Below are 55,377 nucleotides of genomic sequence, written 5' to 3'. Positions count from 1 at the left end.
TTCATCGCGTCATGGAGCAATGCGCCCATGATCGCCGGATGGCCAAGGTCACCTTGAGGATCACCAGCGGCAGCATTGCCGCGGCCGCCAATATGTTCTCGTCGGCGCCGACGCCCAATCTGATCATACTCGAAACCGATTGCGAGCCATCAAGCCTGCTACAGGAATTGGCACCACTCGCAGAGGTCTGCGATCCCACCACCCGCGTCATCGTGCTCGGTCGCTACAACGACATTCCGCTCTACCGGGACCTGATCCGCAGCGGCATTTCCGAATATATGGTCGCACCGGTGTCCATGGCGGATATCATGGCGGCGATTTCGACCATCTTCGTCGATCCGGAATCCGAGCCTCTGGGCCGCAGCATCGCCTTCATCGGCGCCAAGGGCGGTGTCGGCTCGTCCACCATCGCCCACAACTGCGCCTTCGGCATATCGAGCCTGTTTGCCTCCGAAACCATCCTCGCCGATCTCGACCTGCCCTATGGCACGGCCAACATCGATTTCGACCAGGATCCCGCCACCGGCATCGCCGAGGCGGTTTTTGCGCCGGAACGTCTGGACGAGGTCTTTCTGGATCGCCTGCTGACGACCTGCTCCCAGCACCTGTCGCTCCTGGCGGCGCCGTCCCTGCTCGACCGCGCCTACGATTTCGATCGCGGTGCCTTCCAGCCGGTTCTCGAGGTGCTGCAGCGCAGTGCGCCGGTCACGGTGCTCGACGTGCCGCATCTCTGGTCGGACTGGACCAGAATGGTGCTGTCGGATGCCGACGAAGTGGTGATCACCTGTGTCCCCGATCTGGCCAATCTGCGCAATGCCAAGAACCTGGTGGATGCGCTGAAGAAGCTCAGGCCGAACGATAAGCCCCCGCATTTCATCCTCAATCAGGTCGGGATGCCCAAGCGTCCGGAAATCGCCCCGGCTGATTTCTTCGAGCCGTTGGAAATCGAGCCGATCGCCATAATACCCTTTGATACCCAACTCTTCGGCAACGCGGCCAATAGCGGCCGCATGATCTCCGAAATCGACGCAAAGTCTCCGACCGCCGAAACCTTTGCCCAGATCGCACATATCGTGACGGGCCGGGCAGCGGCCAAGAAGGCCAAGAAAAGCGGACTTGGAAAAATGCTCGGGCTTCTGAGCAAGAAATAGACCCTGGGGTCTTACGACAAAGTGGATTGTCCTTATGTTCGGTAAACGTGGAAGTGATGGTTTCGGCAAAGCGGGTGGTGGGGCAACGGTCCCGCCGACCCTGTCGGCGCCGGTTGCTCCCGCTCCTCAAAGAACGGAAAGCGTCTCCGAGATCGTTCGCGAGGAGGGTGCGGCGCGCCAGCAGGTGCAGCCGCCACCGATGCAGACGCCGGCCCGCAAGCGTCAGGCCCGCACCCAGGACTATTACGACACCAAGAGCCAGGTCTTCTCGGCACTGATCGACACGATCGATCTGTCACAGTTGGCCAAGCTCGACGGTGAAAGCGCCCGCGAAGAAATCCGTGATATCGTCAACGACATCATCACGATCAAGAATTTCGCCATGTCGATTTCCGAGCAGGAAGAACTGCTCGAAGACATCTGCAACGACGTTTTGGGCTACGGACCGCTGGAGCCGCTTCTGGCCCGCGACGACATTTCCGATATCATGGTCAACGGGTCCGGACAGACCTTCATCGAAGTCGCCGGCAAGACCATCGAATCCGACATCCGCTTCCGCGACAATAGCCAGCTTTTGTCCATCTGCCAGCGCATCGTCAGCCAGGTCGGCCGTCGAGTCGACGAATCGAGCCCGATCTGCGACGCGCGTCTGCCGGACGGCTCGCGCGTCAACGTCATCGCACCACCGCTCGCCATCGACGGTCCGGCGCTGACGATTCGTAAGTTCAAGAAGGACAAGCTCAATCTCGACCAGCTGGTGAAGTTTGGGGCGATCACGCCGGAAGGCGCCGATGTCCTGCAGATCATCGGGCGTGTCCGCTGCAACGTGGTCATTTCCGGCGGCACCGGCTCGGGCAAGACCACGCTGCTCAACTGCCTGACCCGCTATATCGATGCCGACGAGCGCATCATCACCTGCGAAGACACCGCCGAACTGCAACTGCAACAGCCCCATGTGGTGCGGCTCGAAACCCGTCCGCCGAATATCGAAGGCGAAGGCGAGATCACCATGCGCGATCTCGTCAAGAACTGCCTGCGTATGCGCCCCGAACGCATCATCGTCGGCGAAGTGCGCGGACCGGAAGTCTTCGACCTGCTGCAGGCGATGAACACCGGCCACGATGGCTCGATGGGTACGATCCATGCCAATACGCCGCGCGAATGCCTGAGCCGCATGGAATCGATGATCGCCATGGGCGGTTTTACCCTGCCGGCCAAGACGGTGCGCGAGATCATTGCCGGTTCCGTCGATGTCATTATCCAGGCGGCCCGCCTGCGCGACGGTTCCCGCCGTATAACGCACATTACCGAAGTCATCGGCATGGAGGGCGACGTGATCGTCACCCAGGATCTGATGCGCTACGAAATGGACGGCGAGGATATGAACGGCAAGATCATCGGCCACCATATGTCGACGGGCATCGGCAAGCCGAATTTCTGGGATCGCGCCCGCTATTACAACGAAGAGCGGCGGCTGGCGGCGGCGCTTGATGCCATGGAACTGAAATCCAGCGGAGTATGACGGCGATGTTCGGAGTGGACCCGATTGTCTTGGCCATCGTCGCCCTTGTCGCGATCGCAGCGGGTGCCGTTGCTTATGGTTTCCTGTTTTCCAGCATCGAGGCCGACAAGAAGACGTCGAGTCGCCTGAACCGGGTCAAATCCGCCGAGACCGACCTCAACAAGGTCAAGGCGGCACGCGATAGGGTCCAGGAACTGTCCAAGCGCCGCAAGTCGGTGCAGGACACGTTGAAGGACATGGAGCGCAAGCAAGCCGAAAAGACCAAGAAGGCGGCTAAACTCAACTTGAAGTCGCGCCTGGTACAGGCCGGCCTGTCCATCTCGACGGTAAAGTTCTACGTGTTCAGCGTCATCTTCGGCCTTATTGTTCTCGTCGGATCGTTCATCGGAGGATTGCCGCTTCTCGTCACCTTCGGCGTCGCCTTCGTGGCCGGTGCCGGACTGCCACGCTGGCTGGTCGGTTTTCTCATCAAGCGGCGCCAGAACAAATTCCTGTCGGAATTTCCCAATTCCCTTGATGTGATGGTGCGGTCGATCAAGTCGGGCCTGCCGCTGAACGATGCGTTGCGCCTGATCGCGGCCGAAGGCCAGGAGCCGGTCAGAGGCGAGTTTCGCCGCGTGGTGGAATCCCAGCAGGTGGGCCTGAGCGTTCCCGAGGCCTGCACGCGCATGATGAACACCATGCCGCTGCAGGAGGTTAATTTCTTCGCGATCGTCATTGCCATCCAGTCCCAGGCCGGCGGCAACCTGTCCGAGGCGCTGTCCAACCTGTCCCGTGTCCTGCGCGACCGCAAGAAGATGAAGGCCAAGGTCAGCGCACTTTCGATGGAAGCCAAGGCTTCGGCCGCCATTATCGGCTCCTTGCCTTTCGTGGTGACGCTGCTCGTCTACCTGACATCGCCCGGCTACATCATGATCCTGTTTACCGATCCGCGCGGCCACATGATCCTCGGCGTGTCGCTGGTTTGGATGAGCATCGGCATTCTGGTGATGCGCAACATGATCAACTTCGACATCTGAGGAAGCGACAGAGCCATGTCCCAGGAACTTGCATCCCGGCTGACCGATCCAGGCATGATCCTGGCCGTTCTTGTGGCCATCGCCGTATTTGCGACGCTCTACACCTTCGCGATCCCCTATTTCGAACGGGGCGATCTCGACAAGCGCATGAGGGCCGTTTCGACCGAGCGCGAACAGATCCGCGCCCGCGAGAGGGCCCGTATGAATGCCGAAAGCTCCCATGGCAAGGCGTCGCTGAGGGCTAACAACAACCAGTCGGTCCGCCAGATCGTCGAGCGTTTCAACCTGCGCAAGGCGCTGGTGGATGACGGCACGATGGACAAGCTGCGCGCTGCCGGCTTTCGCACGCAGAACGCCCTCAACATCTTCCTGGTAGCGCGCTTTCTCCTGCCCTTCCTGTTTCTGGCCGGAGCCGTGGTCTGGATCTTCGTACTGGGCAATCTTGCCGAAAGGCCGTTTGGCATTCGCATTCTGGCAGCCGTCGTCGCGGCCTATATCGGCTTCTATCTGCCGAATATCTACATTTCGAACCGCATGGCCAAGCGTCAGCTGTCGATCAAGCGGGCTTGGCCCGACGCGCTCGACCTGATGCTGATCTGCGTCGAATCCGGCATTTCCATCGAGGCGGCCATGCGCCGCGTGGCCGAGGAAATTGCCAGCCAATCGGCGGAACTGGCCGAGGAAATGGTGCTGACGACCGCCGAACTCTCTTTCCTGCAGGACCGCCGCACGGCGCTCGAAAACCTCGGCACCCGTACCCAGCTCGACGGGGTGAAGAGCGTCACGCAGGCGCTCATTCAGGCCGAGCGCTACGGCACGCCGATCGCCCAGGCGCTACGCGTCCTGGCCCAGGAAGGCCGTGACGAACGCATGAACGAGGCCGAGAAAAAAGCGGCTGCCCTGCCGCCGAAGCTGACCGTGCCGATGATCCTGTTCTTCCTGCCCGTCCTGGTTGCCGTCATCCTCGGTCCGGCCGGCATCCAGGTCTCCGATCGCTTCTAACCGCTGCGGTCTTGCCAAGGTGGGCGGCCAACCGTAAACTTGCCTCCCGCGTGACTGGCGAATGAGATGGACGACCATCGGGAAGCGCGGGCAAGCAGAATGCCGCTCGCCTGGGCTGTGAACGCCAAACCCGAACGGAGGGCTGCATGTCTTCGTCGATTGTCATCCTGGGAATTCTGACTGCCATACTGATCGGGGCGATGAGCCCCGGCCCCAGCTTCGTGCTCGTCTCCCACACCGCCATCAGGCAGTCGCGCGCCGCAGGCCTTGCCACAGCGCTCGGCATGGGGGCCGGCGGTGCCATCTTTGCAGCTCTTGCCCTGGCGGGCCTCAGCGCGCTGCTGGTTCGGGTCGAATGGCTTCATCTTGCGTTGAAGGTGCTTGGTGGCCTTTATCTGCTCTATCTTGCCAGCCGATTGTGGCGCGGCGCGGCCGAACCGCTGGCGATGGACATGCCCGAGCAGGGCAGGGGCCGGTCCCCGTTGCGCAGCTTCCTGCTCGGCTTGACGACGCAGCTCAGCAATCCGAAGACGGCCGTGATATATGCCAGCATCTTCGTGGCCTTCCTTCCCGCCGATCCGGACATGTCGCTGCTGGTGACCCTGCCGCCGGCCGTGTTCGTCGTGGAGGCGGGATGGTATGCGCTGGTCGCGCTGGTGTTTTCGGCGACGGTGGCCCGTATCGCCTATGGCAAGGCGAAAGCCTGGATCGATCGCACGGCAGCTCTTGTCATGGCAGGGCTTGGTGCCCGGCTGATCTTTGAAAGTGTGCGTACGCGGCTGGCCTGACGGATCGTGCCGGGCGCCTTTCTCGTGGAGCGCCGGCCCTTGGCCGATCAGTTGGTGTTCTTGGTATCCGTGTCCTTGGCCGCGAGCTGCTTCCAGGAGTTTTGTTGGGCCAGCATGGAGCGCAGGTAGGCCACATTGGCGTCTGCCTGCTGCGGCGACAGCTCCCGGCGGGCGATCTGCTCAGCCTCCGGGAAGCGTCCTTGGAGCCCGACCACCAGCGCCAGGTTCTGACGCACCCGGCTGTCGGCTGTCGGCTGTTCGGAGGCCGAGCGCAGGTAGGTTTCGGCGGTCCTGAGGTCGCCGGAAAGCACGTAGGACATGCCGAGATTGGACAGCACCGTCGGGTCGTTCGGCTGGATGTCGAGCGCCATGCGGTAGCGGCCTCTGGCTTCGGCGGAGCGGCCAAGCTGGTCAAGCACAGCCCCTTCTGCGGAGTAGAGCCTCCAGTCCGGCCGGTCGGGCGTCTGGGCACGGCCGATCGTGCCGAGCGCCTGTTCCAGCTGGCCTGCCGCGGCCTGCGCCTTGCCGTAGGCGGCCAGAACCTCGCGGTCGGACGGATGGGCGATCGCCACCTGCTGCATAACGGCAAGCGCCTGGCTCTGGCGACCGGTCATCTGCAGGATATTGGCATAGGAAAGGCCGGTGTTGCGGTCCTTCGGATTGGCCTCATAGGCCTTGCCGATGCTGGCCGAAGCGCTGGCGAGCTGGGTCGCATTCATCTGGTCATAGGCTCTGGTCGTCTTCGGAACCGAACCGGTCTTGATGTTGTCGTGATTGCGGGTCGACGAACAGCTGGCAAGGGACAGGGCGACAAGTGCCGTGCAGGCGCAGGCAAGCATTTTGCGTCTGTAGCGAGGTGAGGTTTCCCGAGCGGCCATGCAAGTCAATCCTGGTTCCGGTTCATGGGCCGCGGAAAATTCGGTGACGAAGGAAGCGGCGCAATCTCCACTCAAGCAATAATCTGTTAACCCTAACGGAGTGTTAATGCAGGCGTTCGCAGCGCATTTCCGGGAAGGCAGGACATGGTCCCCTATCATTACATTGAAAGACAGTCTCCGTTCACCAGCAAAGGCGGAACGACCCTTCCGATCTTTGCGGTCACGCCGGCCCATGTCGAGACAGGCACGATCGACCCCATCGCCCTTGATTGGGCCAGGAAGGCCGGCTTTCGCGCTGAAGCCGGCACGGTTCTGCTGATCCCGACGGAGGACGGCCACCTCGGCGGCGCCTTGTTCGGGCTCGGCGCCAATCCGTCCGAAAGTCCGTTTCTCACCGGTAAACTGGCCCGGTCGCTGCCGGCCGGCGACTGGCACATCGAGACCGCCCCCCTGACCGCCAATCGCTTGCTTCTGGGTTACGGCCTCGGCAGCTACAGTTTCGATCGCTATCGGTCGGAAAGGCCCGCCGCGCCGAAGCTGATGATCCCACAGGATGCCGATGCTGCCGATATCAAGCGCCAGCTTGCCGGCGTTTTCCTGGCGCGTGACCTGATCAACACGCCGACCAACGACATGGGGCCTGCCGAACTTGAAGGCGCATTCCGCGCGCTGGCTGCCCATTACAAGGCGGAGGTCTCGGTCATCACCGGCGATGAGTTGCTGGCGCAGAATTTTCCGCTCGTCCACACCGTCGGCCGCGCCAGCGCCCAGGCGCCCCGCCTGCTCGACATGCGTTGGGGCAAGAAGGGCCACAAGAAGATCACGTTGGTCGGCAAGGGCGTATGCTTCGACACCGGCGGTCTCGATATCAAGCCCAGTTCGGGCATGTTGCTGATGAAGAAGGACATGGGGGGTGCTGCCAACGTGCTCGGACTGGCCCTGATGATCATGGACGCCAAGCTCAAGGTGGACCTGCGGGTCATCGTCCCGGCGGTCGAGAATTCCATCTCCGGCAACGCGTTCCGCCCCGGCGACATCTATCGCAGCCGCAAGGGCCTGACCGTGCAGATCGACAATACCGATGCCGAAGGCCGCCTGATCCTGGCCGATGCGCTGAGCTACGCCGATGAGGATGAGCCGGACCTGTTGATCGACATGGCGACGTTGACCGGCGCTGCCCGCGTCGCGCTGGGACCCGATCTGCCGCCCTTCTTCACCAATGACGACCATTTTGCCCTCGATCTGGCCGAGGCGAGCCTGGAGACGGACGATCCGCTTTGGCGGCTGCCGCTGCACATGGGCTACGACAAGCTGATCCGCTCACAGATCGCCGACCTGACCAACGCTCCGGCTGGTGGCATGGCCGGCGCCATCACGGCCGCCCTGTTCCTCAAGCGGTTCGTCACGAAGACGCCGACCTGGGCGCATTTCGACATTTATGGCTGGGCGCCGGCGGAGCGCGCTCACAGCCCGGTCGGCGGCGAGGCACAAGGGATCCGGGCGCTTTATCGCCACATCCGTGGCATTCTCTAGCCGAGCTTGCAAAACGGACGGCGTTGGCCGTAAATGAAACGGCGACGTAACGACACCGGAGCTTGGGATGAGCGTGGAACTGACGGCCACAGCGGCGCTGGGGCTTTGGCATCATGTGACGCTACGCCAGGTTCAGCAGGACGGCCGCGATCTTACCTTGCGGCAATTGGCGATCCTGCTGCATATTTATCTGGTGCCGCCGCCCCACACGGTGCGCGGTCTTGCCGCCACGCTGGATGTCACCAAGCCGGTGATCACCCGGGCGCTCAATACGATGGGGGAGATGGGGCTGGTCGACCGGGTGCGCGACGAGCGCGACCGGCGCAATGTCATCATCAAGCGCACGGTCGGCGGCGCCCTCTATCTCGAAAAGCTCGGCGACCTGATCATCGATCAGGGCCGCAAGATGAAGACGTGAGAAGACGATGACCCTTGACCGCAGGCTGAATGCCTTCAGACCGGATCTTGCCGATGCTGCCCTTGAAGGCGTGGTCGAGGCCGAGCGCTACGCTTCCGGCATGCCAGCGCGCATTGCCGTGCCCGTTGCTGGCCTGCGCCGCCGCCCAGATCCGCAGGCAGGCATCGATACGGAAATCCTGTTTGGCGAAGATGTCGTGATATTCGACAAGGCCGACGGCTGGGCCTGGGTTCAGGCCGCGGCCGACGGCTATGTCGGCTATGTGCCGGAAGCCGTACTTGTCGAAGGCGCGCCGGCCCCCACCCATCGCGTCACGGTTCCCAGAACGTTCGTCTATCCCGGTCCGGACCTGCGATTTCCCGCATCGGCGGCCCTCTCCATGGGCAGCCGTCTTGTGGTGGTCGGCGAGACCGAGACCCGCGGCACCCGCTATTGTCTGCTTGCCGACGGAAGAGCTGTAATTGCCAACCATTGCCGGCGGGTGGAGGAGCCCGTTGCCGGCGACTATGTGGCGGTCGCGGCCCGCTTTCTGGAAACGCCCTATCTCTGGGGCGGCCGCTCCGGCTTCGGCATAGACTGTTCCGGCCTTGTCCAGTTGGCCCTGATGATGGTGGGCAAGACCGCGCCGCGGGATTCCGACATGCAGGCGCAAGGGCTGGGTATCGCCATCGATCGCGACCAGCTTCGCCGCGGCGATCTGGTCTTCTGGAGAGGTCACGCCGGCATCATGGAGGATGACGAAACGCTGCTGCATGCCAACGGCCATACGATGACTGTGGCACGCGAGAATTTCGAGGCGGCCGTCCAGCGCATCGGCTGGCTCTACGAGCAACCGACCGGATACCGCAGACCGCTCTGAGGTGTCGGCCGCACCCTTTAATCGCGCCGCCGCCCATATTATATCGAAGGTGACGGCGGAGAACGCGAAGACATGGTTCCAGATCCTCTGCTTGTCTGCCGGGAAAGGGTCGATGATGAATGGACGACGACTGTTGACGCTTCTGGCCCTGTCGCTGGCCGTGATGGGCAGCGCTGATGCAGGGTCGTTTGCCAAGGACCGACAGATCTACGCCTACAAGGATCTTCCAGGCGTCGTGCCACCCGACCAGCTGCCGGACACAAGCTACAAATGCACGACGGCCACGACCTTCGTGCGGGGCCATCGTGGCTCGATATTTTTCGCCGATGGAATGCCCGTGCTGGTCTATCAATGCACCGACGGCACGTTCACCTATCAGGGCAGCAATCCGCCCATCTCGAAAGAGTGGATGCCGGGTATCAATCCGCGCACAATTCCGGAATGAGACGTGCCGTGTAACGGCGCCGGCATCGGGGCGGGGACGAAGCGTTTGCATTGCAAGACAGGTTAGATACTAATGACATACCGGGCGGGGCGGAGCAGGAGTGCAGTCCATGGCATGTGTGAAGGGCGGTCGGATTGTGTCGTGCTTCCGAGCCTCGACGTCTCCCTATGATTAGGTGGACACGCTTCTTCCCGACCGCTTCCATTGGCGTTTACCTCATGGCCATGGCGGTGCTGACCACATTGCCGCTGCTTGGCTTCGTCATTTTCCTGCTTGCCGAGCTGGAGAGCAACGAGAAGCAGACCTTGCGGCGTGAGACCGCACAGGATGCGCAGGCCATTGGTCGCAGTGTGGAACGCAAGCTCCAGGATATGGCGACGACGCTGCGTCTTCTTTCGACATCTCCAGAGCTGAAGACCGGTGACCTGGCGGCATTTCATGATCGCACCGCGCCGGGGCTGAAAGCCGACTCGCTCTACATGCTGCTTGTCCAGGCCGATGGAGCGCAGCTGATGAATACGCGCGTGCCGTACGGCACGAAACTCGGCAAGATGGCGAATATTCCGGCGCTTCAATCCGCGCTCGCTTCCGGCAATATTGAAGTGTCGGATATCTTTTTCGGCACGACCGGCAAGCAATGGGTCTTCAATGTCACCATGCCGCTGCCGCCGGGGCTGTCCTCGGCTGGCGTGGCAATGGTGCTGACGCAAGGGGCTGGAGATCTTGCCAGTCTGACGGCAACCGATGCCTTGCCGGCCGGTTGGTCGGCGGCGGTCGTGGATGCCTTTGGGCATGTCGTGGTGTCGAGCGGTCCGGACAATCGCAGCTCAGGGGCGGAATTCCCCCCGTACATGCTGGCGCTGATGACCGGTTCCAATGACAGCGCCGTGGTGCCCGGCGACGGGCCGGAAATGATGCTCGGCTATGCCAAGCTGCCGGGCTGGTCGTGGAATGTCGTCGTCTGGGGACCGACCTCATCGGCCCAGGCACCGCTTCTGAGCACTTGGCGGCAATTGATCCTGGGTAGCCTGTTGCTGCTCGGCCTGGGGTTGGCCATCGCCTGGGCCGCCGCCCAGCAGCTGCGCCGATCCATAAGGCAGATCGCCGACATGGCGGAACGGATCGGCGAGGGCGAGATCGTCTCGCCGGTGATGACCCGCGTGAGTGAGGCAAACCAGGTGGCCATAGCCCTCTCCAACGCCTCTTTCGACCGTAGTCAGGCCGAGGAGAGGGTCCATTTCATCCTGCACGAGCTGGTTCACCGCACCAAGAACATCCTGACGCTGGTTCAGGCGATGATGCGCCAGCTGGCGCGCGATGCCACCAGTATCGACCAGTACCAGAAGGATGTCAGCAGCCGGCTGTCCGGACTTGCCGGCTCCATAGAGGCGCTTGCCAAACAGCAATGGGGCGGCATTCCGATCTCTGAGGTTGTCGACCTGCAGATTTCGACGGTCCTCGGGTCCTGCGACCGGGTCGAGCGGCGTGGCGAGGATTTGACGCTGAATGCCAATGCCGTGCAGAATCTTGGCATGGTCTTTCATGAGCTGACCACCAACTCCGTCAAATACGGCGCGCTTTCCGTGCCCGAGGGCCGGGTCGTGGTGGAATGGAAGACCGGGTTGGACGAGGCTGGCGAGCAGTCGATGCTGACGGTCACTTGGACGGAGGCCGGCGGACCACCCGTGACGCCGCCCACTCGGCGCGGTTTCGGCTCGACGGTGATCGAGCGTCACGCCGCCGCCGCGTTCCGCGGCAAGGCCGCCCTGACATTCGAGCCGGATGGTCTGCGCTGGAGCCTGACAGGCCCGCAGCAGGCGTTCGAAGTGGGGCAAGAGCCCGCCGGGGTCGAGTCAGCCGCGGATGTCGGTCAATAGCCTCGCCGCGTGAACCGTAAGGCCGACGGGGCATTCCTCACGTGGATAGCCATGGATGGTTAGCTGTCGAGCAGGCTCAGCGGATCGGCACCGAAAAGCCAGGCATGTCCGCCGGCAAGCAGCCATATCGTCAAAAGGGCGGTCAGCGTTGCTGCTAGCACCATGGCGGCGTCGACCCGCAGGCGCTCGCCTGCGGACAGGATCGCTGAGAGTGGCAGAAGCGGAGCGTTTTCGGCCAGGCTTTGCCATTGCCTGCCGAGCCGCTGCCTTGCCCGCCTGTCCAGCATGGCCATGCCGGCAAGCGAGAACAGGGCGAAGCCGCCGAACAGCAAGAGCGAGCGCAGGTCGCCGTTTGCCACGAGATGGCCGAGCGACCAGAGCAGAAAGCCCCAGAGCACCGGATGCCGCGTGACACTGGCAATGGCGCCGGGTGTGCCGCATTGGCGCAGCGTGATCGACAGCGGATTGGGACTGAAGAGCCCGGCCAGGACGAGAAATAGACCGGCCGGGGCAGCGATCAGCGTCAGATGCCCCTGCCAGGGTCGCGGATCCCAGAGCGCGATATAGTCAGTGTTGAGGGCGGCATGGAACAGCCATGCCAGAACGGCGATCGAGACAAGGGAATAGAGGCTGAGATAAGTGCGCCGGCCGGCGACGGCGATCAGGGACTGGCGGATCGCAGGTACGGCCGGAACGGAATGCAACACCAGGAAAAGGCCGAAGGCGAGAACAAACTCCGTCATGGCATGGGTCCTTCAGGAATGCAGCGTCGGCTGGTACAGGGAGTTGATCAGTTCCCGCTCGCTGGCGATGTGCCGCCGGACGCATTCGAAGAAGCCGCGCAGCATGTAGCCGACGGTTTCGAAGGAGAGGCGGCACCGCCCGGCGAGCATGGCTTGCAATGTCAGGGCGATTTCTTCCGCGCCGCTGCGGTCGCAGCGATGTTCGCCTTTCAGCCGCTCGATCATCAGGGCCGAAAAGCAGGAGCCGGCACGTGCCGTCAGCTCTGGATAAAGCGTGTCCTCCTCCACCGCCTGGGCCTGCGACAGAAGCGGCACGATATCGGCAGCGACCTCGCGGCAGAGCGCCTCGTCGACGCTGAAGGGCAGGGAATCGGCAAGATCCTCCAGTCTCTGGCAGAGGGTTAGAAGCGCGCCGTGGTTTTTCTCGATCGTGTGCAGCCCATCGGCAAGTCGGGTATCCGGCATGGCAGTGATCCTCACTGTTCGATGAAAAGCACGGCGGCGATTGCCAGCGAGGCGAGCACCGCGGAGATCGTGCCGGTTCGCTGCAGCACGCCCATCCGGTAAAGGGTCAGCGAAAAGCCGATGATGACCGGCGTCGCAACGGAAAGGCCGATCTGGGCATCTGTCATGGGATCAATCTCCTGTTTCCGCAGATCCTAATAAGAGCGACGCCGCCCTTCTTTGTGCTGACGCAAAGAGCAGGCCCGCCGGCTGCTCTATTCCTCGCCCCTGACGATATGCGGAGAGGCGATATGGCTGAGGCAAGTGCCGTTACAGGTTTGGAAGACGAGAGCGAGGAAGCGGATGCGTTTCTTCTCTGGGTTCTGGCCTTCAGCGAGCTGATCGCCTTCGGCATTCTGCTCGGTGCTTTCCTGGTTATGTCGGTCACCCATGCTGAGGCCTTCGCGGTCGCCCGGCTGCACCTCAATCCCGGCCTCGCCGCTGCCAATACGCTGATCCTGCTGACCAGCGGCTGGCAGGCAGCCCTTGCCGCGCGGGCCGGCGCCAGCCTGCCGGAAAGACGCCGCGGCCTGATCATCGCTGCCCTGTTCGGGTTCGCCTTTGCAGCCGTCAAGATCTATGAATATGCCGGCGAGATCCGCTTTGCCGGAGAAGAAACCTTCCAGGCCTTTTTCGAGCTCTATTTCCTCGTCACCGGCTTCCACCTGATGCATGTCGTCTTCGGCGCTCTGGTCCTGCTGCTCGTCGCCTGGCGGCCCTCCCGGTCGAATACCGCGCTGATCACCACGCTTTGGCATGTGATCGATATCGTCTGGATCGTCATGTTCCCGCTGATCTACCTGTCGTGATGCCATGACCCGCATCTCCGTTGCCCGTCTCAATCGCAGTTTCGCCGTGCTGATCGCGCTGGCGCTCGCCAGCATCGCGTGCGCCTGGTGGGGCGGTGGCTCCGCCTTTGCGACCGTGGTTATTCTGGCGATCGCCACCGTCAAGGCGCGCCTCGTCATCCTGGATTTCATGGGGTTGCGGCAGGCCGGGGGACCCGTGCGCCTTGCCCTCATCGCCTGGCCCGTCTTCTTTGCCTTGGCGGCGCTCAGCAGACTGGCTCTGTCGACGTTTTGAGCGCGACCGTTCAGTTGTTTGCCGAAACGCAAAGAAGGGCGTCCGTTAATCTCTAGAACGGTCTCGTCCCGGAAGATGCGGTTGTCCCGCCATCGCCGAATGTTCGGCCGGGACGGGGGATTTGAAAAGGCCGGTACGCGCTTGGCCGCCCTCCGCGGAAACGAAAGGACCATGGGATGGCAGAGCGCCTAACCAAGACAGGAGCCCGCAATGTCTTTTACGGCGGGTCCATTTTCTTCTTCACGATCTTCGTGGGCCTGACGGCCCACAGCCATTATTACATCAGGACGGTCTCCACCAACGAGGTGACGATGACCGACGGCGTCGCCCGCGGCAAGCATGTCTGGGAGAAGAACGCCTGCATCAACTGTCACACACTGCTTGGGGAAGGGGCCTATTTCGCGCCCGAACTCGGCAATGTCTGGAAGCGCTGGGGCGGCGAAAGCGATCCGACCAGTGCCCGCGATACGTTGAAAAGCTGGATGGCCGCGCAGCCCTCCGGCGCCGAGGGCCGCCGGCAGATGCCGCAGTTCAATCTCACCGAACAGGAACTGAACGATCTGGCCGATTTCCTCGAATGGACGAGCACGATCAAGACCCAGAACTGGCCGCCGAACGAGGCCGGCTGAGCCGCGGGATCAAGGAGACAAAGACATGAAATATCAAACCCAGAAGGTCGCAATGCTCTACTTCTACGGAGCGCTCGGCCTATTCCTCGCCCAGGTCCTGTTCGGCGTACTGGCCGGCACGGTCTATGTCCTGCCCAATACGCTCTCCGAGCTGTTGCCCTTCAACATCGTGCGCATGATCCACACCAATGCGCTGATCGTCTGGCTGCTCATGGGTTTCATGGGCGCCACCTACTATCTGATCCCGGAAGAAGCCGAAACAGAACTCTATAGCCCGAAGCTCGCCATCGTGCAGTTCTGGCTCTTTCTGGTGGCGGCGGCGGTCGCTGTAGTCGGCTATCTCTTCCATATCCACGAGGGTCGCGAGTTTCTCGAACAGCCTTTCGCCATCAAGATCGGCATCGTCGTCGTCATGCTGATGTTCCTGTTCAACATCACGCTGACCGTGCTCAAGGGTCGCAAGACGGTCGTCACCAACATCCTGATCTTCGGCCTTTGGGGCGTGGCGATCTTCTTCCTCTTCGCCTTCTACAATCCGACCAATCTGGCCCTCGACAAGATGTACTGGTGGTATGTCGTCCATCTCTGGGTCGAAGGCGTCTGGGAACTGATCATGGCCTCGGTTCTGGCCTTCCTGATGATCAAGCTCAACGGCATCGACCGCGAAGTCGTCGAGAAATGGCTTTATGTCATCGTCGGCCTTGCCTTGTTCTCGGGCATTCTCGGCACCGGCCACCACTATTACTGGATCGGCGCGCCGGGCTACTGGCAGTGGATCGGTTCGCTGTTCTCGACGCTCGAAGTCGCACCGTTCTTCACCATGGTGATCTTCACCTTCGTGATGAGCTGGAAGGCCGGTCGCAAGCATCCCAACAAGGCAGCGCTGCTGTGGTCGATCGGCTGCTCGGTCATGGCCTTCTTCGGCGCCGGCGTCTGGGGCTTCCTGCACACCCTGTCGTCGATCAACTACTACACCCACGGCACGCAGGTTACTGCCGCCCACGGCCATCTCGCCTTCTTCGGCGCCTATGTCATGCTGAATCTCGCGATCATGGCCTATGCGATCCCGGAAATCCGCGGTCGCCAGCCCTATAACCAATGGCTGTCGATCGTCAGCTTCTGGATGATGTGCACGGCCATGTCGGTGATGACCTTCGCCCTGACCTTTGCCGGCGTGTTGCAGGTCCATCTCCAGCGCGTTCTCGGAGAGAGCTTCATGGTCGTCCAGGACCAACTTGCTTTGTTCTACTGGGTGCGCCTCGGTTCCGGTGTCGTGGTGCTGGTCTCGGCATTGATGTTCATCTGGGCCGTGCTGATGCCCGGCAAGGAACGGGCTCCTGCCTTCGGCGTCGCCGAACCCGCTGAGTAGCATTGCCTTCCTCCTCTTCCCTCTTCGGGGAGAGGAGGTCTCCTGATGCAGTCCCTTATCCACGCCTTTGCCCAGAATATCCCAAAGGAAAACCCCATGAACGTGATGCTCAAGACTGCCCTCGCGGTTGCAGACATTCCCGCCTATTCGCCGAACGGCAACGAATGCGTGCTGTTCGAGACCGCCTGGACGCGGCAACTGCCGCTGCTTCTCAAGGGGCCGACCGGCTGCGGCAAGACCCGTTTCGTCAGCCACATGGCCGCAAAGCTGGGCCTGCCGCTGTCCACCGTGTCCTGCCACGATGATCTTGCCGCCGCGGATCTGACCGGCCGCTACCTGCTGAAGGGCGGCGACACCGTCTGGGTCGACGGACCGCTGACCCGCGCCGTGCGCGAGGGTGGCATCTGCTATCTCGACGAGATTGTGGAGGCCCGCAAGGACGTGGCCGTCGTGCTGCACCCCTTGACCGACGACCGGCGCATCCTGCCGTTGGAGCGGACCGGCGAACAGCTGGAAGCACCTCCCGGCTTCATGCTGGTGGTGTCCTACAATCCTGGCTACCAGAACCTTCTGAAGACGCTGAAGCCGTCCACCCGCCAGCGCTTTGTCGCCATCGAATTCGATTTCCTGCCGCGTGATCGCGAGATTGCTGTGGTCTCGGCCGAAAGCGGCCTTGCCGAAGCGCAGGTCGCGCCGCTGGTCGAGCTCGCCCGCCGCCTGCGTGCCTTGAAGGGCCATGATCTGGAAGAAGGCGTCTCCACCCGCCTGCTGGTCTATTGCGCCAGCCTTATCGATGCCGGCCTGCCGCTGCGCGATGCCGTACTGTCGGCCATGATCGAGCCGCTGACCGACGAACGCGATGTGCGCGCCGCCCTTCTGGAAGTCGCCGACGCCGTGATCCGCTGAGGAGGCTACCATGCTGGATTTTCTCGAACTGGAAGAAACCGTCGGTCGCGCCTGGCATCATCTTGCCGGCAACACGCGCACCTGGCCGCGATATCCCGACGCGTCCGTGACGCTGGAGGACATCCAGCCGGTGCTGGCCGTCTGCTTTCGCGGTTTTGGTGGTGAGGGCGCGGTACAGATTGCGCCGGCCCGTGGGCGAACCTCCGGTCACCGGTTGAAAATCCGCCAGCGGCTGGGCCTTGGGGAAGAAAAGCTCGTCCAGCCCGGCCGCGACCACGCCACGCTGATGCTACCTCTGGAGATCGATCTTTTTCCGCAGGTCGAGCTCAACCGCGACCTCTATCTCTGGCTTGCCGCAGCCATGGCGACGATGCCGCTCGATCTTTCGGCGGTCAGCGATCCGCTGGCGCGGGATCTGAAAGCCATCGCCGATGCGGATGTGCTGGTCGCTGCCGTGATCAAGGCCTTTCCGGGCATGGCACGGCGCTACCAGCGGCTTTGCCTGGCGGTTCTGACGGAACGCCGCCGTGGCAGCCTTCCGGGCATCGAGCGCCAGGTCGAAACCCGCATCATCAATCTCCTGCAGAAGGGAGCCGGCCTGATGGGAGAGGCCATGCCGGTCATCTTCCCGCATCGCGCGCCGCCAGGCTACCTGCCGATGCTGCCGGTTCCGCTCTGGCCCGACACGCTGGTGCGCGGCGAAAGCGAGGCGCGAACCGAGCAGGATGTGCCGGCAACCTCCGCCGAGCAGCGTGCCATGGCCACCGGTCGCCATATTGCGCTGCGTGAAAAGAGCGACGGTCGCGACAAGGAGCGCAGCCCCTTCATTCTCAACCGGTTCGAGAAGATCCTCGCCATGGCCGAAATGGTCAATGTCGACCGGCCGGGAGACGACAGCGACGATCACGACGCGGCTGCTGCTGACGAGCTGGACGACATGACGCTCGGCGAGCGCAAGGGGCGGCCTTCGGCGCGTTTTCGCTTCGATCTCGACCTTCCACCGGAGGCCCTCGACCGGACGCCGCTCAAAGCCGAACTGAGCTATCCGGAATGGGATTACCGCCGCAATGCCTATCTCAAGGACTATTGCCGCGTCGTGGCAGGCCCGGCGCCCGAGACGGGAGAAACCATGCTGCCCGATGCGGCCACGCAGGGACTGATCCGCCGCGTCAAACGGCAGTTCGAGGTGTTACGGCCCCGTCATGAAGTTCTGCGGGCACAGATCGACGGTGCCGATCTCGATCTCGATGCCGTGGTCAGGGCCCGCACCGATCTGAAGGCCGGCGGCGAAGGCAGCGACCGCATTCATCTGATGAGCCGGCCGCGCGCCCATGACCTGGCGGTCACCATTCTGGTGGATGTGTCGCTGTCGACGGATGCCTGGTTCGACAATCGCCGCGTTCTCGATGTCGAGAAGGAGGCGCTGCTGGTGCTTGCCCATGGTCTTTCGGCCTGCGGCGACAATCATTCCATCCTCACCTTCACGTCGCGCCGCCGCTCCTGGGTGCGGGTCGAGACCGTCAAGGATTTCGCCGAGCCGATGAGCCCGGCGGTCGAGGCGCGGATCGGGGCGCTGAAGCCCGGCTATTATACAAGAATAGGGGCTGCGATCCGCCACGCCGCGGCCAAGCTGCGCGAGCAGCCCAACCGGCGGCACCTGCTCCTGGTGCTGACCGACGGCAAGCCGAATGACGTCGATCACTATGAGGGGCGGTTTGCGCTGGAGGATAGCCGCCGCGCCGTCGGCGACGCGCGGCGCTCCGGTGTCGGCGTCTTCGGCGTGACCGTCGACCGCGAGGCCCAGGCCTATATCCCGGCGATCTTCGGTCAGAACGGCTATGCCATCGTTTCCCATATCGCCCGGCTGCCGGCGGCGCTGCCGGCGATCTACCGCAGTCTTGCCGGATAAGGCGGAGGCAGGATTGCGGAAAAAGGAAAGGCCCGGCAAATGGGGTTTGCCGGGCCTTTTCTGTGTCAGGTTAGAGCCGCCTCAGGCTGCCTTGGAATAGCTGCGGGCAGACTGGTCGAGATAGGCATCGAAGGCGGCGGCCACGGCGCGGATGATGAAACGGCAATCCTTGCGCACATCAAGCATTCCGCCGGAAAACGACAGGACACCGTCTTCCTTGAGCTGTTTCAGGGCAACATTGCCGCTCAGCAGAAAATCGTCCGCAAAGCCGTGGTCAGCCGACAGGCCGGCGATATCGGCCCTGAAATCGCACATCAGCCGTTCGATCACGGCAGCGCGAAGGCCATCCTCGGGGCTCAGCCGGTAACCCTTGGCGGTCGCCAACTGGCCGGAAACGACCCGCTGCGCATATTGGCCGATCGCCACCTCGTTCTGCACATAGCCGTTTGCCGTCCGGCCGATCGCCGAGGCGCCAAGTCCGATCAGCGTCTTGCAGGCATCGGTGGTATAGCCCTGGAAATTGCGGTGCAGGCGACCGGTTGCCGCCGCCTGCGCCAGGTCGTCAGCGGGCAGCGCGAAATGGTCGAGCCCGATTTGGCTGTAACCGGCGGCAACGAGCGTATCGGCGATGGCTTCCGCCTGGGCATTGCGGGCCCGCATATCCGGCAGCGCATTTTCGTCGATCAGCCTCTGGTGCTTCTTGAAGGAGGGGATATGGGCATAGCCGAACACGGCGAAACGGTCCGGCTTCATCGCAATGGCCGCCTTGGCGGTGTCGATGCAGGAGGACACGGTCTGATGCGGCAGGCCGTAGATCAGGTCGAAATTGATGCTGTGCACGCCGTTTGCCCGCAACCCTTGGACAGCGTCCGCCGTCTCCTCGATGGATTGAATGCGATTGATCGCTTTTTGCACCACTGGATCGAAGCTCTGCACGCCGAGGCTGGCGCGCGCCACACCGGCCGCCCCCAGTGCCTCGCTCATCTCGATCGTCAGGCGTCTGGGATCGATTTCCACGGCGATCTCGGATTTTTCGGACAGATCGAAATGCTGTTTCAAAAACGCGGTCAGATCGAGGAATTCTTCCGGCTGCATGATGGTCGGCGTGCCGCCGCCGAAATGCACCTGGCCGACCTGAAGGCGCTTGCCGGCGGCGTGACTCACCGTCCTGATCTCGGCTTTCAGCCCGTCGAGATAGTCCATGATCGGCTGGTCTTTCGTGGTGATCGAGGTGTGACAGCCGCAATACCAGCACATCGAGCGGCAGAAGGGGATGTGCAGATAGAGCGAGATGGCCTCATCGGCCGGGATCGCCGCCAGCCAGTCGCCATAGGTGCCGGCGCCGATACCCGGCGAAAAGCGCGGGGCAGTGGGATAGCTGGTATAGCGCGGCAGGCGGGCGTCGCCATATTTCTCGATGAGGTTTTTCTGCATGGGAACAAGGCTCCGGTTGATACGTGTCCGAAGTCTAAGGGGCCCGACCCGATTGCTCTTTGTTAAATCCCAAGCAGCGCGACGAAAGCCGCCTGCCTTTCCGAAACTTGTTTGCGCAGCGACAAATTGTCCCTTGCTGGATCCGTCTAGGGTTCGATCACCGGCTGGGGCCGGCCGTATCCATGTTCCTTTTGGCCCGAAGAGAGATTAACACGACCATGACAGACACCCAGTCCAAGCCGCTGATCGACGTTCGCATCATTCCGCCGGCCGAGCGCCATCCGAAGATCTTCGGCATGCTCAATGCCCTGGCACCGGGAGGATCGATGCTGATCACCAGCGATCACGATCCGCGTCCCTTGCATTATCAGCTGCAGGCCAACTATCCCGGCATCTTCGACTGGGATTATCTGGAGCAGGGGCCGGACGTCTGGCGCGTCGAGATTGCGCGGATGAAGAGCGATGGATGTGATTGCTGCTGCGGCAGTGATCACTGACAGGCATAGGGATGGGGCGCACCATGGTAGATGCTGGAGGCTGACATGCCGGGTGCGACCCTGTCCCGCTGGACCATGAGTTATTTTGCCGCCGCCTGCCTGTTCCTGGCTCTGGGCGAGGCGCTGATCGCGGCAGGCTATGGCTATCCGCAGGCAACGCTTGAAGCCCCGGAAACGCTGGGCGTCGTTCATCTCGTCACCGCCGGCTGGCTCGGTCTTTTGATGTCGGGTGCTCTGCTGCAGTTTGTGCCTGTGCTGGTCGCAAAGCCGCTGCGGGGTGACCGGCTTGCTCTTCCGGCCCTGCTGCTGATCGTGCTCGGCGATACCGCCCTGGTCTCGGGCTTCGGTGGTCTTGCCGCACAACGGACCAATGCGCCTTTCGTTCTGGTCGGTGGCGCGCTCACGCTTTCCACCGGCTATCTGCTGGTGGCGGCCATGCTCGCCGCGACGCTCTGGCAGGCAAGGCCCCTGCCGCTGGTCGGCCGCTTCGTCGCCGTCGGTCTCGTTTCCCTGGGCCTGACCGTGATGCTCGGCACTGGTTTCGGATTTCTCCTTTCCGGATATGACGTTCCCGATTGGCTGGCCGGGCTGTTGCCGGACGGCGTGATCCTGCATGTAGCGTTGGGTCTGGGTGGCTGGATGAGCTTTTCCGCCATTGGTGTCAGCTACCGGCTGCTGTCGATGTTTCTCCTGACGCCAGAGGTGGACCGGCGCACCAGCCGAACCGTCTGGTGGGCGGGCACACTCGCCTTGCTGGCGGTCGCTCTTTGCGCCGCGGCTCTGGTCGGCGGGCTGGACCGGCCGTTGATGCCGCTGGCTGCCGCCCTGATGCTCGGGCTGCTGGCGACGGCGCTTTACAGCGGCGATCTGCTGTCGATCTATCGGGCGCGCCGGCGTCGGCATATGGAGTTGAACAGTCTTGCCAGTGTCGGTGCCTTTGGCGCTCTTTTTGTATCCGTCACCTTGCTCGTCGTCATGACCCTCCTCGGCAGGCCCGCCGAGGGTGCCGCGCCCGTCGTCTATCTCGTCATCTTCGGCTGGCTGAGCGGCCTTGGCCTTGCCCAGCTCTACAAGATCACACCGTTCCTGACCTGGCTCGAATGCTACGGCCCGCTGCTGGGCCGGGTCCAAACGCCGCGCGTCCAGGATCTCGTCAGGGAACGCCGCGCCTCTGTCTGGTTTGCCCTGTTCTATGCCGGCGTGGCCGCGGCAACGACGGCGCTCTACCTTGGCTGGCCACCCGTCTTCCGCGCGGGTGCCGCCCTTCAATTCGCCACCACACTGGCGCTCATCGTCGAATATGCCCGCGCCCGCCTGCTCTGCGACGTGCCCGCGGCATTGCGCTTGCCCTCAGGCGCGATCCGTCCCGATCTCTTTCTGCCAACCCCCGACCCCAGGAGGCAACCATGACGCCATCCCACAAGGAACTCGATGTCCGCCCCGTTCTGCGCAATGGCGGCGAACCCTTCCACGATATCATGGAGGCGGTGCAATCGCTGGCACCCGGTCAGGGTTTCAAGCTGATTGCCACCTTCAAGCCGGAGCCGCTCTTCCGCGTCATGGGAAAACGCGGCTTCACCCATAGCGCCACCGAGATCGGCAATGGCGATTGGGAAGTGCTGTTCACGCCGGAACCCGGCGGCGTTGCCGATGTCGCTGCCTCCACCAGTGCCGAGATGCCGCAGGTCTGGCCAGATCCGGAATGGCATCTCGACCTGACCGATCTCGATCCACCCGAACCGATGACCCGTATTCTCGCCAAGACCGAACAGATGGAGCCCGGCGAGGTGCTGTTTGCGGTCCTGTCGCGAGAACCTGTTTTCCTGATGCCCGAGCTTGAAAAGCGCGGTCATCAGTGGGTCGGCAATTTCGATGAAACCGGCACGTCCTATCGTATGCTGGTCCGGGTCGGACGGGGCAAGGCGTGACGGCAATGTCGGACGGTCTGCAGGCGGCGGTACGCGACGCGCTGCGGTCGATCATCGATCCGGAAATCGGCGGCAATATCGTCGATCTCGGATTGATCTATGACGTGCAGGTGCTGCCGGACGACGTCGTGCATGTCTCAATGACCACTACGGTCAAGGGCTGCCCGGCGGCAGGCTTCCTGAAAGACGCCGTGCAGGCCTGCGCCGGCGGCGTGCCGGGTGTGCGGCAGGTGGATGTGGCTCTGACCTATGATCCGCCCTGGACGCCCGACCGGATCACGGAGACGGTATCTGCCTGATCCGCAACGACAACAAAGCCCGGCATCGATGCCGGGCTTTTCGCATTGTGGGATTTCTACAGCGCGCGTCGCGTGATGGCCAGCATCGGGCCGTATTCCAGGCTGAACAGCAGGAAGGCGAGCATCCAGGCGATGCCTGCCGCCGCGTAGAGTGTCATCGCGTAATCCGGAAAGACCTCGCCCAGCGGCCGCAGCAGGGCGGCAAGAAACAGCGCGCAATAGGAGCACGTCGTCATGATCGAGGCGCTCAGCGCCCGGCCGGTATGGCCACGCGTCGCCCGCGTCATGACAGCCAGCATCATGGAGGCGACAACGCCGACCGTCAGCACATGCAGGACGGAAGTGGCGTTCATCAGCTCGAAGGCACCCAACGCGATCGACAGGAAGCCGAGCGGGATGAAGCCATAGGCGATGTGCAGGACGAACAGCAAAGGTTCCGCAACGACGCTCATGCCGCGCCAGCGAGATAGCCGGATCGTCTGCAGCCCTGCGGCAGCAAGGGCGGCAACGGCCGTCAGAGGCTGGTCGGGTGCACCGATCCAGCAGGCGAGTGCCCCGGCGCCGGCGAGAATGGCAACCGTGTCGAAGCGATTGTAGGGCACGGGGAAGGAACTGACGCCGCGCTGGTTCAGCCAGTTGCGGCAGAAACTCGGAATGATCCGGCCGCCGACGATCATGATCAGGGTCACATAGGCGCCGATCGCCAGCCTCGCCGCATAGCCGGCATGCTCGCCGAGGATTGTTTCGACATGGAAGCAGCCATTGGCGAGCGACAGCGCCGTCAGTGCACCCACCATCTTCAGGTCCTTCCATTTGCGCCCGGCAATGATCTCCCGGGCGCAGATGACAAGCAGCGCCGGCAGGAAGGCTCCGTCGATCACCGCGGCTGGCACGATTCCGATCGGATCGGGGTAGAGCAGCGCCAGGCGGCCCGCGACCCAAAGAGCAAAGAGAGCGATCAGCGGCCGGCCCGACACGGGCAGCCGGCCTGTCCAGTTCGGCACGGCGGTCAGCAGGAAGCCGGCCAGCACGGCCGGCGCGAAACCGAACAGCATTTCGTGGGCATGCCAGTGTGACGCGCCATAGTCGCCACCGACCGCAAGTCCCAAGAACAGCGCGGCGATCCACAGCGCCATGGCGACGATGGCATGGAGGGCTGCGCCGAGGAAGAAGGGCCGGAACCCGTAGGAAAACAGAACCGGCCCGGTTCTGGCAAGCCCGCGCGGCACCGCCCGGCTGATCGTCTTTGTCGTCGTCGGATTCTCGCTCATGTCATGCTCCATCAGAGTATCTTTGACATTTGTCTAGGAATATCGACGCCTTTGTTCTTTGCGCGGACGCAAGCAGGGGCTGGTTTATGCATGTCTCGGAAGAAACGGCGTCCTGTGAGTTTGATGTCCTGCCAAAATGACGCAGCCCCTTGCCCGGGTTATTTGTGCTGGCTCAAAGAGCAATTTCGGAACGGGCTTACAACCAAAACAACAGAGCGAAACCGCGCTCCGTTCTTTCCAAAAGGAGACTTTCCGATGACTGAGCAGTTGCAGATGACCCGCCGCACGATCTTGGCCGGTGCGGCGTTTGCCGGCGCTCTGGCGCCGATCATCACAAATTCCCAGGCCCAGGCCGCTGGCGCCGCCGTGAAAGTGGCACCGGTCGATGTATCGACCTTGCCGCGCCAGAAGGTCGAACTCGTCCGTCCGCCCTTCGTTCACGCCCACACCCAGAAGGCCGAAGGTGGCCCCAAGGTCGTTGAGTTCACCATGACGATCGAGGAAAAGAAGATCATCGTCGACGACAGGGGCACCGAAGTTAACGCCATGACCTTCAACGGCTCGGTTCCCGGCCCGCTAATGGTGGTCCATCAGGACGATTATGTCGAACTGACGCTGATCAACCCCGATACCAATACGCTGCAGCACAACATCGACTTCCATTCGGCCACGGGTGCCCTGGGCGGCGGCGCGCTGACGGTCGTCAATCCCGGTGAACGGACGGTGCTACGCTTCAAGGCCACCAAGGCCGGTGTCTTTGTCTACCATTGCGCACCTCCCGGCATGGTTCCGTGGCACGTCACTTCGGGCATGAACGGCGCCATCATGGTTTTGCCGCGCGAAGGCCTGACCGATGGTCATGGCAAAGAGCTTGTCTATGACAAGATTTATTATGTCGGCGAGCAGGACTTCTATGTTCCGAAGGATGAGAAGGGCGAATTCAAGAAGTATGAGAGCGCCGGCGACGCCTATCCGGAAGTGCTGGAAGTCATGCGCAGCCTGACCCCGAGCCACATCGTCTTCAATGGTGCCATCGGCGCCCTGACCGGCGAGAATGCCCTGAAGGCCGCCGTCGGCGAAAAGGTGCTGATCGTCCATTCGCAGGCCAACCGCGATACCCGTCCGCATCTGATCGGCGGTCACGGCGACTATGTCTGGGCGACCGGCAAGTTCCGCAACGCGCCGGACCGCGATCAGGAAACCTGGTTCATTCCGGGCGGTACAGCCGGCGCCGCGTTCTACACGTTCGAGCAGCCGGGCATCTACGCCTATGTCAACCACAACCTGATCGAGGCATTCGAACTGGGTGCCGCCGCCCACTTCACCGTAACCGGCGATTGGAACGACGATCTGATGACCTCGGTCATGGCGCCATCGGCCACCTGATCGCTCGACACTTCGCAGACGCCCCGCTCTCAAAGCCGCAGGGCGTCTGCAGAACCCCTGATCCCCCCGTTCGGCGCATCGGACCTGATGCGAAACGCAACAAAGGCTCCGGCGACAGATCCGGGAGGCTCCAATGGCATCGCTCGCACGACATGAGACCGTATCGACCGCTTCCGTGGTCGTGCCGCTCGCCTTGTTGCTGGTGCTCGGCGGCGCACTGGCGGTGCAGACCGGCCTCATCGATCTGACCGCCGCGACCTTGCCGGGTCCGCAGACCGTCGTCATCCAACCGCGCGAGGTCACCTATCGGGCAGCCGGCGATTTCTACAAGAACGACATGCCCGTCGATGGGCCTCTCCTGACCGAATGGGTCGCCAAACCGTTGGAGATCATGAAGTACCAGGTGAGCGTCAGCGAATACGGACGCTGCGTCGATGCGGGAGCCTGCACCGCTCCGGAACTCGCGGAAGAAGCCCGCGCTGCGGACTTTCCGGTAACCGGCGTCAACTACGACGACGCCAGTGACTATGCCCGCTGGCTGTCGCAGCAGACCGGTGAGGTCTGGCGGTTGCCGACCGACGCACAACTGGCCTTTGCCGCCGGCTCGAAATTCCCCGACGATGCCTTGGGCGTCGATCCGGATAGTCGCAACCCGGCTTTGCGCTGGCTTGCCGACTACAAACGCGAGGCGGCGCGCAAGGCATCGCTCGATCCTCACCCCCTGCGTCAGGGACAATTTGGCGAGAACGAACTCGGTCTGGTCGATTTTGGCGGAAATGTCTGGGAATGGACCACGACCTGCAGTCGTCGCTTCAATCTGGAGGACGGGTTCGCCGATGGCGGAACGAGCGGCGTTTGCGGCGTGTTCGTCACCGTCGGCAAGCATCGTTCGCCGATGAGTTCGTTTATCCGCGATCCCAAGAGCGGCGGCTGCTCGGTTGGTGCGCCACCCGACAACCTCGGGTTCCGGCTTGTGAGGGACGACAGGTGGTATGCGCCGGTTCTCTTTGCATTTGTCAAATAAGCTCTCTAGTCTTCCCCCGCTGGCGACACGGTCGCCGGTGGCAGACGTTCCGCACTGTTCTTCGAGCGCAGCATCATGGTAGGAACGCTGCTGACGGGAGACGAGAGGAATGCGGCGTTGAAAATAGACCGGGCTGTGGTCAAGAGCCTGCCTTTGTTCGACAAGATGAGCGATGACGATCTCGACGCTCTGCTTTCGCGCGCGACATCGCGGCGCGTGGCTCCGGGTGAGGCTGTCTTCGAGCAGGGCCGACCGGCCACCAATTTCTACCTGCTGCTGCATGGCCGCCTCAAGGTCACCCAGGTGACGGAAGACGGCCAGCAGATCATCGTGCGCGTCGTGCATCCGGGTGATCTGTTCGGCTTTGCCCGCGCCCTGCAGCGCACCGATTATCCCGGCACCGCCATTGCCGCTGCCGACAGCGTCACGCTGTGCTGGGCAACCGACCTCTGGCCGAGCTTCGTCGAGCACAATCCGCGCCTTGCCGTCAGCGCCATGCAAACGATCGGCCAGCGCCTGGAAGAGGCCCACACCCGCATCCGGGAGATGTCGACCGAGGAGGTCGAGCGGCGCGTCGCCCATGCCGTCCTGCGGCTGACCAAGACCGCCGGGCGCAAGGAGGGCGAAGGCATCCGCATCGATTTCCCGATTTCCCGACAGGATATTGCCGAAATGACCGGCACCACGCTGCACACCGTGTCGCGTATCCTCAGCGCCTGGGAGGCCAAAGGGCTGGTGGAGGGCGGTCGCCAGAAACTGCTGATCTGCGATCTCGCCGGCCTGGCATTGCTGGCCGACACCCCCAAGGAATAGCCGCGGCGCGTGATGTCTGCAGACGTCGGGCGCGGGTCCTATAATTCCGCGGGAAAGCCCGGTGCGCGCAGATCCGTACCGACGGCATCCTCAAGCAGCTTGACGACCTGGGACGACCAGGCGCTGCCGCCATAGGTGGATCGGGCGCGGATGAAGGTCTGCAGCGCCTGTGAGGCAAGGTCGAGCGGCACGCCGAATTCCTTGCCGAAGCCGAGTGCGAAACCCAGGTCCTTGACCGCGAGATCCATGGTGAAATTGATGTTGTAGCTGCCGTTCAGGATCACCTGGCCTTCGGTCTCGTGCACGAAGCTGTTGCCGGAGCTGGCCTTGATGATGTTGAAGGCATCGGTGAGGTCGATGCCGCCCTTCTTGGCCAGCATCAGCGCTTCGCCGGTCGCCAGCAGGTGGATGAAGGCCAGCATGTTGGTGATGACCTTGATGACCGCGGCCTTGCCGAGCGGCCCGGCGTGAAAGATCTCGCCGCCCATGGCCTGCAAGGCCGGCAGGTGCAGATCGTAGAGGTCGCGGTCGCCGCCGGCAATCACCGTGATGTCGCCGGCCGCCGCCCGGTGAACGCCGCCGGTGACCGGCGCCTCCATCATCCGCACGCCCTTTTCCGAGGCCACCGCCGCCAGCCGTTCGACGGCGGCGTGATCCAGCGTACTCATCTCGATCCAGGTGGATCCCGGCCTCAAACCGGCGAGAACACCGCTTGGCGCCGTCAGCACGTTTTCCGATACAGCGGGCGAGGGCAGGCAGGTGATCACGGCATCGACCTCTTCGGCGAGCGAGCGTGGATCGTCGGCCCAGCGCGCGCCGCGCGCTATCAGCTCTTCGGCTTTCGAGCGATCCGTATCATGAACCGTCAGCGCAAAACCCTCGCGCAACAGGCTGCCGGCCAGAAAACCGCCGAGATGTCCAAGTCCGATAAAACCGTAGCGCATGCCGTTCTCTCCAGTCAGGAATTGATGAGTCGATCCCGTATTAGGCCGCGTCCTCGAGAATCATCGTCGCGCCCTTTTCCGCCACCATCATCGTGGGCGCATTGATGTTGCCCGCCGTCACGTTCGGGAAGATCGAGGCATCGACCACGCGTAGCCCCTCCACCCCATGCACCCGCAGTCGCGCATCGACCACCGAGGTTGCCGCATCCGGCCCCATCGCGCAGCTGCCGCACAGGTGGTAGATCGAGCTGCTATTAGTGCGGAAATAGTCGAGCAGCTGCTCGTCGCTTGTGGCCGCGGGCGAGGGCGAAACCTCTTCCTCGATCAGTCTCCTCAAGGCCGGCGCCTCGGCAATCCGCCGCACCAGCCGGCTGCCCTGCAGCACTTCGGCGACATCCCGTTCGGTCGAGAGATAGTTGGGTTGGATCAGGGCGGCGGCCTGGGCGTCACTGGAGCCGATGGCGATCCGACCCCGACTGGTCGGCCGGCAGGAATTAAAGGCGATCAGGAATCCTGGATAGGGCTCCGGCAGCATCGAGGCCCGGCGATTGACGGGGATGCGGTAGGACAGCGGGTTGAAATAGAGCTGGATATTCGGCCGGTCCTGTTCAGGCGTGCCGCGAAAGAAGCCGCCCGCCTGGTTGACGCTCATGGCAAACGGCCCCTTGCGGGTCAGCACATATTGCAGGCCGAGGGCTGCCTGGCCGAACAGGCTGCCGAACAGTCCGTTCAGCGTCGGCCGGTTGGCGCGGTAATAGAAACTGGCGCAGAGATGATCCTGCAGGTTCTCGCCGACCGCCGGCAGATGGCGCCTTACCGTTATACCGAGACTGGAGAGATGGATCGCTTCGCCGAGGCCGGAGAGCTGCATCAGTTTCGGCGTGTCCACGGCGCCCGCTGAAAGGATCACCTCGCGCCGCGCCTTGAAGGTCCGGAGCCTGCCGCGCTGCAGCACCTCGACGCCATCGACGCGCCCGTCCGGTGCATAGGTCAACCTCTGCGCCAGTGCGAAATGCTCGATCGAGAGGTTAGACCGATCCAGCGCCGGGCGCAAATATTCGGCGCTCGAATGGGAGCGAACACCGCGGCGCACATTGATGTCGTAGACCCCTGCACCTTCGATGTCTGCCCCGTTGAAATCGCCGTTCAGCGGCAATTGCAGCTCGCCGCAGGCGGTCAGGAATGCGTCGGTCACGGCATGGGTCATGCCGCGCATCGGCGTGACATGGATTGGCCCCTTGTCGCCATGCCAGCCCGAGGCACCTTTCTCATGGGTTTCCAGCGTCTTGAAATAGGGCAGCACATCGCTTGCGCCCCAGCCCGGATTGCCGGCCGTTTGCCAGTCGTCGAAATCGGCGGCGGCTCCCCGCACGAACACCATGGCATTGATCGAGCCGGAACCGCCCTGTACCTTGCCGCGCGGCACATAGATACGCCGGTCGTTGAGCTGTGTTTCCGGTTCGGTGGAATACATCCAGTTGACCGCCGGATTATAGTAGCTCTTGGCATAGCCGACCGGGATCTTGAACCAGAACGAGCTATCCCGGCCGCCGGCCTCCAGCAAGAGAACGCTGTATCGGCCGCTTTCGCTGAGCCGGCTGGCGAGGATGCAGCCGGCCGAGCCCGCGCCGACGATGACGAAATCGTAGATCATGGGGGTCTCGACCTTAGCCGCGGGCGGGCGCGAATTCCTTGATGTCGGCGGGCTCGGACGCCATCTGCAGATGCAGCCGGTCGCCCGTATAGGGCGAATGGGCCGCCACCACGTCGAGGTTGAGCTCGACGCCGAGCCCCGGATCGCGCGACGGGATCAGATAGCCGTCGTCGAACTGCAGCTTGGTCTTCAGAACTTCGGCATGGAATCCGCCGAAATCGATGATCGCCTCGTGGATCAGGAAATTGGGGCTTGCCGCAGAGAGTTGGATGCTGGCGGCAGCGCCGACCGGGCCGTTGTAGAGATGCGGCGCGATCTGCGCGTAGAAGGCTTCTGCCATGCCGGCGATCTTCTTGGCTTCCAGCAGCCCGCCGACGCGCGCCACATTCATCTGCAGGATCGAGGCGGCTCCCAGCTGCAGAATGCGCTGGAATTCATACTTGGTGGTCAGCCGTTCGCCGGTCGAGATCGGGATCGAGGTGGCCCGCGCCACTTCCGCCATGGCGGCCTCCTGGCCGGGCGGTACCGGCTCCTCGAACCACATCGGATCGTATTTCTCGAGCCGCTTGGCGAGCCGGATGGCCGAGGACGGCACCATCTGACCATGGGTGCCGAACAGGATATCGGCACTGCTGCCGATGGCGGCGCGGATCTTGCTGCAGAATTCTTCGCAACGGTCCATCACACCCAGCGACAGCTGATGGCCGGAATAATTGGTATAAGGCCCGGCCGGGTCGAACTTCAGCGCCGTGAAGCCCATGTCGACCATGCGAACCGCCTCTTCTGCCGCCAGATCCGGATCGCCGTAATCGTAGTCGCCGGCGGCATTCTTCGGGTAGAGATAGGTATAGGCCCTCAGCTTCTCATGCACGGTGCCGCCGAGCAGATCGGAGACCGGCCGGCCGGCCGCCTTGCCGATGATATCCCAGCAGGCGATCTCCAGGCCGGAGACGATGCCCATCATGGTCGGGTCGGGGCGTTGCGTGAAGCCGCTCGAATAGGCAGCCCGCCAGAAGCGCTCGATAGTGTGCGGGTCGTGACCCTCCAGATAGCGCTGGAAGACATCCTCGATCAGCGGCACCATGGCGCCGGGGTGGAAGGCGGTCGCATAGATCTCGCCCACCCCCTCGATGCCGCAATCAGTCTTCAGCTGCACGAAGATCCAGTACATGCCGCCGACATGCGGCGGCGGAACGGCGACGACATGGGTCCTGAGCTCTGCGATCTTCATGGGTGCCTCCGTTTGCGGGTTGTCGGTGGAAGTTGTTGGCGTGGCCTGGGACATGGCAGCGTCCCTCACCCTAGTATTTCATCACCACCAGCCGGGTCTGGGTGAATTCCAGCATGCCGTGTTTGCCGTCGTCGCCGCCAAGGCCGGATTTCTTCCAGCCGGCGTGGTAGCCTTGGTAAGGGTCGGCCGGAAAACGATTGATATAGAGTTCGCCCGCCTCGATCTCGTTGGCCGCCTGCAGGGCCTTGCGGTAGTTTTCGGTAAACAGCACCGAGGCAAGGCCGAACTGGTGATCGCTGGCCAGTTCCAGCGCCTCGTCGAAACTCCCATAGGGGATGACCGCCAGCACCGGTCCGAACACTTCCTCTCGCACGATCTCCATGTCCTGGCGGCAGGCCGACAGCAGTGTCGGTGGATAGAAATAGCCTGGACCATCAGGCACGATGCCACCCGCCTGCACCACGGCGCCCTCGGTCTTGGCCCGTTCGACCATGGCATGGATCCGGGCGCGCGACGCCTCGCTGGCCAGCGGTCCCATCCGGTCGGGACACTCGACCCGGTCGCCGAAGGCCCGGGCCACAAAGCCCACGCGTAACCGATCGAGCAGCGCGTCATGCACGCTTTCATGCACATAGAGCCGTTCGGCCGAGGTGCAGACCTGGCCGCAATGGGCTGTTTTGGCGGCCAGCACCATGCGGGCCACGGCATCGAGATCGGCATCCGGCTCGACGATCACAGGCGATTTGCCGCCGAGCTCCAGCGATGGCTTGGCGATATTGGTCCGGCAATAGTCGAGGACCGTCTGGCCGGCTGCCACGCTGCCGGTCAGCGTGATCATGCCGACTTTCGGCGCCGTGCACATCACGCGTGCCACGTCGTGGGTCATGGTCATGATATTGATCAGGCCGGCCGGCAGGTCGGCGTCCAGCACGGCTTGCGCGAAGGCGAAGGCCGAAGTCGGTGTGGTATTGCTTGGCCGCACGACCACGGCATTGCCGGTGATCAGCGCCGGCGCGATCTTGCGCACCAGCGTATAGATCGGGAAGTTGAACGGGATCAGGCAGGCGACGACGCCGATCGGCTCGCGCTTCAACAGCAGCGTCTCGTTCGGTGTATCGCTCTCGATCACCTCGCCCTCGATGCGCCGCGCCCATTCGGCATGATAGCGCATCAATTCGGCGCCATAGATCGCCTCGGACGTCGCGTCCGAAAGGCTCTTGCCGGATTCCAGCGCCAGCGTCGCGCCGATCCGTCCGGCATGGGCTTCCAGGGCATCCGCCAGCCGGCGCAGCGCATTGCCGCGCTCGATGGCGGTCAGTTTGCGCCAGGCCTTCTGCGCCTGTGCGGCAGATGCAACAGCCCGCAGCACATCGGCCTCGCCGGCAGCCGGCACACTGGCAAATACCGCGCCGGTTGCCGGATTGCGGACCTCGATGGCCTGGCTGTTCGACGCCGGTTCGAAGGCGCCGGCAATGAAATTGCGATAGGGTGACATGATACGCGGCCTGCTCCTTGCGCCGGGGCGGAGCCATCTCTTGATGTCAGCGCTCTCTTCCCGGTCGGCAATTTGGAACGCGGCGGGGCCGGCTTCGCAAGCGAGTAATTCTGTGGCTCAGCATTCCAAAATGGAATGCTTCAAGACCGGGCCTGCTGCACTTCTGTCTCTTCGGCAAGCCAGGCGCGAAAGGCGGTGACATTGGCGGCTTCCGGCTGGTCGGCCCGTGTGGTCAGCCAGTATGATTCATGGCCCTCCACCTCGACATCCAGCACCTGCACCAGGCGTCCGTCCTGCAAATGTTCGGCCACCATGAACCGGTCGGCAATAGTCACGCCAAGGCCGTTGCAGGCCGCCTCTATGGCAAGGTCGAGAAGGTCGAATTCCAATCCGCCGCTGGTGTCCGTGTCATGCAGGCCTGCCGCATCCAGCCAGTGCTGCCAGGTCAGGTAACGCTGGTCGGCCGAGGACAGCACATGCAGGAAGGTCAATCCCGCCAGATCGACCGAGCCGCTGCTGCTATCCCGTTTCAGTAGGCCCGGCGCGCAGACGGCGATATGGCGCTCGGTCATCAGCAGGCTGGATTTCAGCATCGGCCATTCGCCATCGCCGAAGCGGATGGCGCAATCGAGCAGGCTGCGCTCGGTCAGGCTGTCCTGCAGATCGGTGCTGATGCTGATCTCCATGTCGGGCAGCGCACGGCGCAGGCGACCGAGCCGCGGCATCAGCCAGCGCTTTGCGAAGGTCGGCGGCACGTTGATGCGCAGCCGGTGCCGGTTGCTCTTCTCCATGATGCCGCGCACCGCCAGTTCCACGTTGTGGAAGGCCTGATGCAGCACCGCCAGCAGCTCGGCACCCGACGGCGTCAGCTCCAGATGATGATGGTGGCGGATCAGCAGCGGTTCGCCCAGCTGTTCCTCGAGATTGCGCACCTGCCGGCTGACGGCGCTCTGGGTCAGGTTCAGCCGTTCGGCGGCGCGGGTGAAGCTGCGCGTCTGGCCGACGACCTCAAAGACTTTCATGGCCGAAAGTGCCGGCAGTTTGCGCATGCCCCGTCCTCTGCGGATCGCCCGATATCGCACCATCCCTACATCACGGCGCTATCAGTGGGGAGTCCCGTTCCGCTTCCGAATTGTCATACAAGGGGCTGGACAAGGGTGGAGTTCGATATTAGACGTAATGATATTACATTACTTAAAAACACGAGATCGAACCAAACTGCACTGCCCTTGACGAACGGACCGGCTTCATCGGCTCAACGGCTCCGGACATGAGCGCAAAACGGCAATCTTGACGGGATTACCCGACCGGCGCTAAGGGTAACGCGACGGTTCCCTGAAGGATGACTCCCAGGGGATTAATAGGGAACACGGTGCGGACGACCCGAAAGGGGCCAAGACCGTGGCTGCCCCCGCAACTGTAAGCGGAGCGGACCATCCTTGTGGCACAGACCAAGTGCCATGCCACTGCGAAAGCCGGAAGGGCCGACGTGGGAAGGCAGATGGAAAGCGACAATCCGCGAGCCAGGAGACCTGCCGTCAAGCCACAGATCCAACGTCAAGGGCGGGGAGCCCTGAACAGGAGTTGACATGACACATGCCCCAGCTGGCATCGGCCTCTTTTGCTTTTCATTTCATCGACCGGGACTATCAGGGCGCATTTTGACCTGATCGGCATGTGCCGTTTGCGGTTCGCAAGGATCGCTGCGGGCGCTCGTCGCCCCTGGCTCTGGTGCGCGCTTCAGACGGTTGCTCTTCCCGAGACCGGCCGCGGCAGACCTGCGCGCCGGGCTATCTCCCATATCAAATCAGAAGCGAATCTCCGATGCAGATCATGACCTTCCGCCACAGTACCCTTGCCGCCATATTGGCCGTCGCCGCCGCCTTTTCTGCGATGGGGGGCTCAACCGCCGTTGCGGCATCCACCACCTATCCCTTGACGCTTGAAAATTGCGGACGGTCGATCACCTTCGAAAAGGCGCCGTCGCGCACCGTATCGATCGGCCAGAGCAGCACGGAAATCCTCTATCTGCTGGGTCTTTCAGACAGGATGGTCGGCACCGCCGTCTGGCTCGGTCCGGTCCTGGCGGGCTATGAAGAGGCCAATGCCAAGGTCGAGCGCCTGGCCGACAACGACCCGAGCTTCGAAAGCGTCGTGGCGAAAAAGCCCGATCTGGTGACCACGCAATTCCAATGGCATGTCGGGCCGGAAGGCATTGTCGGAACGCCGGAACAGTTCGCTGAACTCTCCATCCCGGTCTATACGTCTCCGGCCGATTGCACGGCCAAGGACAATTCCGGAGGCGGCGATGGCGTGCGCCACAGTGCCTTCTCGATGGACTTGATCTACCAGGAGATCAGCGACATGGCGCGGGTCTTCGACGTTGAAGACAAAGGCGCTGAGGTGATTGCGACGCTCAAGCAGCGCGAAGCCGCCGCCCGCGCCAAGGTCGGAGCCGGCGATGGCAAGCTCTCTGCCGTCTTCTGGTTCTCCAGCGCTGAGCTCGCCATTGATCCCTATGTCGCCGGCCGCAACGGCGCGCCGGGTTATATCCTCTCGACCCTCGGCATCCGCAACATCATCTCCTCGGATGAGGAATGGCCGACGGTCGGATGGGAAACCGTGGCCAAGGCCGATCCGGCTATCATCGTCATCGGCAAGATGGATCGCCGCCGCTACCCGGCCGACGACTGGACCGTGAAGATGGAGTATCTGAAGTCGGATCCGGTGGTCAGCCTGATGCCGGCGGTCAAGGCGGACCATATCGTCGTCATGGATGCCCAGGCGATGAACCCGACGATCCGCACCATTGACGGCATCGAGACCTTGGCCGCGGCCGTGGCCGGTTTTGGTCTGGCGCGGTGAGGGGATCTCTCGCAACGGTCAATCGCATGGGCGCCGGTATCGCGGCGCTCCTGGTGCTGTTGGTGGCGCTCGGCCTGGGTGCCGCCATCGGCGAGACCGCCATTCCGTTCGGCACAGTCCTGAAAACCGTGGCCAATCGCCTCTGGTCGGCCGGCTATCCGCTGGATGCGATCGATGAGGGCGTCGTCTGGAACTATCGCCTCAGCCGCGCCGTGGTGGCGGCCTGCTGCGGGGCTGGCCTGTCGCTGTGCGGCGTCGTGCTGCAATCGCTGCTGCGCAATGCGCTGGCTGATCCCTATATCCTCGGCATTTCGGCCGGCGCCTCCAGCGGCGCCGTCAGCGTCGCCATTCTGGGTCTGGGCGCTGGTGCCCTGTCGCTGTCCGTCGGCGCCTTTCTCGGTGCGCTCATTGCCTTCGGCCTGGTGTCCCTTTTGGCGCTGAAAGCCGGCCGTGGCACGGGCGCCATCATCCTGGCCGGCATTGCCGGGTCGCAACTGTTCAACGCGCTGACCTCCTTCATCGTCACCAAATCGGCGAGCGCTGAGCAGGCCCGCGGCATCATGTTCTGGCTCCTCGGCAACTTGTCCGGCGTGCGCTGGCCGGATGCCATCCTGGCGGTGCCGGTGACGCTGGTCGGTCTCCTGATCTGCCTCTGGCATTCCCGGGCGCTCGATGCCTTCACCTTCGGTGCCGATTCCGCCGCCTCGCTCGGCATCCCCGTGCGCCGGGTCTACGGCGTGCTGATTGTCGTGGCCGCCCTGATCACCGCAGTCATGGTGTCGATCGTCGGTTCCATCGGCTTCGTCGGCCTGGTCATTCCCCATGCGGCGCGCTATTTCGCCGGTGTGCGCCATGGCGCGCTGCTGCCGGCAGCGGCCTTCATCGGCGCTGTTTTCATGATCGTCGCCGACATTCTCTCGCGCATCATCATTCCCGGTCAGGTCCTGCCGATCGGCGTGATCACCGCTCTGGTCGGAGCACCGGCCTTTGCCATCATCCTGGCCCGGGGGAGGGCAGCTTCATGATACTCTCGGCGCGCAATCTCGTCTGGTCGGCCGGCGGCCGGCGCATCGTCGACGATATCTCGTTCGACATCCGCCCCGGCGAGTTCCTCGGCATCATCGGTCCCAATGGTTCCGGCAAGACCAGCCTGATGTCGCTGCTGGCCGGCCTTCGGCCTCCGCAGTCGGGCACGGTCATGCTTGGCGAGCGCCCCCTGCCGGCGCTGTCACGCCGCGATATCGCAAGGCAGGTCGCGTTTGTCGAACAGCAGGCGGAAACCACTGAGCGCATCACCGCCCGGCAGGCGGTCGAACTCGGTCGCACGCCGCATCTGAGCGCCCTGTCGCCCTGGTCAAGGCGTGACGAGGAGATCGTGGCAGCCGCACTCGATGAGGTCGACATGTCCGGCTTTGCCGCCCGCCACTGGCACACCCTGTCGGGCGGTGAGCGCCAGCGGCTGCATATCGCCCGGGCGCTCGCCCAGGAGCCACAGATCCTGCTGTTGGACGAGCCGACCAACCATCTCGACATCCACCACCAGATCGGCCTTCTCGACCTGGTGCGCTCCCAGCCCCTGACGGTGGTCGCCGCCCTGCACGACCTCAATCATGCGGCGATGTTCTGCGATCGTCTTGCCGTGTTGCAGGCCGGCCGCCTGGTCGGCCTTGGAACGCCGCGCGACATGCTGACGCCGGATCGCATCCGCACCGTGTTCGGCGTCACGGCCAGTGTCGAGCTGGAGGCGGACGGCCTCTGCCATATCCGATACCAGCGGCCGGGTGAGGCATCTCCGATCGCCTCCCTGCGCGCCAGGGCCTGAAGGTTTGATACGATGAACGACACCTCTCTCTCCCGCCCCAATTTCCACCTGAAGGAGGAGATCCGCGATTATTGGTCGAAGCGGTCCGAGACCTTCGACCTTGCCTTCGGCCATCGCATTCCGCCCGGGCCGGAATTCGCTGCCTGGCAGCGACCGATTCGCGAGCAGTTGGGAACGGCACCTCTAAAGGTCTTGGAGCTTGCCTGCGGCACCGGCGAGGTGACGCGGCTGATCCACGATCTCGGCCATGACGTGACGGCGCTCGACTTCTCAGAGGCCATGCTGGCGGTCGCCCGCACCAAGCATGCCGGCAAGGATCGCCTGCGGTTCGTCCTGGCGGATGCCGAGGACACGCGGGAGCCGGCTGGCGTCTACGATGCCATCGTTTGCCGCCATCTCGTCTGGACGCTGACGGCGCCGGAGGAGGCCTTCCGGGAATGGCACCGGCTGCTGAAGCCCGGCGGCAAGCTGCTGGTTTTCGACGGCGATTGGGCAAAGCCCACCCGCCTTGGCCGTCTGGCATCTTTCCTGATCCGCCAACTCGACCGGATCATCGGTCCCGACAATCACTATGACGGCGCGCTCAGCGACCGGCATGCGGGCATCATGCGGGAACTGCCGTTTGGGCATGGGCTGACGAGCGACCGGCTGGAGCCTATGCTGAAGCAGGCCGGCTTCGGCCATACGGTTCGGCTTTCCCACGCACCGATTGCTGCCGCACAACGCCGGACGGCCAATCTGCGCAACCGGCTGCGGACATTGGTCTACCGCCGCTTCATTCTCTGCGCGGCGCGATGAGCCATGATGTCCCTGCGACAATCAGGCCATATTTGATCTTTGTTATTTGAGCTATGACAAAGAGCGAGGGCCGGAGGCGAACTATTACATTTGCCAACGGAGCCGATCCCGGCGCCCCTAAGCCCCAAGGAGTAAACGCGATGCGCAATGGTTTCAAACGTCTGGCGACGATGACAGCAATGCTGGCAGCCTTCACGGCGCCGGTTCTGGCCGCCGATTTCGAGGTACACATGCTGAACAAGGGTGCCGACGGCGGCGCCATGGTCTTCGAGCCGGCCGGCCTGAAGATTGCCGCTGGGGACAGCGTGACCTTCATTCCCACCGACAAGGGCCATAATGCCGAGGCGATCAAGGGCATGATTCCGGATGGCGCGGCCGAGTTCAAGGGCAAGATGAACGAGACCATCAAGGTCACCTTCGATGTCCCCGGTGCCTACGGCGTCAAATGCGCACCCCATGTCGGCATGGGCATGGTGGCCGCCATCGTGGTTGGCGATCCCGCCGCCAATCTCGAAGCCTTCAAGGCGGCCAAGCTGCCCAAGAAGGCCCGCGAACGCATGGATGCCGCGCTCGCCGCCGCCCAATAATCCCACGGCAAGATTTGATCTCAACAGGCTCGGAACCGACCGGTTTCGGGCCTGATACCATTGATGGGCAGGAGCGGGAATGGCGGCAGCCACCAATGGTCGCAGACGTCCATTTATGCCTCCGATCAATGGTGTGAATCCTTCCGGAGCACGGTATGTCCATCCTTGTGCGATAAGATCCTCTTATGTCGCACAAGCTGCACGGAATCAGCGGCTTAACGAAAACAACAGCGGCAACGGTCGTTCGAATCCCGTCAAGGCGAACGTGATTGTGCAGGATTCAGACGTCCGCAAGCGCCGCGCTTAACAACACGGTCACGCCGAGAACGTTGGAGGCATCAGATCTGCAGGTCAATGATTGATCCTTCAGTCTGCCTTATAGCGTTCGCGAGCCTGCATCACTTCGGCCCGATGCTGTACGGTCCAAGTGTGGAGCGCCCGAAGTGGTGCCTCCAAGGTGCGACCCAATGTCGAAATCTCATAAGCAACGGCGATCGGCGATAGGCTGATAATGCGCCGGTCGATAATTCCATTGGCCTCCATGCGCCTGAGACACTGTGTCAGTGCCTTCTGCGTGACGCCATCCAGCCGCCGTTTCAATTCATTAAAACGCAAGGGGCCGTCGCACAGCGCACCCAACACCAGGATCGACCATTTGCTGGCGATCTCATCGAGCAACAGCCGGTCCTCGACGAGGTTTTCATTCGCAGATTCGAGGGACAAGCTTTGCATGGGATACTCCAGGCTACCAGGTAGCATCAAGGTGCGTAATTGACTGCTAGTATACAGACTATACTTAAGGGCGCCTGACATGAAAAGGAGTTTTAAATGTCTGCCCAAAAATATGAGACCATCGCCGTCCACCGCGAAGGCGCTGCCGCCTGGGTGACGATCAACAATCCCCCTCTCAACATCCTTGATGCGCGCCTGATGACGGAGATCAACGATTTCGCCGGGCATGCTGCCAAGGACGACACGCTGACGGTAATTGTCTTCCAGAGCGCGGACCCGGACTTCTTCATTATCCATGGCGACATGAATTTCGTGAAACAGCCCGAAGCGCTGATGTCGCTTCAGCTCGGTGATCCAGGTACCGAGGGGCTGAACCCGATGATGCGGCTGCACGAGAGGCTTCGCGCTCTACCCCAGATTACGATCGGCAAGCTCGCCGGCTACGCACGGGGTGGCGGTGCGGAGTTCCTGTCGGCGCTTGATATGCGCTTTGCTGCCAGAGGGATTGGTGGCATCGCCCAGATGGAAGCCCTGATCGGAATTATTCCTGGTTCAGGTGGAACAGCCTATCTTCCCCAGCTTGTTGGGCGGGCCCGCAGCCTGGAAATTACCGTGGGTGCTGAACTCCTCGATGCCGACCTGGCTGAGCGTTATGGCTGGATAAACCGGGCACTTGCTCCGGAAGAACTCGATGCGTTTGTCGACGGTCTGGCCAAGGCAATCGCGTCACGGGCGCCGGGGGTCGTACGTGCTGCCAAGCAAGCGATCGATGCAAGTTCCAAAGACTTGACGCAAGCACTGCAGGTCAACAATGAACTGCTTGGCCAGACTTTTTCCGCGCCGATCGCGACGACACTCACTCTCGCCGCCCTGGAGGCAGGAGCGCAAACCCGTGAGGGCGAGAAGAAGCTGGAGGAAACGCTGTCTTCGTTGATCTGAACAGCCGCTGGCGGCATGACCGCCAGCGTGCTTCCACTCTCACCATTAAGGAGGACTATTGAGGTAGGGGCGAGGCGATATTCTAAAACCACGCCTGCAGGAGTTCCGGCGCCTTGAAATTCCCACATCATCTGAGCTCGTGCACAGAATGGGCCTACTGCAGCAGGAACAGCACGGCGCTCGTTACCAACATGCTGACCAGGAAATAGGGCGCGCTCACCATCGTGTAGTAGAACGGCCTGGGGAAATTGGGATTGATCGCGATGGTCATACACATCGCCAGGAGATAACCGACGCCGATCACCAGCCCGAACGACAGGACATCGGCAAGGGAGACAACGCCGGTCATGCGCATGATCGCGGCCGTCGTGACGATCATGACGATATTGCACACGAAGGGGCCAAGGATGGTCAGCATGTCCGGCTTGGCAGCCGGCATGGTCTCAGTTCTGTCATAGGCTGGAAGGGGCCGTTTGGGAGCTGACCTCGGCCTCGTCACGGCGAATATAGACCTATTTAAGTGACGGCAGACAGGTCCGTTGCCGTTGATGCTCAATGCCGCATGCGGATGACCTATCGCCCCGTCTTCTCGCGCCATTTCGCGTAGTCGGCCTGCGCCTTGTCCGATGTCGGTGGATAGAGGCCGATCACGGCGGCGCCGTCCAGCACCTGTTCCAGCACGAAATCCTCGAAGCTTTCCATGCCTGTGCATTCCTCTGCGATCTCGTCGGCGAGATGGGCGGGGATCACCATCACGCCGTCGCCGTCGCCCAGCATCACATCACCGGGAAAGACCGGCGCGTCGCCGCAAGAGATCGGCACGTTGATGTCCAGCGCCTCGTGCAGGGTGAGATTGGTCGGCGCCGACGGCCGCTGGTGATAGGCCGGCATGTCGAGCCGGCCGATACCTTCCGCATCGCGAAAGCCGCCATCGGAAACGACGCCGGCGCAGCCGCGCACGGCAAGCCGGGTGACGAGGATCGAACCGGCCGATGCTGCCCGCGGGTCCTTGCGGCTATCCATGACCAGGACATGGCCGGCCGGGCAGGTCTCCACCGCCACCCGTTGCGGATGGTCGGGATTGCGGAACACGGTGATGGCGTTGCGGTCCTCGCGTGCAGGGATGTAGCGTAGCGTGAAGGCCTGGCCCACCATGTTGACGCCCTTCCAGGCGACGGGATGAACATTCTGGATGAACTGGTTGCGCAGGCCGCGCTTGTAGAGAGCCGTCGCCACCGAGGCGGTGGAGACCTTCATGAGCTTGGCGCGGGTGGTTTCGGACAATACGTAATCGGACATCGAATGCTCCCGGTCTGGTCAGTTGATTGCCGGCTCATCGACCTTCGGGCCGAAATCCGTCTTGAGGAAGTCGAAGTCGCAGCCCTTGTCGGCCTGCTCGATATGCTTGGAGAACATCAGGCCGTAGCCGCGACCATAGCGCGGCGGCGTCGGCGTCCAGGCGGCGCGGCGGACTTCGAGCTCGTCGTCAGCCACCAGCATGTTGAGGCTGCGGGCGGGAATGTCCATCTCGACGATGTCGCCGGTCCTGAGCAGGGCGAGCGGGCCGCCGACATAGGCCTCGGGGGCCGCATGCAGCACGCAGGCGCCAAAGGATGTGCCCGACATGCGGGCATCGGAAATGCGCATCATGTCACGCAGGCCGAGCTTCAAGAGTGCCTTCGGCATGGGGATCATGCCCCATTCCGGCATGCCCGGCCCGCCCTGCGGCCCGGCATTGCGCAGCACCAGCACCGTGTCCGGCGTCAGCGGATAGTCGGGATCATCGATGATCTTCTTGAGCTCGGCATAGCTGTCGGCCACCAGCGCCGGCCCCTTGTGCCGATGGAATTTCGGATCGCAGGCGGCCGGCTTGATGACGGCGCCGTCGGGGCAAAGATTGCCCTTCAGCACGGCGAGCGAACCCTCGTGATAGACCGGGTTGGAGAGCGGGCGGATCACGTCCTCGTTCCAGATCTTCACGTCTTCCAGCCCCTCGGTCAGCGGCTTGCCGGCAACGGTAATCGCCGAGCTGTCGAGCTTGTCGCCGAGCTGCTTCATCAGCGCCCTGAGCCCGCCGGCATAGTAGAAATCCTCCATCAGGTAATTGCTGCCCGATGGCCTGATATTGGCGATGACCGGGGTGGTGCGGCCGATGCGGTCGAGATCATCGAGTTCGAGCGGAATGCCGGCACGGCGCGCCATGGCGATCACATGGATGATGGCATTGGTGGAACAGCCGGTCGCCATGGCCACGGTCACGGCATTCTCGACAGCCGCCGGTGTGACGATCCGGTCGGGCGTCAGGTCTTCCCAGATCATCTCGACAACCCGGCGGCCGCATTGCGTCGACATGCGCTGGTGGCCGGCATCCGCGGCTGGGATGGACGAGGCACCGGGCAGCGAAAGGCCCATCGCCTCTGCGATCGCCGTCATGGTCGAGGCGGTGCCCATGGTCATGCAATGGCCGTAGGAGCGGGCAATGCCGCCCTCGATACCCTGCCATTCCTCCTTCGAGATCGTGCCGGCGCGGCGCTCGTCCCAGTATTTGAAGCCGTCGGTGCCCGAACCCAGATACTTGCCGGCATAATTGCCGCGCAGCATCGGCCCGGCCGGCAGAAAGACGAAGGGCAGGCCCATGCTGAGTGCGCCCATGATCAGCGCCGGCGTGGTCTTGTCGCAGCCACCCATCAGCACCGCACCATCCACCGGATGCGAGCGCAGGAGTTCTTCCGCCTCCATGGCCAGCATGTTGCGATAGAGCATGGTGGTTGGCTTGACGAAATTCTCCGACAGCGACAGTGCCGGGAGTTCCATAGGAAAACCGCCGGCCTGCAGCACGCCACGTTTTACCCATTCCACCCGGTCCTTGAAATGCATGTGGCAGGGCTGGGCATCCGACCAGGTGTTGAGGATCGCGACGATCGGCCGTCCCTCCCAGTCAGCCGGATCGTAGCCCATCTGCATGGTCCTCGACCGATGGCCGAAGGAGCGCTGGTCGTCCGGCACCATCCAACGGGCCGATCGCAGTTGTTCGTAGGTTTTCCTTGAAGTCATGGACGTCTCCGGCCGGTCTGCGACCGCATTGGCTTCGCTTAGAAGCGGATTTCGTTGGATGCGATGAAGGTCTGCAGGGCTGCCTGCTGGGATGCATTGAGCGGCCAGGCGGAAGGCGGGCGGGTGGCGCCGCAGTCGTGGCCGATCACCGCAAGCGCTGCCTTGACGCCGGTGACATTGGTGCCGTTCAGCTCCTCGGCGCGGATCTCCTCGAAGGCCTTCATGCCGGCGATCAGGCGGTTGGCCTCGCGGTAGTCGCCCGCTTCCAGCGCCGCATGGATGGCGACCGAGCGTTCGGGCCAGACATTGATGAGGCCTGACGTGAAGCCGCGGGCGCCCACCGCATAGAAGGCCGGCGCCCAGACTTCTGCCAGTCCGCCGACCCAGATGATGCCGGGGTCGGTGGCGGCGATCGCCTCGGCCAGTTTCAGCGGATTGGGTGTCGCCCACTTGACGCCGATGACGGCAGGAAGGGCGCAGAGCTCCCTGATCGCCTTGATGCCGATCGCATCGTTGCGCAGGTAGAGCACGACGGGCAGACCGTCGGCCGCGTCGGCGACGGCCTTCACGTAGTCGACCAGGCCACGCGGTGCCGAAAACGGGTCCGGCGGCTGGTGGATCATCAGGGCTGCAGCGCCGGCCGCCCTTGAGGTCTTCGCCAGCCGGCAGGCATCGCGAAAACCCCGGCCGACACCTGCAATCAGCGGCGCGCGTCCGCCGACATGGTCCGCCGAGGCGCGGACCATGTCCTCGGCCTCGTCGACGGTGAGCGCATAGAATTCGCCGGTATTGCCGTTGGCGACGAGGATGTGCACCCCGGCAGCGATCGCCTTGTCGATGATCGGCTTCTGTCGGCGGGGATCGATCTCGCCATCGCCGTCATAGGGTGTCACGAGAATGCCCGATATGCCTGTGAGGGCCGTTTGCAGATCGGTTGTCATCGGCTTGTCGCTCCTTTTGTCATGGGGGTCCGGGTCATTCGGTGAAGGCTTCGTCGCGCTTGCGGCTGATCGAGGGCGCGAGCACGAGAGCAAGCACGACCACGGCCACCAGCAGCAATGAGAGGCTGAGCGGACTGCGGACGAAAATGGTCGGATCGCCTTGGCTGATCAGCATGGCGCGGCGCAGGTTCTCCTCCAGCATCGGTCCGAGGATGAAGCCGAGCAGCAGCGGTGCCGGTTCGAAGCGGAGCTTGAAGAGCGCAAAGCCGATGACGCTGAAGCCGGCCATGATGAACACGTCGAAGACGCTGTTGTTGATGCTGTAGGCGCCGATGCAGCAGAAGCCGATGATCGCCGGGAACAGCAGGTGATAGGGTATGGTGAGCATGCGCACCCACAGACCGATCAGCGGCAGGTTGAGGATCACCAGCATCAGGTTGCCCGTCCACATCGAGACGATCATGCCCCAGAACAGTTCCGGTTCCTCGGAAATCACGTTGGGGCCGGGCGTGATGCCCTGGATGATCATTGCGCCGACCATCAGTGCCATGACCGGATTGCCGGGAATGCCGAGCGTCAGCATCGGAATGAACGAGGTCTGCGCGCCGGCATTGTTGGCCGATTCCGGTGCCGCAACACCCTCGATCGCGCCCTTGCCGAATTCCGCACTATTGGGTGACACGCGCTTTTCCAGCGCATAGGCGGCGAAGGAGGACAGCATGGCGCCACCGCCCGGCAGCACGCCGAGCAGCGAGCCGAGCGCGGTGCCGCGCAGTACCGGGCCTCGGATACGCCGAAAATCCTCCCGGTTCAGCATCAGGCCGGTGACCTTGCTGACCCCGACCGAACGCTCATGCTCGTTCTCGAGATTGCGCAGGATCTCGCAGATGCCGAATATGCCCATGCTGACGGCGACGAAGTTGAGGCCGTCATAGAGCTGCGGAATGCCGAAGATGTAGCGCGGCGCGCCGCTTTCGACATCGGTGCCGACGGAGCCCAGGAGCAGGCCGAAGACGATCATGGCGAAGGCTTTCAGCAGCGAACCGCTGGCGAGCGCCACGGAGGCGACAAGGCCCAGCACCATCAGCGAGAAGTATTCGGCAGGTCCGAATTTCAAAGCCACGGCGGCGAGAGGCGGAGCGGCGACGGCCAGAAGCACGGTCGCGACGCTGCCTGCGAAGAAGGAGCCGAGGGCGGCTGTTGCCAGTGCCGCCCCGGCGCGCCCGCGACGGGCCATCTGGTAGCCATCGATCGCGGTGACGACGGACGAGCTTTCGCCCGGCAGGTTGATCAGAATCGCCGTGGTCGAGCCGCCATATTGGGCGCCGTAGAAGATGCCGGCCAGCATGATCAGCGCCGATTCCGGCTGCAGGCCGAAGGTGATCGGCAACAGCATGGCGATCGTCGCGGTCGGCCCGAGCCCCGGCAGTACGCCGATGGCGGTGCCGAGAAGGCAGCCGATGAAGCCATAGGCCAGATTCACCGGCTGGAAGGCGGTCGTGGCGCCGAGCCACAGGTCGGAAAAGATGTCCATTGCGAAACTCCCTGCAGGCGGTGTCGATCAGGTGCCGAGGAACGGGATCCATGGCCCGAAGGCGCTGACGGGAAGCGACAGAAGCCGCGTGAACAGCACGACCGAACAGATCGCCATGAAGAGTGCGAGCAGGATCGACTGGCGCCAGCCGGCATATTTGCTGGCATAGCTGACAGCGACGATCATGAGGAACATGGTCGGCGCGAGGCCGAGGCGCGAGAGCGCCAGCCCGAAGAAGCCAGGTGCCACGATCACCAGCGCAAAGGCCTTCCAGTTCATGGCCTCCACGTCTTCATCCTCGGCCTCGATGACGAGCGACTGTAGGACGATCAGTGCGCCGAGGCCGATCAGCAGCAGGCTCAGCATCACGGGGAAATAGCCGGGTCCCATCTGGAACGAGTTTCCGACATCGAGTTCCCGGCCGAACCAGATGAACAGTAGGCTGACGACGATCATCGTCACGCCGCCGAAGAAGTCGCGGCCGTTCTTGATCTTCAACATGGCTTCAGTATCCACAGGGGTCAGGAGGTTCCGGCCGGCGCGCCGCGCGCCGGCCGGTGGGGATGTCATTGCAGCGGGACGTTCGCCGCCTTGATGACTTCGGCCCATTTGTCCGTTTCGCCCTTGATGAAGGTGGCGAATTCCGCTGACGTATTGCCGACCGGTGTTGCGCCCATGCCCTTGATCTTCTCGGCCATTGCAGGCTCGTGAAGGATGGCCTGGACTTCCTTGCTGAGCTTCTCGACGATTTCTGGCGGGGTGCCGGGTGGTGCGAAGATGCCGTGCCAGGAGGTCGCCTCGAAACCGGGGATGACGCTGTCCATGGTCGGCACGTCGGGCAGCAGCGCTGCCTTGTCGAGGCTGGTAACCGCCAGCGCGCGCAGCTTGCCGGCCTTGACCTGCTGGGCGGCGGTCGGAATGTTGTCGAACATGAAGTCGATATGGCCGGCCACCACGTCCATGATCGCCTGGCTGCTGCCCTTGTAGGGCACATGGGTGATCTTGACCCCGGCCTTGGTGGCCAGAAGTTCGCCGGCGAGATGGATCGATGTTCCGACGCCAGAGGAAGCATAGGTGTGCTTGCCCGGTTCCTTCTTGAGTAGTTCGATGAGCTCCTCAACCGAATTGACCGGCAGCTTTTCCGGATTGACCACCAGAACATTGGGCATCCGAGCGATCAGCGACAACGGTGCAAAGCCTTTTTCCTTGTCGTACGGAAGGGACTTGAACAGGGTCTGGTTGATGGCGTTCGAACTGACCGTGCCCATGCCGATCGTGTATCCGTCCGGCGCGGCGCGTGCGAGTTCGCCCAGGCCGACATTGCCGCCAGCACCCGGCTTGTTCTCGACGATGAAACGCTGTCCCAGCCGCTGGTCCAACTGTTCGGCCACCAGGCGGCCGAAGGCATCGGTATTGCCACCGGCGGCAAAGGGAACGATGACCGTTACCGTCTTCGAGGGATAGTCCTGGGCGTGACCCGCAGTCGTTGTCACTGCACAGATCGATGCGGCCACCGCCGCCATTGTCATGAAACGCTTCAAAGACATGAATTCCTCCTCCCGTTTGGACGCTCGTGCGTCCTCTTGAAACCCGTTTCCCGGCTCCTCAACCGAAAAATGAAAGCGCTTCCATTTTATCAGCAAAATTTCGTCTCGCAAGACTTGGTATGGTTTCAATAAATCAATTAATTTCAGTATTTTGAACTGATATCAGAATCTTTTTTTATCGAAGGGCTTGCTAAAGGACAAAATGAAAGCGTAAATCATTTTGAACGGAGATGGCCATGACAAGACAGGACAGGAACAGCCGGTCGGAGCAATCCAGCCCGGTGACGCTGGCGGACATCGCCAAGCTGGCCGGCGTTTCGCCTGTCACCGTCTCGCGTGCCATCAACACGCCGAGCTTGGTGAAGCCGAAGACACTGGAGGCAATCGAGCGTGTCATCGCGCGCACCGGCTATGTGCCGAACCTGCTGGCTGGCGGGCTCGCATCGCGCCGCACCCGGCTGATTGCCGCCATCGTTCCCTCGGTGTCGAGCACCATCTTCGCCGAGGCGATCGAGGGGCTTAATGCGGAACTCGTCTCGGAAGGCTATCAGCTTTTGCTGGGCTTGTCGGGCTATGATCACCAGCGGGAGCTGGAACTGACCCGCGCCATTCTCGCGCGGCGGCCTGACGGCATCGTCCTGACGGGCATCACCCATCTGAAGGAAACGCGGGCGATGCTGACGGGCGCCGGCCTGCCGATCGTCGAGATCTGGGATTCCACGCCGTCGCCGCTCGATACCGCGGTGGGCTTCTCGCACTACGACGTCGGCGCACTTGTGGCGGAATACCTGATGGCCAGGGGCTATGACCGCTATGCCCAGATCGGCGCCAACGACCCGCGCGCGGTCCAGCGCCGTGACGGCTTCATCAACCGGCTGGCGGGCGTCGCCCCGGTGGAACTACCCGATATCGAAATGAGCTCTCCATCGACCTTCAGCGACGGACGGCAGGCGCTGGCGCAGCTGCTCGACCGCGGCGGCGGTTCGCTGGCGGTGTTCGGCAGTTCCGATGTCGTGGCTCATGGCGCGCTGACGGAGGCGATCGCCAGGGGATGCCGGATACCGGAGGATGTTGCGATCGTCGGTTTCGGCGATTTCGACTTCGCCCCGCATACCTTTCCTTCCCTGACGACGGTGCGCATCGACCGGCGCATGATCGGGACACAGGCGGCGCGATCGATCCTCCGGAAGCTATCCGGCGAGACGGTGGAACCGATGATTAGGATTGGGTTCGAGATTATCGAGAGACGCTCGGCATGAGATGGGCGAAAGCTGTAAGGCTTATTCTTCCATGGATAATGACCAGAAAGGTGTAAGTCGCCAGTTCGTATCCTTTCAAGGCGCCGGTTGGTTTTAACGGGCGCTTCGTGAGCGGTTTACCCGGCTGCCGGTCGCGAGAGTTCACGAGCTAGTTCCAGGAACGCTCTGACTCCGGCCGAGAGGTTTCGGCGTCCGGGGTAATACAGGCAAAGCCCCGGATACGGGGGCGTCCAATCTTCCAGAATACGGATGACGCGCTCCGCCTCGATATCCGGAAGGACATCTTGCTCAAAGAGGTAGCCCACACCGGCACCTTCAAGCACCGCAGTCCTCGTCAGGCTGGCTTCATCGAGCGCAATCGGTCCCCGCACATCAATGAGCACCTGCTCGCCGTCCTTCTCAAAACGCCATCTAAACAAGGAGCCGTCCGGCAACCGAACACGGATGCATCTGTGATTGAGAAGATCAGGAGGAACCATGGGCTTGCCATGCTGCTCGAAATACTCAGGAGAACCAACCACGGCGTGTCGTTGGGGTCGGCCGAGCGAAACGGCGATCATGTCGCTGGGAACGAGGCCTGCAACCCTGACGCCCAGATCGAAACCGTCCTTGACGATATCGACCATTTTTCCTTCGGTGACGATATCGATATTCATGTCGGGATAGCGGCGCAAAAACTCAAGCACGAGCGGTGAGATGATGGCGCGCGCCGCGAACGGCGCGGCGTTAATCCTTATCGTTCCGGAAGGCGTCTCGCGTTGCGAGCGCACCAGATCCAGAGCGGCATGGAGATCCTGCAGCGATGGCGCGACCTGCTGCATGAAGAGCCTGCCGGCATCCGTCAGCGACACGCTGCGCGTGGTGCGGTTGAACAATCGCACGCCGAGCCCCGCCTCAAGCCTGCCTATCGTGTGGCTCAGCGCGGTCGTCGACATGCCGAGATCAATGGCCGCTGCGCGGAATGTCCCGCGCCGGGCGATCGCAATGACGGATTCGAGTTCCTTTAGGCTGGCTTGTTCCATTGTCCCGATCTGTTCAATACGGCATGCCGGTTTATCCCACTTATTCATGCAATGGTCGAGCGCTAACTATCGGGTCAGATCATGAGGAGAAACAGGATGGATATGCCCGATATTGTGAACATGTACTTTGACGCAGACAGCCGCGGCGACGCGGATACGCTGTTGAACACCTTTGCGATGGAAGCCGTCGTCGAAGACGAGCGAGCTCGCCATCGGGGCGCCGTCGCAATCCGCGAATGGTGGGTGGCAGCGAAGGAGGCGACTCACTACGTTGCCGAACCTGTGGAATCCAGCGTGGAAGGCGACAAAGCGCTCGTCCGAGCCAGGGTGAGCGGCCAGTTTCCCGGCAGCCCGTTGGTGCTCACTCACGCCTTCACCATCAAGGACGACAAGATTGTCAGACTGGAGATCCTGAAATGACCGACTTTCTCAATCTGAGAGGCAAACGGGCCCTCATCACGGCTGGAACCAAGGGGGCGGGCGCTGCGACCGTCAGCCTGTTTCGAGAGCTCGGCGTAGAGGTGCTGACAACCGCTCGGGCCCGTCCGGAAAGCCTGTCGGAAGAGCTGTTCGTCGAGGCGGATCTGACCACCGAAGAGGGATGTGCAATCGTCGCAGAGGCCACGCGGCGGCGCCTTGGCGGCGTCGACGTCATCGTCCATATGCTGGGTGGCTCTTCAGCGGCCGGCGGTGGATTTTCTGCACTGTCGGAAGACGACTGGCATAAGGAGCTGTCGCTCAACCTCTTTCCAGCCGTTCGCCTGGATCGGCAACTGGTTCCGGACATGGTCGCCAGAGGAGCCGGCGTGGTGGTGCATGTCACATCCATCCAGAGAGTCCTGCCGCTTCCAGAATCGACGACGGCCTATGCTGCGGCCAAGGCAGCGCTTTCCACTTACAGCAAGGCGATGTCGAAGGAAGTTTCGCCCAAAGGTGTTCGTGTCGTTCGGGTGTCGCCGGGCTGGATCGAAACGGAAGCTTCGGTCCACCTTGCAGAGCGCTTGGCGAAGCAGGCCGGAACAGACCTTGAGGGCGGCAAAAAGATCATCATGGACGGGCTGGGCGGCATTCCGCTGGGGCGTCCGGCAAAGCCGGAAGAGGTCGCAAACCTGATTGCCTTCCTCGCCTCCGATCGGGCTGCTTCGATCACCGGTACAGAATACACGATTGATGGAGGGACAGTCCCCACGGCCTGAGCGCAGCACCTCCAGATCAGGCTGGCACGTCCCAGCCGCCGATCTGGGAATAGATCGCGTTACGCAGATAACGCACGTCGCGGTTCAGAGCGGCCAAGTCCTGCGGTGTCTGGGTCGAGGCAGCAAGCAAGGTGTCGCTGAGACAGCCTGCCTTGTGCTGCAATGCCCGGCCTTCGTCGGTCAATGCAATCAACACCTGGCGCTCGTTGCTCAGGTTTCTGGTCCTACGCAGCAGGCCGGATACCTCGAGGCGCTTTAGAAGCGGCGTCAGCGTGCTGGATTCCAGGGCAAGGGCGTTGGCAATGGCACCGACCGTTTGCCCGTCCTCGCCCCACAACACATTGAGTACGAGGTACTGCGGGTACGTCAGGCCCAATTCGTCAAGAAGAGGCTTGTAGGCACGCTGGATGGCAATGCCCGCTGTGTAAATTGCGTAGCACAATTGGTCGTGCAGAGGGGGCGGGTCGTTATGGTGTTCGGTCATTGTGAGCTCCTGTAGACCTCCATATAGCCCATGCAATACCAAAATTAAATATCGCGATAAGAATTATCTTGACGAGAAATCCAAAGTCTGACAACTTATGCATATCGCGATAACAATTATCGCAATTAACGAGGAGATAGCCATGACACGCAAGACCACGACCACTGTTGCTGCAATCGCAGCTGCCGCCGCATTGTCCGTTGCATTGCCGACGAACGCCGCCGACACCATTCCTCAAAACCAGTCCGTCAGAAATGTCGTGCTCGTCCATGGTGCTTTTGCCGACGGCTCCGGCTGGAAGGGTGTTTACGACAATCTGACAAAGCGCGGCTATCGCGTCACCATCGTCCAGAACCCTCTGACCTCTCTGGCAGACGACGTTGCGGCCACCAAGCGGGCGCTGGAGCGACAGGATGGTCCGGTCATTCTGGTCGGGCATTCGTGGGGTGGTACTGTCATCACAGAAGCCGGCGTCGATGCAAAGGTTGCAGGCCTCGTCTATGTCTCCGCTCTCTCCCCAGATGCCGGCGAAACGACGGCTCAACAATACGAAGGATTTGCTCCGGCATCTGAGTTCGTCATCGAAACCACGAAGGATGGTTTTGGATATGTCAGCCCGGAGAAGTTCAAGGCCGGTTTTGCGCATGACGTCAGCGATGCCGACGTTGCGTTGATGAGGGATGCACAGGTCCCGATCAACATGTCGGCGTTCGGCACGAAGCTCGAAAATGCTGCCTGGCGCACCAAGCCCAGCTGGGCTGTGATCGCGACCGAGGACAAGGCATTCGATCAGGCCATGCTGATCCACATGGCAGAGCGTATCAATGCCAAGATCACCAAGGTGTCGGCAAGCCACGCCCTGTTCATGACGCAGCCGAAGGTGGTTGCCGATACCATTGATGCGGCCGCCAAGGCCGTCTCGGCAAAGTAGAAATGATAGATACCGCGTCATCGGGACATTCCACACTGTCCCGATGACGGCTAGCAAGGTCTGTCCAACCAGGTGCCGCGGGGCCAGAGCGGGCACGCAAAGGCCGACGATCGCTGGCTGAGATCCATTGCGCGGCTTCGCCCTCGGGATCCCCAGCGTTTTCGCAATTTCCCCCAAAACATTCACGGAGGTAACCACGTGAAGCGGAATAGTCATGACCAGAATTCACCCGAAAATCCGTCCATTCCTCAGAGCGAGGTCGGTGATGTTTTCGACTTCATCGTCTGCGGCGCCGGGTCCAGTGGCTCCGTTGTTGCCGCGCGACTGGCAGAGGATGGAAACGCAAGCGTCCTCCTGCTCGAGGCAGGCGGGGACGATGCGGTCGAGACCGTTACAAACCCTGCGCAGTGGCCGCTCAATCTCGGCTCGATCCGGGACTGGGGTTTTGTCGGACAACCGGCACCTGGCCTAGACGGTCGACGTCTTCCTCTCAGCATGGGCAAAGGGCTCGGTGGCGGTTCGAGCATCAATGTCATGGTGTGGGCCAGAGGACACAAGGGAGATTGGGACCACTTTGCCGCTGAAGCCGGCGATGACGCGTGGGGCTATCAGTCTATCCTCGGCTACTATCGCCGGATCGAAGATTGGCAGGGCGCTCCGGACCCAACGCGTCGCGGCGTGGGAGGACCGGCCTATGTAGCGCAGCCGCAGGCGCCCCAACCGATCGCAGAGGCCTTGTTGCGTGCGGCATCCACTATCGGCATTCCCGTCTACGATAGCCCGAACGGTGAAATGATGGAGGGCCCGGGTGGCGCATCTCTCGCTGAACTGCGGATCCGGGATGGCAAGCGGGAGTCTGTCTTTGGATCCTATGTCCGCCCGCTCATATCGCGCCCAAACCTGACTGTGCTGACCGACGCACTGGTCACGCGCCTCATCTTCGATGGCAAGCGCGTGACGGGGGTCGAGGTTCTCGTCGATGATCAGCGACGTCAATTCACCGCGCGTTGCGAAACGGTACTGTCGCTAGGCGCAATCAACACTCCGAAAGTGTTGATGCAGTCTGGCATAGGTCCGGAAGATGAGCTGCAAGCCCACGGCATTCCCGTGGTTCAACACTTACCTGGCGTTGGGCGCAATCATCAGGATCACCTCGCATTCGGCTGCACCTGGGCATATCGAAAACCGGAAGCCGTCGGTGGTGGCGGCTGCGAAGCAAAACTCTACTGGAAAAGCGATACGCGTCTTGCCCAACCGGACATTCTTCAGTGCCAGTTGGAGTTCGCTGTGCCGTCACCGATTGAGACGGGCCTCGAAACGCCGGAACATGGCTGGACGATGTTTTCAGGGCTTGCGCAGCCAAAAAGCCGTGGCCGGTTGCGGCTCTCCGGCCCCAATATAAACGACTCCATCCTGATCGAGCCAAATTCTCTCAGTGAGCCGGAAGATATGGCTGCCGCCCTGGCCGCGGTCGAGTTGTGTCGAGAACTCGGAAATAGCAATGCCTTCACGCCGCTGGTGACAGGTGAGACGGCTCCCGGTGTGCGCGACAGATCGGGGATGATCGACTTTATCCGGCGTTCCGCCGTCACTTATTGGCATCAGTCCTGCACAGCCAAGATGGGACGCGACAGCATGTCTGTGGTCGACAACGAGCTCAAGGTGTACGGCGTCGATGGCCTTCGCATTGCAGACTCCTCGATCATGCCGCGTATTACCACCGGTAATACGATGGCGCCTTGCGTTGTCATTGGAGAGCGGGCGGCGGATCTCATTCGGACGACGCATAGCCTTCCGAACTTGATCGGAGGACTCACTCAGCCCATTTGATGAAGAGATTTATGTGAGCTCAGCGGCCAGCATACGCGGGCCGCTGAGCTTTTTGCGCAGTGCCGGGACGACGGTTCGTATTGGGTCAAGGCGGCCGATCGCAGCCCCGGAGGGATAGTGAATGTGATAGTCCCCACATTGTCTGGCCGAGATCGAGGCTTTCTGACAGGCGCTTGATCAGGCCTAGCCATCGGACCCCATGCTCGTACCGCGAGCAACATAGCGAACAATGGGGCGAAGAGCACTCACCAGAAGCTTCGATTATTCAATCCGTATATCCGTCTCCGCGTCGAACAGATGAATATGTTCCTGTTGGAAATCAAGTCCGATGGTCTGGCCGCTGGTTATGCAAGCACGTCCATTCATGACCACGACACATTCTGGTATCGTCGCGGTGGTGATGTAAGTCGTGGAGCCGGTCGATTCAACTAGACTGACGGGCACTTGTAGTGCCCCTTTGCCATCCTCGGCAATGTTGAGATGTTCGGGTCGCAAACCGACTACGAGCTTGCGATTGGCAGGAATGGCACGGTCCAGACCAATGGTCTGAGGCTGGCCAAGATCAAGGATGAGGCTTTTTCCGTCTGGCCCTGCCGTAGCCGGAATGAAGTTCATGGCTGGTGAACCGATAAATCCGGCAACGAACCGATTTACGGGCCGGTCGTAAAGCTTAAGCGGTTGCCCCTGCTGCTCGATCACGCCTTGGCGCATGACTACTACATGATCGGCCATCGTCATCGCTTCGATTTGGTCATGCGTGACATAAACCGATGTTGCCCCGAGCCGGTCATGGAGCGCTCTGATTTCCTTGCGCATATGGACGCGCAAGGCCGCGTCGAGGTTGGACAGGGGCTCGTCGAACAGGAAGGCCTTTGGGTTGCGGATAATGGCTCGGCTCATCGCCACGCGCTGTCGTTGTCCGCCGGAAAGCTCCCGAGGATAACGATGCAACAGGTTCGAAAGGCCGGTAATGGATGCCACATCCTCGGCCGCTTTCTTCGCCTCTGCCTTTTTGGTGCCGCGGATGCGCAGGCTATAGGTGAGGTTTTCCTCAACCGTCATGTGTGGATAGAGCGCATAGGACTGGAACACCATCGCCAGATCCCGCTTACGCGGCGGCACATTGTTCATTCGCTCACCGGCGATAACGAGATCGCCTGTGGAGATCGATTCAAGCCCGGCGAGTGAGCGTAGCAGCGTAGACTTGCCGCATCCGGATGGTCCA

General features: G+C 62.4%; 56 protein-coding genes and 2 riboswitches (2 of these 58 running past the window's edge). Of the genes, 34 read left to right on the top strand and 22 right to left on the bottom strand.

Annotated elements, in window-relative coordinates; genetic code table 11:
- The 5 genes from HFC70_RS03045 to HFC70_RS03025 all read left to right on the top strand — a co-directional run.
- Positions 1–1,151, top strand: the 3' portion of a protein-coding gene (locus tag HFC70_RS03045) for a CpaE family protein (RefSeq protein WP_168471703.1). Its footprint begins 139 nt before the window's first position; only the last 1,151 of its 1,290 coding nucleotides appear in the window; the start codon falls outside the window, past its left edge; it ends in the stop codon at positions 1,149–1,151.
- 34 nt (positions 1,152–1,185) lie between these two features.
- Entirely contained in the window at positions 1,186–2,673 is a 1,488-nt protein-coding gene (locus HFC70_RS03040) for a CpaF family protein (protein WP_168471702.1), read from the top strand.
- 5 nt (positions 2,674–2,678) lie between these two features.
- On the top strand, positions 2,679–3,692 hold the full coding sequence (locus tag HFC70_RS03035) for a type II secretion system F family protein (RefSeq protein WP_168471701.1): 1,014 nt from the start codon (positions 2,679–2,681) through the stop codon (positions 3,690–3,692).
- A 15-nt stretch (positions 3,693–3,707) separates the two neighbouring features.
- Positions 3,708–4,694, top strand: a complete 987-nt coding sequence (locus HFC70_RS03030; protein ID WP_168471700.1) for a type II secretion system F family protein — start codon at positions 3,708–3,710, stop codon at positions 4,692–4,694.
- Positions 4,695–4,734: 40 nt separating this feature from the next.
- A riboswitch (ZMP/ZTP riboswitch) is annotated at positions 4,735–4,817 on the top strand.
- Between the two features lie 23 nt (positions 4,818–4,840).
- Positions 4,841–5,482: a LysE family translocator gene (locus HFC70_RS03025; RefSeq protein ID WP_168471699.1), complete on the top strand. Its 642-nt coding sequence runs from the start codon at positions 4,841–4,843 to the stop codon at positions 5,480–5,482.
- A 47-nt stretch (positions 5,483–5,529) separates the two neighbouring features.
- Here the strand turns inward: HFC70_RS03025 and HFC70_RS03020 are convergent, their stop codons facing one another.
- Positions 5,530–6,360 carry a tetratricopeptide repeat protein gene (locus HFC70_RS03020; RefSeq protein ID WP_168471698.1) on the bottom strand — a complete coding sequence of 277 codons (831 nt, stop codon included), beginning with the start codon at positions 6,358–6,360 and terminating at the stop codon, positions 5,530–5,532.
- Positions 6,361–6,504: 144 nt separating this feature from the next.
- On the opposite strand from HFC70_RS03020, the gene HFC70_RS03015 reads away from it, so the two are divergent.
- The 5 genes from HFC70_RS03015 (at position 6,505) to HFC70_RS02995 (ending at position 11,492) form a co-directional block, all read left to right on the top strand.
- Complete coding sequence (locus HFC70_RS03015) at positions 6,505–7,893, top strand: M17 family metallopeptidase (RefSeq protein ID WP_168471697.1); 1,389 nt, start codon at positions 6,505–6,507, stop codon at positions 7,891–7,893.
- Positions 7,894–7,960: 67 nt separating this feature from the next.
- Positions 7,961–8,311 carry a helix-turn-helix domain-containing protein gene (locus HFC70_RS03010; RefSeq protein ID WP_168471696.1) on the top strand — a complete coding sequence of 117 codons (351 nt, stop codon included), beginning with the start codon at positions 7,961–7,963 and terminating at the stop codon, positions 8,309–8,311.
- A 7-nt stretch (positions 8,312–8,318) separates the two neighbouring features.
- Positions 8,319–9,170, top strand: a complete 852-nt coding sequence (locus HFC70_RS03005) for an NlpC/P60 family protein (RefSeq protein ID WP_168471695.1) — start codon at positions 8,319–8,321, stop codon at positions 9,168–9,170.
- Positions 9,171–9,282: 112 nt separating this feature from the next.
- Positions 9,283–9,615, top strand: a complete 333-nt coding sequence (locus HFC70_RS03000; protein WP_168471694.1) for a hypothetical protein — start codon at positions 9,283–9,285, stop codon at positions 9,613–9,615.
- A gap of 167 nt (positions 9,616–9,782) precedes the next feature.
- Positions 9,783–11,492, top strand: a complete 1,710-nt coding sequence (locus tag HFC70_RS02995) for a sensor histidine kinase (RefSeq protein ID WP_168471693.1) — start codon at positions 9,783–9,785, stop codon at positions 11,490–11,492.
- A gap of 59 nt (positions 11,493–11,551) precedes the next feature.
- On the opposite strand, the gene HFC70_RS02990 is transcribed toward HFC70_RS02995, so the two are convergent.
- The 3 genes from HFC70_RS02990 to HFC70_RS02980 are packed head-to-tail and all read right to left on the bottom strand — an operon-like array spanning position 11,552 to position 12,867.
- Entirely contained in the window at positions 11,552–12,235 is a 684-nt protein-coding gene (locus HFC70_RS02990; RefSeq protein ID WP_168471692.1) for an NnrU family protein, read from the bottom strand.
- A 12-nt stretch (positions 12,236–12,247) separates the two neighbouring features.
- Positions 12,248–12,700: a hemerythrin domain-containing protein gene (locus HFC70_RS02985; RefSeq protein WP_168471691.1), complete on the bottom strand. Its 453-nt coding sequence runs from the start codon at positions 12,698–12,700 to the stop codon at positions 12,248–12,250.
- 11 nt (positions 12,701–12,711) lie between these two features.
- Positions 12,712–12,867, bottom strand: coding sequence for a hypothetical protein (locus HFC70_RS02980; RefSeq protein WP_168471690.1), 156 nt, complete (start codon positions 12,865–12,867; stop codon positions 12,712–12,714).
- Between the two features lie 123 nt (positions 12,868–12,990).
- On the opposite strand from HFC70_RS02980, the gene HFC70_RS02975 reads away from it, so the two are divergent.
- The 6 genes from HFC70_RS02975 (at position 12,991) to HFC70_RS02950 (ending at position 18,635) form a co-directional block, all read left to right on the top strand.
- Entirely contained in the window at positions 12,991–13,548 is a 558-nt protein-coding gene (locus HFC70_RS02975) for a cytochrome c oxidase subunit 3 (protein ID WP_246735619.1), read from the top strand.
- 4 nt (positions 13,549–13,552) lie between these two features.
- On the top strand, positions 13,553–13,822 hold the full coding sequence (locus tag HFC70_RS02970; RefSeq protein WP_168471688.1) for a cytochrome C oxidase subunit IV family protein: 270 nt from the start codon (positions 13,553–13,555) through the stop codon (positions 13,820–13,822).
- A gap of 176 nt (positions 13,823–13,998) precedes the next feature.
- A complete protein-coding gene (locus HFC70_RS02965; protein WP_168471687.1) occupies positions 13,999–14,451 on the top strand; it encodes a cytochrome c in 453 nt (150 codons plus the stop codon).
- Between the two features lie 25 nt (positions 14,452–14,476).
- Positions 14,477–15,820, top strand: coding sequence for a nitric-oxide reductase large subunit (locus HFC70_RS02960; RefSeq protein WP_168471686.1), 1,344 nt, complete (start codon positions 14,477–14,479; stop codon positions 15,818–15,820).
- 96 nt (positions 15,821–15,916) lie between these two features.
- Positions 15,917–16,726 (top strand): CbbQ/NirQ/NorQ/GpvN family protein, encoded by an 810-nt coding sequence (locus tag HFC70_RS02955; protein ID WP_168471764.1) that lies wholly within the window; start codon positions 15,917–15,919, stop codon positions 16,724–16,726.
- A gap of 10 nt (positions 16,727–16,736) precedes the next feature.
- On the top strand, positions 16,737–18,635 hold the full coding sequence (locus HFC70_RS02950; RefSeq protein ID WP_168471685.1) for a nitric oxide reductase activation protein NorD: 1,899 nt from the start codon (positions 16,737–16,739) through the stop codon (positions 18,633–18,635).
- An 81-nt stretch (positions 18,636–18,716) separates the two neighbouring features.
- On the opposite strand, the gene hemN is transcribed toward HFC70_RS02950, so the two are convergent.
- Entirely contained in the window at positions 18,717–20,069 is a 1,353-nt protein-coding gene (gene hemN, locus HFC70_RS02945) for an oxygen-independent coproporphyrinogen III oxidase (RefSeq protein WP_168471684.1), read from the bottom strand.
- 218 nt (positions 20,070–20,287) lie between these two features.
- On the opposite strand from hemN, the gene HFC70_RS02940 reads away from it, so the two are divergent.
- The 4 genes from HFC70_RS02940 to HFC70_RS02925 are packed head-to-tail and all read left to right on the top strand — an operon-like array spanning position 20,288 to position 22,793.
- A complete protein-coding gene (locus tag HFC70_RS02940) occupies positions 20,288–20,566 on the top strand; it encodes a DUF2249 domain-containing protein (RefSeq protein ID WP_168471683.1) in 279 nt (92 codons plus the stop codon).
- Between the two features lie 45 nt (positions 20,567–20,611).
- Entirely contained in the window at positions 20,612–21,976 is a 1,365-nt protein-coding gene (locus HFC70_RS02935) for a hypothetical protein (protein WP_168471682.1), read from the top strand.
- Positions 21,973–22,494, top strand: a complete 522-nt coding sequence (locus HFC70_RS02930) for a DUF2249 domain-containing protein (RefSeq protein ID WP_168471681.1) — start codon at positions 21,973–21,975, stop codon at positions 22,492–22,494. Before HFC70_RS02935 ends, HFC70_RS02930 begins: the two co-directional genes overlap by 4 nt.
- Positions 22,495–22,499: 5 nt before the next feature.
- Positions 22,500–22,793 carry a metal-sulfur cluster assembly factor gene (locus HFC70_RS02925; RefSeq protein ID WP_168471680.1) on the top strand — a complete coding sequence of 98 codons (294 nt, stop codon included), beginning with the start codon at positions 22,500–22,502 and terminating at the stop codon, positions 22,791–22,793.
- 56 nt (positions 22,794–22,849) lie between these two features.
- Here HFC70_RS02925 and HFC70_RS02920 read toward each other — a convergent pair whose 3' ends face one another.
- Positions 22,850–24,064, bottom strand: a complete 1,215-nt coding sequence (locus tag HFC70_RS02920; protein WP_168471679.1) for an NnrS family protein — start codon at positions 24,062–24,064, stop codon at positions 22,850–22,852.
- A gap of 255 nt (positions 24,065–24,319) precedes the next feature.
- Here HFC70_RS02920 and nirK point away from each other — a divergent pair, with 255 nt between their 5' ends.
- The 3 genes from nirK (at position 24,320) to HFC70_RS02905 (ending at position 27,287) form a co-directional block, all read left to right on the top strand.
- Positions 24,320–25,450 (top strand): copper-containing nitrite reductase, encoded by a 1,131-nt coding sequence (gene nirK / locus HFC70_RS02915; protein WP_168471678.1) that lies wholly within the window; start codon positions 24,320–24,322, stop codon positions 25,448–25,450.
- Positions 25,451–25,583: 133 nt separating this feature from the next.
- Positions 25,584–26,474, top strand: coding sequence for an SUMF1/EgtB/PvdO family nonheme iron enzyme (locus tag HFC70_RS02910; protein WP_168471677.1), 891 nt, complete (start codon positions 25,584–25,586; stop codon positions 26,472–26,474).
- 117 nt (positions 26,475–26,591) lie between these two features.
- Positions 26,592–27,287: a Crp/Fnr family transcriptional regulator gene (locus tag HFC70_RS02905; protein WP_168471763.1), complete on the top strand. Its 696-nt coding sequence runs from the start codon at positions 26,592–26,594 to the stop codon at positions 27,285–27,287.
- 38 nt (positions 27,288–27,325) lie between these two features.
- On the opposite strand, the gene HFC70_RS02900 is transcribed toward HFC70_RS02905, so the two are convergent.
- From HFC70_RS02900 to HFC70_RS02880, 5 genes are all read right to left on the bottom strand, one after another.
- Complete coding sequence (locus HFC70_RS02900) at positions 27,326–28,231, bottom strand: NAD(P)-dependent oxidoreductase (RefSeq protein WP_168471676.1); 906 nt, start codon at positions 28,229–28,231, stop codon at positions 27,326–27,328.
- 40 nt (positions 28,232–28,271) lie between these two features.
- A complete protein-coding gene (locus HFC70_RS02895) occupies positions 28,272–29,885 on the bottom strand; it encodes a GMC family oxidoreductase (protein WP_168471675.1) in 1,614 nt (537 codons plus the stop codon).
- Positions 29,886–29,898: 13 nt separating this feature from the next.
- A complete protein-coding gene (locus HFC70_RS02890) occupies positions 29,899–31,116 on the bottom strand; it encodes a mandelate racemase/muconate lactonizing enzyme family protein (RefSeq protein WP_168471674.1) in 1,218 nt (405 codons plus the stop codon).
- Between the two features lie 70 nt (positions 31,117–31,186).
- Positions 31,187–32,611 (bottom strand): aldehyde dehydrogenase, encoded by a 1,425-nt coding sequence (gene aldA, locus HFC70_RS02885; RefSeq protein ID WP_168471673.1) that lies wholly within the window; start codon positions 32,609–32,611, stop codon positions 31,187–31,189.
- A gap of 140 nt (positions 32,612–32,751) precedes the next feature.
- Positions 32,752–33,660 (bottom strand): LysR substrate-binding domain-containing protein, encoded by a 909-nt coding sequence (locus tag HFC70_RS02880; RefSeq protein ID WP_210259112.1) that lies wholly within the window; start codon positions 33,658–33,660, stop codon positions 32,752–32,754.
- A gap of 262 nt (positions 33,661–33,922) precedes the next feature.
- A riboswitch (cobalamin riboswitch) is annotated at positions 33,923–34,166 on the top strand.
- A 269-nt stretch (positions 34,167–34,435) separates the two neighbouring features.
- Here HFC70_RS02880 and HFC70_RS02875 point away from each other — a divergent pair.
- The 5 genes from HFC70_RS02875 to HFC70_RS02855 all read left to right on the top strand — a co-directional run bounded on the left by HFC70_RS02875 (position 34,436) and on the right by HFC70_RS02855 (position 38,683).
- Positions 34,436–35,476, top strand: coding sequence for an ABC transporter substrate-binding protein (locus tag HFC70_RS02875; RefSeq protein WP_168471672.1), 1,041 nt, complete (start codon positions 34,436–34,438; stop codon positions 35,474–35,476).
- Positions 35,477–35,502: 26 nt separating this feature from the next.
- Positions 35,503–36,501: an iron ABC transporter permease gene (locus HFC70_RS02870; protein WP_168471671.1), complete on the top strand. Its 999-nt coding sequence runs from the start codon at positions 35,503–35,505 to the stop codon at positions 36,499–36,501.
- Positions 36,498–37,298 (top strand): ABC transporter ATP-binding protein, encoded by an 801-nt coding sequence (locus HFC70_RS02865; RefSeq protein ID WP_168471670.1) that lies wholly within the window; start codon positions 36,498–36,500, stop codon positions 37,296–37,298. Before HFC70_RS02870 ends, HFC70_RS02865 begins: the two co-directional genes overlap by 4 nt.
- Before the next feature lie 12 nt (positions 37,299–37,310).
- Entirely contained in the window at positions 37,311–38,096 is a 786-nt protein-coding gene (locus HFC70_RS02860) for a class I SAM-dependent methyltransferase (RefSeq protein WP_168471669.1), read from the top strand.
- A gap of 140 nt (positions 38,097–38,236) precedes the next feature.
- A complete protein-coding gene (locus HFC70_RS02855; RefSeq protein ID WP_168471668.1) occupies positions 38,237–38,683 on the top strand; it encodes a pseudoazurin in 447 nt (148 codons plus the stop codon).
- 366 nt (positions 38,684–39,049) lie between these two features.
- Here the strand turns inward: HFC70_RS02855 and HFC70_RS02850 are convergent, their stop codons facing one another.
- Positions 39,050–39,415 carry a helix-turn-helix domain-containing protein gene (locus tag HFC70_RS02850; protein WP_210259111.1) on the bottom strand — a complete coding sequence of 122 codons (366 nt, stop codon included), beginning with the start codon at positions 39,413–39,415 and terminating at the stop codon, positions 39,050–39,052.
- 96 nt (positions 39,416–39,511) lie between these two features.
- Between HFC70_RS02850 and HFC70_RS02845 the strand changes: the two genes are divergently transcribed.
- Positions 39,512–40,354, top strand: coding sequence for an enoyl-CoA hydratase/isomerase family protein (locus HFC70_RS02845; protein ID WP_168471666.1), 843 nt, complete (start codon positions 39,512–39,514; stop codon positions 40,352–40,354).
- A gap of 154 nt (positions 40,355–40,508) precedes the next feature.
- Here the strand turns inward: HFC70_RS02845 and HFC70_RS02840 are convergent, their stop codons facing one another.
- From HFC70_RS02840 to HFC70_RS02810, 7 genes are all read right to left on the bottom strand, one after another.
- Positions 40,509–40,793 carry a DUF1761 domain-containing protein gene (locus HFC70_RS02840; protein WP_168471665.1) on the bottom strand — a complete coding sequence of 95 codons (285 nt, stop codon included), beginning with the start codon at positions 40,791–40,793 and terminating at the stop codon, positions 40,509–40,511.
- Between the two features lie 134 nt (positions 40,794–40,927).
- Positions 40,928–41,653 carry a ribonuclease activity regulator RraA gene (locus tag HFC70_RS02835; protein WP_168471664.1) on the bottom strand — a complete coding sequence of 242 codons (726 nt, stop codon included), beginning with the start codon at positions 41,651–41,653 and terminating at the stop codon, positions 40,928–40,930.
- Positions 41,654–41,671: 18 nt separating this feature from the next.
- Positions 41,672–43,408 (bottom strand): L-arabinonate dehydratase, encoded by a 1,737-nt coding sequence (gene araD, locus HFC70_RS02830; protein ID WP_168471663.1) that lies wholly within the window; start codon positions 43,406–43,408, stop codon positions 41,672–41,674.
- Positions 43,409–43,446: 38 nt separating this feature from the next.
- Positions 43,447–44,349: a dihydrodipicolinate synthase family protein gene (locus HFC70_RS02825; RefSeq protein ID WP_168471662.1), complete on the bottom strand. Its 903-nt coding sequence runs from the start codon at positions 44,347–44,349 to the stop codon at positions 43,447–43,449.
- Positions 44,350–44,383: 34 nt separating this feature from the next.
- Positions 44,384–45,883: a tripartite tricarboxylate transporter permease gene (locus tag HFC70_RS02820; RefSeq protein ID WP_168471661.1), complete on the bottom strand. Its 1,500-nt coding sequence runs from the start codon at positions 45,881–45,883 to the stop codon at positions 44,384–44,386.
- A gap of 27 nt (positions 45,884–45,910) precedes the next feature.
- Positions 45,911–46,384, bottom strand: a complete 474-nt coding sequence (locus HFC70_RS02815; RefSeq protein WP_168471660.1) for a tripartite tricarboxylate transporter TctB family protein — start codon at positions 46,382–46,384, stop codon at positions 45,911–45,913.
- 65 nt (positions 46,385–46,449) lie between these two features.
- A complete protein-coding gene (locus tag HFC70_RS02810; protein ID WP_168471659.1) occupies positions 46,450–47,430 on the bottom strand; it encodes a tripartite tricarboxylate transporter substrate binding protein in 981 nt (326 codons plus the stop codon).
- 236 nt (positions 47,431–47,666) lie between these two features.
- Between HFC70_RS02810 and HFC70_RS02805 the strand changes: the two genes are divergently transcribed.
- Positions 47,667–48,689 (top strand): LacI family DNA-binding transcriptional regulator, encoded by a 1,023-nt coding sequence (locus HFC70_RS02805; protein ID WP_168471658.1) that lies wholly within the window; start codon positions 47,667–47,669, stop codon positions 48,687–48,689.
- A 116-nt stretch (positions 48,690–48,805) separates the two neighbouring features.
- Here HFC70_RS02805 and HFC70_RS02800 read toward each other — a convergent pair whose 3' ends face one another.
- Entirely contained in the window at positions 48,806–49,759 is a 954-nt protein-coding gene (locus HFC70_RS02800; protein ID WP_210259110.1) for a LysR family transcriptional regulator, read from the bottom strand.
- 48 nt (positions 49,760–49,807) lie between these two features.
- Between HFC70_RS02800 and HFC70_RS02795 the strand changes: the two genes are divergently transcribed.
- Positions 49,808–50,131, top strand: a complete 324-nt coding sequence (locus HFC70_RS02795; RefSeq protein WP_168471656.1) for a nuclear transport factor 2 family protein — start codon at positions 49,808–49,810, stop codon at positions 50,129–50,131.
- Complete coding sequence (locus tag HFC70_RS02790; protein WP_168471655.1) at positions 50,128–50,907, top strand: SDR family oxidoreductase; 780 nt, start codon at positions 50,128–50,130, stop codon at positions 50,905–50,907. Before HFC70_RS02795 ends, HFC70_RS02790 begins: the two co-directional genes overlap by 4 nt.
- A 16-nt stretch (positions 50,908–50,923) precedes the next feature.
- On the opposite strand, the gene HFC70_RS02785 is transcribed toward HFC70_RS02790, so the two are convergent.
- Positions 50,924–51,391, bottom strand: a complete 468-nt coding sequence (locus HFC70_RS02785; protein WP_168471654.1) for a MarR family winged helix-turn-helix transcriptional regulator — start codon at positions 51,389–51,391, stop codon at positions 50,924–50,926.
- A 142-nt stretch (positions 51,392–51,533) separates the two neighbouring features.
- Here HFC70_RS02785 and HFC70_RS02780 point away from each other — a divergent pair, with 142 nt between their 5' ends.
- Both HFC70_RS02780 and HFC70_RS02775 read left to right on the top strand, forming a co-directional pair.
- Positions 51,534–52,322, top strand: a complete 789-nt coding sequence (locus HFC70_RS02780; RefSeq protein ID WP_168471653.1) for an alpha/beta fold hydrolase — start codon at positions 51,534–51,536, stop codon at positions 52,320–52,322.
- 198 nt (positions 52,323–52,520) lie between these two features.
- A complete protein-coding gene (locus HFC70_RS02775) occupies positions 52,521–54,152 on the top strand; it encodes a GMC family oxidoreductase (protein WP_168471652.1) in 1,632 nt (543 codons plus the stop codon).
- A gap of 261 nt (positions 54,153–54,413) precedes the next feature.
- Here HFC70_RS02775 and HFC70_RS02770 read toward each other — a convergent pair whose 3' ends face one another.
- Positions 54,414–55,377, bottom strand: partial view of an ABC transporter ATP-binding protein gene (locus HFC70_RS02770; RefSeq protein WP_168471651.1) — the 3' portion only. The gene runs 107 nt beyond the window's last position; only the last 964 of its 1,071 coding nucleotides appear in the window; its start codon lies beyond the right edge, outside the window; its stop codon occupies positions 54,414–54,416.

The organism is Agrobacterium sp. a22-2, from assembly GCF_012276985.1.
GTDB lineage: Bacteria > Pseudomonadota > Alphaproteobacteria > Rhizobiales > Rhizobiaceae > Allorhizobium.
Note: the sequence above shows the minus strand (reverse complement) of the source record. Positions and strands in the feature narration are given on the sequence as shown.

Excerpts from the sequence above, each read along its gene's own strand:
- HFC70_RS03005 (WP_168471695.1), top strand. The coding sequence starts at position 8,319 with ATGACCCTTGACCGCAGGCTGAATGCCTTCAGACCGGATCTTGCCGAT.
- HFC70_RS02825 (WP_168471662.1), bottom strand. The coding sequence starts at position 44,349 with ATGACAACCGATCTGCAAACGGCCCTCACAGGCATATCGGGCATTCTC.
- HFC70_RS02790 (WP_168471655.1), top strand. The coding sequence starts at position 50,128 with ATGACCGACTTTCTCAATCTGAGAGGCAAACGGGCCCTCATCACGGCT.
- HFC70_RS02840 (WP_168471665.1), bottom strand. The coding sequence starts at position 40,793 with ATGCCGGCTGCCAAGCCGGACATGCTGACCATCCTTGGCCCCTTCGTG.
- HFC70_RS03030 (WP_168471700.1), top strand. The coding sequence starts at position 3,708 with ATGTCCCAGGAACTTGCATCCCGGCTGACCGATCCAGGCATGATCCTG.
- HFC70_RS02870 (WP_168471671.1), top strand. The coding sequence starts at position 35,503 with ATGGGCGCCGGTATCGCGGCGCTCCTGGTGCTGTTGGTGGCGCTCGGC.
- HFC70_RS02785 (WP_168471654.1), bottom strand. The coding sequence starts at position 51,391 with ATGACCGAACACCATAACGACCCGCCCCCTCTGCACGACCAATTGTGC.
- HFC70_RS02880 (WP_210259112.1), bottom strand. The coding sequence starts at position 33,660 with ATGCGCAAACTGCCGGCACTTTCGGCCATGAAAGTCTTTGAGGTCGTC.
- HFC70_RS02865 (WP_168471670.1), top strand. The coding sequence starts at position 36,498 with ATGATACTCTCGGCGCGCAATCTCGTCTGGTCGGCCGGCGGCCGGCGC.
- HFC70_RS03025 (WP_168471699.1), top strand. The coding sequence starts at position 4,841 with ATGTCTTCGTCGATTGTCATCCTGGGAATTCTGACTGCCATACTGATC.
- HFC70_RS02875 (WP_168471672.1), top strand. The coding sequence starts at position 34,436 with ATGCAGATCATGACCTTCCGCCACAGTACCCTTGCCGCCATATTGGCC.
- HFC70_RS02980 (WP_168471690.1), bottom strand. The coding sequence starts at position 12,867 with ATGACAGATGCCCAGATCGGCCTTTCCGTTGCGACGCCGGTCATCATC.
- HFC70_RS02835 (WP_168471664.1), bottom strand. The coding sequence starts at position 41,653 with ATGTCCGATTACGTATTGTCCGAAACCACCCGCGCCAAGCTCATGAAG.
- HFC70_RS02995 (WP_168471693.1), top strand. The coding sequence starts at position 9,783 with ATGATTAGGTGGACACGCTTCTTCCCGACCGCTTCCATTGGCGTTTAC.
- nirK (WP_168471678.1), top strand. The coding sequence starts at position 24,320 with ATGACTGAGCAGTTGCAGATGACCCGCCGCACGATCTTGGCCGGTGCG.
- HFC70_RS02940 (WP_168471683.1), top strand. The coding sequence starts at position 20,288 with ATGACAGACACCCAGTCCAAGCCGCTGATCGACGTTCGCATCATTCCG.
- HFC70_RS03015 (WP_168471697.1), top strand. The coding sequence starts at position 6,505 with ATGGTCCCCTATCATTACATTGAAAGACAGTCTCCGTTCACCAGCAAA.
- HFC70_RS03040 (WP_168471702.1), top strand. The coding sequence starts at position 1,186 with ATGTTCGGTAAACGTGGAAGTGATGGTTTCGGCAAAGCGGGTGGTGGG.
- HFC70_RS03000 (WP_168471694.1), top strand. The coding sequence starts at position 9,283 with ATGATGAATGGACGACGACTGTTGACGCTTCTGGCCCTGTCGCTGGCC.
- HFC70_RS02960 (WP_168471686.1), top strand. The coding sequence starts at position 14,477 with ATGAAATATCAAACCCAGAAGGTCGCAATGCTCTACTTCTACGGAGCG.
- HFC70_RS02920 (WP_168471679.1), bottom strand. The coding sequence starts at position 24,064 with ATGAGCGAGAATCCGACGACGACAAAGACGATCAGCCGGGCGGTGCCG.
- HFC70_RS02935 (WP_168471682.1), top strand. The coding sequence starts at position 20,612 with ATGCCGGGTGCGACCCTGTCCCGCTGGACCATGAGTTATTTTGCCGCC.
- HFC70_RS03020 (WP_168471698.1), bottom strand. The coding sequence starts at position 6,360 with ATGGCCGCTCGGGAAACCTCACCTCGCTACAGACGCAAAATGCTTGCC.
- aldA (WP_168471673.1), bottom strand. The coding sequence starts at position 32,611 with ATGTCACCCTATCGCAATTTCATTGCCGGCGCCTTCGAACCGGCGTCG.
- HFC70_RS02795 (WP_168471656.1), top strand. The coding sequence starts at position 49,808 with ATGGATATGCCCGATATTGTGAACATGTACTTTGACGCAGACAGCCGC.
- HFC70_RS02900 (WP_168471676.1), bottom strand. The coding sequence starts at position 28,231 with ATGCGCTACGGTTTTATCGGACTTGGACATCTCGGCGGTTTTCTGGCC.
- HFC70_RS02850 (WP_210259111.1), bottom strand. The coding sequence starts at position 39,415 with ATGCAAAGCTTGTCCCTCGAATCTGCGAATGAAAACCTCGTCGAGGAC.
- HFC70_RS02855 (WP_168471668.1), top strand. The coding sequence starts at position 38,237 with ATGCGCAATGGTTTCAAACGTCTGGCGACGATGACAGCAATGCTGGCA.
- HFC70_RS03035 (WP_168471701.1), top strand. The coding sequence starts at position 2,679 with ATGTTCGGAGTGGACCCGATTGTCTTGGCCATCGTCGCCCTTGTCGCG.
- HFC70_RS02950 (WP_168471685.1), top strand. The coding sequence starts at position 16,737 with ATGCTGGATTTTCTCGAACTGGAAGAAACCGTCGGTCGCGCCTGGCAT.
- HFC70_RS02845 (WP_168471666.1), top strand. The coding sequence starts at position 39,512 with ATGTCTGCCCAAAAATATGAGACCATCGCCGTCCACCGCGAAGGCGCT.
- HFC70_RS02890 (WP_168471674.1), bottom strand. The coding sequence starts at position 31,116 with ATGAAGATCGCAGAGCTCAGGACCCATGTCGTCGCCGTTCCGCCGCCG.
- HFC70_RS02965 (WP_168471687.1), top strand. The coding sequence starts at position 13,999 with ATGGCAGAGCGCCTAACCAAGACAGGAGCCCGCAATGTCTTTTACGGC.
- araD (WP_168471663.1), bottom strand. The coding sequence starts at position 43,408 with ATGACTTCAAGGAAAACCTACGAACAACTGCGATCGGCCCGTTGGATG.
- HFC70_RS02985 (WP_168471691.1), bottom strand. The coding sequence starts at position 12,700 with ATGCCGGATACCCGACTTGCCGATGGGCTGCACACGATCGAGAAAAAC.
- HFC70_RS02910 (WP_168471677.1), top strand. The coding sequence starts at position 25,584 with ATGGCATCGCTCGCACGACATGAGACCGTATCGACCGCTTCCGTGGTC.
- HFC70_RS02820 (WP_168471661.1), bottom strand. The coding sequence starts at position 45,883 with ATGGACATCTTTTCCGACCTGTGGCTCGGCGCCACGACCGCCTTCCAG.
- HFC70_RS02810 (WP_168471659.1), bottom strand. The coding sequence starts at position 47,430 with ATGTCTTTGAAGCGTTTCATGACAATGGCGGCGGTGGCCGCATCGATC.
- HFC70_RS02930 (WP_168471681.1), top strand. The coding sequence starts at position 21,973 with ATGACGCCATCCCACAAGGAACTCGATGTCCGCCCCGTTCTGCGCAAT.
- HFC70_RS02815 (WP_168471660.1), bottom strand. The coding sequence starts at position 46,384 with ATGTTGAAGATCAAGAACGGCCGCGACTTCTTCGGCGGCGTGACGATG.
- HFC70_RS02860 (WP_168471669.1), top strand. The coding sequence starts at position 37,311 with ATGAACGACACCTCTCTCTCCCGCCCCAATTTCCACCTGAAGGAGGAG.
- HFC70_RS02925 (WP_168471680.1), top strand. The coding sequence starts at position 22,500 with ATGTCGGACGGTCTGCAGGCGGCGGTACGCGACGCGCTGCGGTCGATC.
- HFC70_RS02805 (WP_168471658.1), top strand. The coding sequence starts at position 47,667 with ATGACAAGACAGGACAGGAACAGCCGGTCGGAGCAATCCAGCCCGGTG.
- HFC70_RS02955 (WP_168471764.1), top strand. The coding sequence starts at position 15,917 with ATGAACGTGATGCTCAAGACTGCCCTCGCGGTTGCAGACATTCCCGCC.
- hemN (WP_168471684.1), bottom strand. The coding sequence starts at position 20,069 with ATGCAGAAAAACCTCATCGAGAAATATGGCGACGCCCGCCTGCCGCGC.
- HFC70_RS02800 (WP_210259110.1), bottom strand. The coding sequence starts at position 49,759 with ATGAATAAGTGGGATAAACCGGCATGCCGTATTGAACAGATCGGGACA.
- HFC70_RS02780 (WP_168471653.1), top strand. The coding sequence starts at position 51,534 with ATGACACGCAAGACCACGACCACTGTTGCTGCAATCGCAGCTGCCGCC.
- HFC70_RS02970 (WP_168471688.1), top strand. The coding sequence starts at position 13,553 with ATGACCCGCATCTCCGTTGCCCGTCTCAATCGCAGTTTCGCCGTGCTG.
- HFC70_RS02990 (WP_168471692.1), bottom strand. The coding sequence starts at position 12,235 with ATGACGGAGTTTGTTCTCGCCTTCGGCCTTTTCCTGGTGTTGCATTCC.
- HFC70_RS03010 (WP_168471696.1), top strand. The coding sequence starts at position 7,961 with ATGAGCGTGGAACTGACGGCCACAGCGGCGCTGGGGCTTTGGCATCAT.
- HFC70_RS02895 (WP_168471675.1), bottom strand. The coding sequence starts at position 29,885 with ATGATCTACGATTTCGTCATCGTCGGCGCGGGCTCGGCCGGCTGCATC.
- HFC70_RS02975 (WP_246735619.1), top strand. The coding sequence starts at position 12,991 with ATGGCTGAGGCAAGTGCCGTTACAGGTTTGGAAGACGAGAGCGAGGAA.